Here is a 57,671-nt window from a genome sequence, read left to right as displayed (position 1 = left end):
GCAAAGCACCTGAGAAGGCATGTAATCGTGCGTTCATAAAAGGGTTTCCTCTGTCATCGGCGTATTCGCCGATGTATCATCATGGTTCGGTTTAGGTAATGTACTGGCTTTGTGATTAGCAGAAAGTAATGAAGCCAACTCCGTTTTACATGAACCACAGTTAGTTCCACATTTAAGTGCAGTACCTAACCCGCTTACACTGTTAGTGCCCTGTTCAATCGCTGTAGTAATGGTTTTTTCGCGCACGCTGAAGCAACTGCACACAATCTTACCTAGCATAAAAGCTTCGTCGGGTTGCTGATGCAATAGACTGTTTATTTGTGCCTGCGTTAGCGCATCGTCACTATTGAACATACTTTCTAGCCAATCGGTAGGTATAGACAGTGAAGATGTATTGAGCATGATACTCAACACCACTTTTCCTTTGTGTGTGGCGACTAACGAGCATTGATTTGCACATTGAAAGGTATACCACTGGGTATTGTGTGGTAACAGCGGTACAACATTATTTAACAGCTGCATCGGGGGAACTATGTCGGCGATTTGGGTGCACGATATACTGCCCGAGGTAGTATCAAGCCAGTAATAGCATGACGTTTTTATAGCATCAACCAAAGCGCTTTCGCCAAACAAAACTCCCAATGTAGCGGGATGAAAAGGGGTAGCGCTGACCGCGCCGTGTTTCAACTCAGGCTGGCCCGATAACACATCGTTTGCCCCGTTAAGAAGCGCACCCACTTTGCAATGCGATCCCCATGTAGCCGACCAATGAAAAGGGGCGAACAGCTCGCCAGTTCGCTGCCTATCGTCAAGTTTAGCAGGCAATATAACCTTGATATCGCCACTGCAAGCCGCGTGAAGTTCAACGAGCGCCCCTTCGCTAATACCTTTTCGTTTTGCGTCATCTGGATGAATACTTAGCCAGGGTCGATCGATATGCTTAAGCAAACGCGACGCGTTGCCAGTGCGTGTCATGGTATGCCACTGGTCGCGTATCCGCCCTGTATTAAGTATATAAGGGTATTGCGTGCAGGTTTGTTGTTCAGGCTTTTGGGGCGTTATTGCTATAAAACGGGCTTTACCGTCTTTGGTGTAATACTCACCATTTGAAAATAATCGTTCACGGCCTATGCGATGTGCAGATTCAAGAGGCCATTGTTGGGGCCGCAATGCGTCATACTCAGCTACCGTTAGCGTAGCTAGTGGACCTAAATCAAGCGCACGAGCGCCATTGTTATTTGCAGAGGTTAGCGTGCAGTGCTCGTTAAAAATTTGCTGTGGATGATGATAATTAAAGGCATCTTCAAACCCCATAGCGCGCGCCACCATGCTGATAATTTGCCAGTCGTGTTTTGCCTCGCCAACAGGGGCTAGCAAACCGCGCTGCCTGGAGATGCGCCGCTCAGAATTAGTTACGGTGCCGTTTTTTTCAGACCATCCCGTAGCGGGCAATACAATATCAGCAAAGCGCAGCGTATCATTTTTAGCCGCAGTCTCAGACACAATCACTAATTCGCAATTGGCCAGCGCCTTTTCAACTAAAGCTCTGTTTGGCATGCTTGCAACGGGGTTAGTTGCCATTATCCATAAGCATTTAAGCTTGCCATCGGCAGCGGCCTGAAACATATCGACGGCTTTTAAACCCGGTTTGGTAATTAAATTTGGCGCCTGCCAAAATGTACTTACTGTTTGGTGATGCTCAGGGTCTTCAATATCCATATGCGCCGCTAGCATAGTCGATAAACCACCTACTTCTCGCCCGCCCATTGCGTTGGGTTGGCCGGTGATTGAAAACGGACCACACCCCTCTCGGCCTATTTTTCCGCTGGCTAAGTGGCAGTTTATAATAGCGTTTCCTTTATCAACACCAGTGGTAGATTGATTAATACCCATCGAAAAGAAGCTGATGACGCGCGGTAGTTCAACAAACCAATTGTAGAGAGTATTTAAATACTCTTGTGGCACATCGCAAGCTTCAGATACGGCTTCCAGAGACCAAGATGACGCTGCTTTTAGTGCATCATCAAACCCATTTGTAGATGCCTCAATAAATGGGTTATCTAAGGCGTTATTGTCTGCTAAGTAATGTAGTAAACCGCAAAATAAGGCACTGTCTGAGCCTGGCCGAAGGGCTATATGTAAGTCTGCTAGCGTGTTGCTGTCGGTGCGACGAGGGTCGATAATTACTACCTTCATTGCAGGGTTTCTCAGTTTAGCGCGCTCAATACGCTGATAAAGCACGGGGTGAGTCCACGCCGCATTACTGCCTATTAAAATCAGTAAGTCAGTGTGCTCTAAATCGTCGTAGTTACAGGGCACAATATCTTCGCCAAAGGCGCGCTTATAGGCCACTACCGCCGATGACATACACAATCTCGAATTCGTATCGATATTAGCCGTGCCAATAAAGCCTTTCATCAACTTATTGGCCACGTAGTAATCTTCTGTCAGTAACTGACCCGAGCCATACAATCCAATAGCATCAGGCCCATGCTGCTCAATAATTTGTGTTAAACGCCCAGCAATCTCCTTGGTTGCCGTGTCCCAAGTCGCTACTTGACCAAAAACAAGAGGTTGAGTTAAGCGCTTATGCTTATCAAGGGTTTCTAATAAGTGGGTGCCTTTAATACACAGTCGACCGTAATTTGCAGGGTGTTCAGGACTTCCCGTAAGTTGGCTTAACTGCCCTTGCATGCCACCACGCTGAATAACATCGACGCCACAACCAACGCCACAGTACGGACACGTAGTTTGCAGCAACCTATCGTCTTGACAAGTGTGGTTGGGTGGCGTTGGTGTAGGTGTTGTAGTCATAATCAATCTGATTGGCTAATGTGCTATAACGATGCGACTAAAACACGGTTTTGATCTACCCGTATTTCATATGGTTGTATGCTGACTTCTTCCCGTTCTAGGCATCGTCCCGTGGCAAGCACGTAATGCTCTTTGTAAAGCGGTGATGCCACTACAATATTGCCTTGTAAAGTGCCCACAATACCGCGGTACAAGACATTAGCTTGCCCAACCGGATCCCAATTGCTAACACCAAAATACTGAGTATTCCCGTCTACCTGAATTTTAAAAAGAGCGATTTGCGTGCCCTCAAGCAGCACACACACCCCACTATTTGTGACAAGGTCGTCGGTATGACACACATCGTTCCACGTTGTTAACACCTCAGCCTGAGCCTGCATAAACTTCTCCTAAATGATATCTACTGGAATGGCCTGTTGACCTGCGTATTTTTCGGCGCTGGTGGCAGGACGAATTTGATCTCTTTCGGTAACAAACTGAATGTTTGAGTCGGTTTCGTCGCTGTTTACAAACTGGCGGAACCGTTTAAGCGCCTCAGGCGATTCAATGGTGGTTTTCCATTCGCACTGATAGCTGTCGGTAATATGTTGCATTTGAGCCTCAAGGTCGTCACAAATACCAAGCGAATCGTCGATAACCACCGACTTGAGGTAGTCCAACCCACCTTCAAGGTTCTCCATCCACACCGAGGTACGCTGAAGCCGATCGGCAGTTTTTGTGTAAAACATCAGCACGCGGTCGATGTATTTCACCAGTGTTGCGTCATCTAAATCGGTGGCGAATAGGTCGGCATGGCGCGGCTTCATGCCACCATTACCACAAACGTAAAGGTTCCAACCGTTTTCCGTTGCAATAATGCCAATGTCTTTCCCTTGAGCCTCAGCGCATTCCCGTGTACATCCCGATACTCCAAATTTAATTTTATGCGGTGCACGCAGCCCCTTATAGCGGTTTTCTAAATCGATAGCTTGGCCAACTGAGTCTTGCACACCAAACCTACACCACGTGCTGCCCACACAAGATTTGACTGTACGTAACGACTTCGCATAGGCATGTCCGGTCTCAAAACCACCGGCCACTAACTTTTGCCAAATTGCAGGGAGTTGCTCTACGCGTGCGCCAAATAAGTCAACGCGCTGACCGCCCGTAATTTTGGTGTAAAGGTTGTATTCTTTTGCAACTTCGCCCAATAAAATGAGCTTATCTGGGGTAATTTCACCACCCGCTACCCGCGGCACAACAGAGTAAGTGCCGTCTTTTTGCATGTTGCCCAAATACGTATCGTTAGTGTCTTGAAGCGGCTGGTGCGCCTGACGAAGAATATAATCGTTCCATACCGACGCAAATATCGATGCTGCGGCTGGTTTACAAATTTCGCAGCCCAACCCTTTACCATGCTTATCAAGCAGCTCGTCAAACGTCTCAATATTTTCTACTTGAATAAGGTGATAGAGCTCTTGGCGAGTGTGATTGAAATGTTCGCAAATGGCTTTAGATACTTCTACACCACGTTTCTCTAGTTCGGCATCGACAACGTTTTTCAGTAATGCCGAACATCCTCCACAGCCCGTACTCGCTTTTGTGCACGACTTTATATCGCCTAAAGAGCAACTGCCGCTTTCGATAGCCTCGACAATATCGCCTTTAGATACGTTGTGACATGAACAAATAGTGGCGCTATCGCCAAGGGCATCGGCCCCTAACAAGGGCTTTTCCCCTGAGGAAGGCAATATCAGTGCCTCTGGCGCGTCGGGCAGCGCAATGTTGTTTAGGGCATATTGCAACAAGGTATCGTAATCGCTGGTATCGCCGATAAGCACCGCACCTATTACGTGGGTTTTGGTTTCATCTACAATAAGCTTTTTGTACACGCCTGCAGGTTGGTCGTGGTAGGTGTATACCAACGCCCCTGTGGTTTTACCGTGAGCATCGCCAATAGACCCCACTTCAACACCCATTAGCTTGAGCTTGGTGCTCATATCCGCACCTGCAAATTCGCCCTCACTGTTGGTAAGACTTGCAGCGGCGGCGCGAGCCATGGCGTACCCTGGCGCGACTAAGCCGTAAATACGATTTTCCCACAATGCGCATTCACCAATCGCGTACACGTTAGGATCGGAGGTTATACATTGATTATCGATAACGATACCGCCGCGTTCACCTACTACTAAATCAAATTCGCGGGCTAGCTGATCACTAGGTCGTATACCGGCAGAAAATAACACCATATCGGTTTCAAGGTGTGAACCATCAGAAAATTTCATTCGGTAGCGGCACTGCTCGCCGGCCTCGATAACTTCCGTGGCTTTTTGTGTATGTACTTGTACGCCGAGCGCTTCAATTTTATCTTTAAGCAGCGCCCCTCCCATTGCATCAAGCTGCACCGCCATTAACTGTGGTGCAAATTCAACCACATGTGTTTCTAGACCTGCTGATTTAAGCGCGTTTGCTGCTTCAAGCCCAAGTAAACCACCTCCCACGACAACGCCTATTTTACTTTGTGCTGCAGAGGCACTGATAGATTCAAGATCTTCAATGGTGCGATATACCAAACAATGTTCTTGCTCGTTGCCAGGAATAGGAGGCACAAAAGGGTAAGAGCCTGTCGCCAGCACGAGTTTATCGTAGGGGTATGAAGTACCGTCTTTCGTTGTCACGACTTGATGGATACGATCAATATTAGTGACCCACGCACCGGTAACTGCGTTTACACCCCACTGCTGATACGTTTTTTCGTCGGTAAGCGCTAAATCGGCTGCGGTTTTACCCGTAAAGTACGACGATAGATAAACGCGGTCGTAAGCTAAACGGCCCTCTCCACTTAACACGGTAATATGATAGTCAGCTTTGCTGTTAATAAGTTGCTCAACAAAGTGATGGCCAACCATACCGTTGCCAATTATCACTATGCGTTGTTGTTGCTGTGAGGAAAGCGTCATCTCGTTCACCTTTATTTAAAGCAAAAAAAAGCCCGCAACCATTTCTGGCTGCGGGCTTCATTGCCTGATTAAGTACAGTATTAATTGTGTTGTTACTCGATGATACGTAGGTACCTAGTCGAGACTATGAAAATTAATAATACAAGTATAGTGCCAATGCTTTTCATCACTATATTACAAAGACTTAGCCATATAGCTTTGGCGTAGACCCAGCGATATCGCACCATTAGAAAGCAAAAAAGATAATTTATGGTGCATTAGCGTAGTACTGAATAACTCACTGCCTGTACGTAGCTGGAGCCGCTCGCTAAGTATAATGAACAACAAACATAACAATGAGCAATACCAGCAATACGCCAGACACGGTTTGCCATGCCCGCACTGGATGTTGCTCCATCAGGGGCAAGCTTTTACGGTAAGACGGATTAGGGTGATTTAAGTCGTATAGAAATTCAGACAAGCTCGGATAGCGTTTCGACGCTTTAGGATGACAAGCCCGTTTCAGCGCTTCGTCAACCCACATAGGGACAGCAACATTTCGTTGTAGCAGACTGATATAGCGCAATTTAAGTAGCCCTGAGTAGTTGCTCTTCTTGGCAACGTTACTGTTAAAGGGGTACTCACCACTTAATAAAAAATATAAGACCACTGCTAAAGAAAATTGATCAGCGCTTTCATCGGGCCACAGCCCTACAAAGTATTCCGGAGCGGTGAACAATAGATCGCCAGGAATGCCAAGCTGCACATCACTTTGCGAAACATGATAACCCGCTATGCTCGCTGCACCAAAGTCTACCAGTGTAATTTTACCGTTTTCATCAACCATGATGTTATCCGGTTTAATATCTTGATGAAGCACCTCTTGCCGATGCAGTGCCGTTAGGGCGCTAACGATTTGCGCACTCCAGTCTCGAACCTCTGAAAGAGAGACACTACCAACGTCGTCTCGATATTGGCGTAAACTTGTTCCAGGTGTGTACGCCATGGCAATATAAAAGTAATGTCGTAAAAAAGGGGACGTATAATTTTTAAGGACATTATCATGTTGGACCCGCGCACCAACCCACTCTTCTTTCACCATTTCATCTAAAAAGCTTTCGTTTTCATGCATTGACTTTGCAGGAATTTTTAACACTGCCTGATGATTGTGGAGGTTATGCTTAGCAAGAAAAACCAGACTGCGTTCACTGGTATATAACTGCCGCTGTATTGTCCAATCGTCTATGACATCGTTTGATTTGGGCGTATCTAAAAAAGGAAGGAAGCCATTTGAGGCATAATGTACTTTCTCTTCATTAGCAATGGATATTACCTCAAGCAGCACTACAGTGACGTTATCGTCACAATCTGCATTCAGTGCTGCTTGCGCTATATGCTGTGCGCTCAAGTCGATACTAGGCGTATTATGCTGATGAATTGCGTACCATGTTTTTGGCGACAAGGTATCCGCTATGCCATCTGTCATCAATACAAATATATCGCTAGGCGCAAGCGTTCGGATCGCCATATCAATGCTTAAGTTAGGCCGAATACCGAGGGCATTACTTAAATAAGTATGTTTACCCTCCCCGGCTTCTCGATGTTGACAGGTGCAAGGCGTTACTTCACCGCGGTGTACGTGATAGATGCTGCTATCACCACAATGCAGTAACACCGCAGACTGTCCTTTCAAAATGACTGCACTAAAGGTACAGACATAGCCTTTATCAAGGTTTTCAAAATAAGGGCTTTGTTGGTTTTTTATGTAAAGCTCGGTGTTTATGGTACGCAGTACGTGTTGTGCCGCCCTCGACAAAGACCACACATTGCTTGTTCGAGAGAATTCACGAACGAACGTTTCAACGGCGAAGTTGCTTGCATACTGACTAACCTGACTACTACTTATTCCATCAGACACAACAGCGATAGCATCGAAATTTGCCGATGGCGAAAAATCAGGCACCACCACACAATGGTGATCCTGATTAATCGGTTTTGTGCCCTTGTTCGAAAAGGCACCATGGCGAAGGGTGAACACGGCTTATACTTTGTCATTCACTTTTGCTGCAAGTACCGTTTTATTGCTAGCACCTGTAGCGATAACGCGTTTAGGGGCAGTGCGCACATGCGTAGAATAAATAGTCAAACCAGTAAACGCTAAGCCTCCCACTAAATTACCCAGTGCGGTAGGAATTTCATTCCAAATAAAGTAATCCATCACAGAGAACTCGCCACCCATAATTAAGCCGAACGGAAACAAAAACATGTTAACCACCGAATGCTCAAATCCCATGAAGAAGAACAGCATGATAGGCATCCACATCGCCAACACTTTACCGCTTACGTGAGTAGATATCATTGCACCAACAACACCAAGCGATACCATCCAGTTACACAACATGCCGCGAATAAAAATAGAAAACCAGCCTGCAACGCCGTGCTCTGCATACCCTAACGTTCTCGCTTCACCGATACCTGCCACCTTAGCCGCTATAGCACCACCATCAATGTTGTAGCCCATGGTAAATACAAACGACATCATAAATGCCACGCTCAGCGCACCTGCAAAATTACCTAAAAACACCAACCCCCAGTTACGTAAAATCTGCGGCCATGTCACGCCAGGTCGTTTTGCCAACCAGGCTAATGGAGTAAGCACAAAAACACCGGTAAGTAGGTCAAACCCCATGAGGTACAGCATACAAAAACCAACAGGGAAGAGTATTGCACCAATTAAAAACACCCCTGTTTGAACCGCAATGGTTATTGCAAAAACCGCGGCTAACGCCAAAATGGCCCCCGCCATAAAAGCGCGAATTAATGTGTCGCGGGTAGACATATATATTTTGGATTCGCCAGCATCAACCATCTTGGTTGCAAATTCAGAAGGAAGTAAATACGCCATGCTTGATCACCTTTTCTATTGATATTAATTCCTTAGAAACATTCTTTACCTAAATGTCAGGCACAAAAAAGCGCCCGCTCTTATTTCCTAGAAAATAAGTTGCGGACGCCTTTATCCGAATATTGTTCTTAAACAATCTGCATTGTTCATAAAAAGTAAAACAATATTGATGCCAATATTGAGGCACAAATCTTTAAATGAAATTCCTTTCTATAACAGACAATTACTCAACGGTAAGAATAAACGTCTTCGATATCCCCCTCATCGTTTGCACCTGTCTCGAGAAAGAACGCACTAATTTGGAGCATGATGTAGTGCAATCCCTTTGCTTGCTTATGTGACCAGTCCATTATTTTTGAGCAAGATAGCAAATAGTAGCGTCCAACTACTTACATTAGATTATATCGATGTGAATCCCTTGCAGTTTGATTGAAGGGAACAACATTTGCTTATCCTATGTATCTCTTTTCTGGATACTTCACGATGAGCAATCACAGCGATATCACAAAACGATTCTTTTTGCTGGCCAAGCATCAAGAAATACAGGCACTGCGACACTTATCATCAAATTGCAAAATAGTGAAAGCGGTAACGGAGATGATTCATCAACTGCAGCGCGAGCGCGGTATGAGCAATGTATTTCTATGTTCACGAGGCGAACGTTTTGCCACTCAAAGGGCACAACAAGAAACCGCAAGTGAGATGAGTGAGAAAACACTTCGCAGCTTGCTTAACGCTTTATACCTATCTAATTCTGATAATGGACTTACCATGCGATTGGTTACTACCATTACATTTGCGTTACAAGGTATTGATAACCTTAAGGATTTACGCAGCAAAGTGGCGCTGCAGCAACTCACACCAACCGAATCGACCAATGCATTTTGCCGCCTAATTGCCGCGTTGATTGATGTGATTTTTGAAGCCGCCGATGTTGCAAACGATCCTGCTATCACTCGACTTTTAGTAGCGCTATTTAATTTTATTCAAGGTAAAGAGTATGCGGGACAAGAGCGCGCTTGTGGCGCAATTGGGTTCTCTTCGAGCCACTTCCAGCAATCTTTGTGCGATCGAATTACAGCACTGACAGACTCACAAAATCACTCGTTTGAGACGTTTAGTAAATTTGCCGATGACACAGAACTTTCTATGTGGCAGCAACAACTAGAAAGTGACCATGCCCAACACCTGAGCCGACTACGTAAAATGATTTGCGAGCTTGGCGATACAGACACTTGCACCGCTGAGCTCAGCGAAATTTGGTATGACATAGCCACGTTGCGAATTGACGCGATGCAAGACATAGAGGAACACATTACCGATAGGCTGATAGAAAAAGCAACACTTAGAATTGCTCAAGCCCAGGAGGAGTTGCGTGACAACGAACTTCTGATTGCTTCTTTAAATAATAGCCCTCCAATTAGTAGCCCTCCAACTGGCGATACACCTATTTCGATGATTTACGATAAAACCGTTAAAGGACTTTCAATGGAAGGCACTCATAATGAGATGGGGATTACCTCTACATCACTTTCTGCACATAAGTCGTTTTACGACTTAATTCGTCAACAAGCGCAACATATTCAGGATATTGCTAACGAGCTAAATGGGGCCAAACAAGCCCTTAACGAGCAAAAAGCGATTGATAGAGTAAAGTTGCTATTGATGCAGCAGGGAAAACTAAGCGAGAGCCAGGCTTACAAAAAGTTGCAATCTGCGGCAATGGAGCAAAATATACGTATAGCTGAGCTAGCACAGCGCATGCTCGAAAGCCTAAGTTAATTAGCATTTGCCGCTGTTCGCTGAGACACAATAATCCTCTTTTCATACTGAGTTGACAAAAACGGATGTCACGCTCTTTTGCAGCATGAAAGTGCCTGTGATCACGAGATATATGCCGAATGCGCGTTTTAGCATATTGGGGTTGAGGTTGTGCGCAACCTTTGCACCAAACGGAGCGGTAAGCAAGGAAATAGCGCTTATAGCAACCCAACCTATGGCATTCACGTAGCCCAAGGAACCCAGCGGTAAGCCCGTTTTGCCCCAACCGATAATAATAAACCCCAGTGTGCCAGGTATCGCTATTAGCGCGCCGAAAGCAGAGGCTGTTCCTATGGCCTGATGGATAGGCCGGTTAGATAAGGTCATGGTTAACACGGTGATAGTGCCGCCACCAATGCCAAGCAGTGCTGATATACCACCTAAAAACGTGGCAAGCGTTGCTTTAGCACGCCCCTCTGGCATGGTTTTATTTAGTCGCTTGTGGGCCAGCCAATTGGGAAATAAAAAGTGTACCGATAGCAGCAATACACCTGCACCAAATACACCCACTAACAGCGACGCGTCGGCGTCTGAGGCAATCACTAAGCCCACAACTACGCCCAATATAATCCAAGGTGCCCAGCTTTTTACTACAGTAAAATCTACTGCGTTGCGCTTTGAATGAGAACGAGCGGCTCGCAGGCTGGTAGTGATAATGGTAGCTAGCGAAGTACCAATGGCTAAGTGCACGGCAACATTATCCGCCACGCCCATCTTGTTAAAAATGACAAGTAAAACAGGTACAACAACAAAGCCTCCGCCAATACCAAAAAGACCGGCAGTAAAGCCTGCACAGGCGCCAGCTGACAACATGGCGATAAGCAGCCATAGCGTTTCAGCTGACAATAGCGTCATTATTTTACGCCCTCAAAAATCAACTTTTGCACTCGGCGGCCAGTGTTAACTTCTGTGGTGTACAAGTTACCATCGCTATCGGTATCAATACTGTGAAGCCATGTGAATTGCCCTGGATAGCGACCGTTTCTACCTATTGAACCTAGAAGCGTGAGCGACTCGCGCTCATAAATCCATATGCGACCATTCATCATGTCGGCAACGTAGAGGTAAGTTTCATCAGGCGAAAATGCCACGTCGGTTGCCGAACCCACGCCGCCAGTAGGTGCAGCTACCACGAGGTTGTGTTCAAACGAAATATCACCACTTTTCTCTCGTTTAAAGATTTGAACGCGATTGTTGCGTCTGTCGCAGACATAAATTAAGCCGTCTGATGACTGGTTAACGCAGTGCACAATGTTGCCAAACAGAGGGTTTTCAACATCGACGCCCTGGGCCTGCGGCTGCGCTGCTTGAGACTGATCAAACGCGCCTTCACGGGTTGGGCCAGTTGGCTTATTGCCGTAAGCTCCCCAGATATGTGCCGCTTTTTTGTCTTTAGTATCAAAAGCCACCATGCGGGCATTAATATAGCCGTCAGAAATAACCACCTCATCGGCATTGGGGTCATAAAAAACATCAGACGGATTGCCTAGCGTTACATCATCGGCGTTACCGGCTGTCTTTCCTCGCTCACCAAGCTGCTGGATGAATTCGCCATCGAAATTGAAGTTAGCCACCACGTGATCGCCTTCACCGTTTCCGGCAATCCAGACTGAATCGTTAGGGTCGACATATAAACCATGCACATTTACCGGCCATTGATTAACGCCATCCACTGTGGGCGCATGCGACGCACCTCCCCATGCGGTGGCTACCTCACCGTGTGGCGTAAAACGAATAACGTGAGGTGCAGGCTCGCAGCACAACGCCGTTTTTGGCGTTGCAGCTAAGCCTGTATCGAATTTACCGAGGGAGTTAGGACGCTGCAAAATCCATACGTGGTCGTATTTATCAATGGATAATCCACTTACCTGCCCGAGCAACCATGTGTCTGGCAGCGAAGGCCAGTTAGCATCCACAGAAAAGCGAGGCATTGGTGTGCTTCCATTGGGATAAGTTTCAATGGGCACTATTGCTTCAAGAGGGCTTTTTTCTTTAGCAGGAGCTACTGAAGGTGAATTACCGTCTTCTTTCATTGCAGCAAATAAAGGGGTACTCAGTAAGCTGAAGACAATAAGCGTTGATAAAGTATGATGCACAACATCACCTCCATAGTGTTAAGGGCAAGGGATTTGGACAGACAATATCCTATGGCTAAACTTACCGCTTCGCACAGGATTAACGATGAATCTCATCACTTCTGCGTTATTTTAGTGAAAATGGGAATAGTTCGTTGCGGGCGCTCATTTTTCAGGGCCCATCGACTATGTAGGAATGATACGAAGACAACATGCCGATATTCCCAACAAAAGGCGGTTTTGGTGCTGATTTTGGTGTTAATAAAACGCTCACATTGGATCTAACGTGAGCAACACTCTTTTTTCACCTTTCGCAACAGGACATGAACGATGCACGGCCCCTAACGACTCATGCCAAGCTTCGCCCTTCAGCATACCAACCTCGAACGCATTCATTGTTTGAATGTCGTTGTCTTTGTAGTACATACCAAAATTCGTTTGAGAAAAGGGCTGCATACTTTCAGTAAAAGGCGTTGAGCACAGTTGTTCAAGCGGAAGCCACTGAGTTCCAGCTCCAAGGTACGTGTTTACAAGGCGTACGGGTATATTATCTTTATGAAAGCTAGGGCACATTGCTGAGGTAAGCGGTACTAACCGAAGGCCCACTTCTTTGCAATCGAACAAACATGTGAGCATGTCGGTCAGTAAATAAACATCATCGATAACGTCAGCTTTGCCATCGTGCTTAGGCAGCATATTATCTAGCAGCTGCTTAAGCGTATTAACCTCAAAAACACCTTTTATACCTAACCCTAACGATGTAAAAACCTCTTCAAAGTAGCGAACGATAGCATCATTTTTCTCTCGTTCCCAAATGGTGACGCTTTTTGTATCGCAGATAATATCGCCAAGTACGATAGGTGACTGTCCACTGCTCCAAGAGCATGTATTATTTTCTTTCAATGCAAGCATGGTAGTGCCCCCAAAATTAAATAGCCCGGTAACGCAGACCACTCATATAACGCCCGAAACAATGTTATAACATAACAAAAAATTTTAATATTGTAAATTTGATAGCTGAACGTATGTAAAAGCGTGTGTTGATTGGATAGTGATGGTATTGAGTATGGGAGGATGGCGCACCTGGCGCGATTCGAACGCGCGACCTTCGGCTTCGGAGGCCGACACTCTATCCAGCTGAGCTACAGGTGCTATAAATGAAGTTTGCAGAAATTAATGAATGTTAATAAACACATTAGCAAACGCGCCGTAATGATACTTAGGCCATAGGCAGGCATCAACTAGTTTGTTCTTTTCTTTCTATTTAATTGATGTTCGATTGTTAAAAATCCTTACTTTTTATAGGTAATTGGATTCTAATAGTTGTTCAGCCGCCATTTACCGTTATAATCTGGCCAGTTATATTTTAAACAAATTCATCATTGCCTGGAGACAGATGTGAAATTAAAGACTTGGTTAACTGTTGCTGCTACGGCGCTAACTATTTTTGCAGCGCAAGCGCAAGAAATGAGTAACGATGAAATTGCAGAGCGTATTAAGCCACTTGGCAGAGTACATGTTGCAGGCGCTGCCGCTGAAGGCAACACTGCCGCCGCGGGCGGAGCAAAATCTGGTGAAGATATTTACAACTCTGCATGCGTAGCTTGCCACAGTGCAGGTGTGCTTGGTGCTCCTAAATTTCAGGTAGCCGCTGATTGGCAACCTCGCCTAGACGACCGCGGTCTCGACGGCGTTTGGCAAAATGCTATAAACGGCATCAACGCTATGCCTCCTATGGGTACGTGTGGCAACTGTTCAGAAGACGATATTAAAGCCGCAATCGAATACATGATTGAAGGTATTTAAACTAATAGTTGATAGTTTAAGTTGTTTGAAAAATTAGCGTTTTTTCGGTGGATGAGGTAAGTTATTCCGCTACATAAAATGAAAGTTTTTTATTGGCGAGTGGAATGTCATCAAATTCGACACAATCTGAGCTGTCTGAAGAGGAGCTGCGGGAACTTATACCGCAGCTTCAACAGCTTACAGATAAGTACAAGCGTGCTGAACGTGTTCAGAAAGCGCTTTTCGATATTTCCGAGCTCGCCAGTTCAGTTAGTAATCTAAACCACCTCTACACATCTATTCATGAAATCATTGGCGATTTTATGAATGCCGACAACTTTTACGTCGCTTTTTACGACCCTGAAAGCAACATTGTCGATTTTTCCTATTTCGTTGATGAATTTGACGAGCAGACCGTACGCCAACTTCCTGCTGAATCGCTAATGGACGGCATGACCGGTTATATTCTTAAGTCGGGTAATCATCTTTTTTACAAGCGTGACGAAGAACACAAGTTTGCTGAAGAGCTTGGCTTTAAGCTTGTCGGCTCCCCCCCTTATGAGTTATGCGGCGTTCCGCTTAAGCGCGGCAGCCAGGTTATTGGGGCTATGGTTGTACAGACTTACGATGAAGGTGTGCACTACACGCAAGAAGACTTAGAAGTACTGCTATTTGTATCACAGCACATTGTTACCACTGTTGACCGTGTTAAAAATCGTGAGCTTACCGAACGCACTATTCGTGATAGAACGCGTCAGCTGAGACGAACTAACGACGATTTACAGGAAGAAATTCTTGAACGCCAAAAAGTAGAGTCGCTTCAGCAAGCACTGTTCGAAATATCCGAGCTTGCCGCTAATCTTGAAGGCGACATGAACGCGTTTTATTCAAGTTTACATGAGATTCTTGCAAGGCTGATAAGCGCTCCAAACTGCTATATTGCGATTGTGGATAAGTCTCAAAATAAGCTTGAATTCCCGTATTTTAGTGACATAGAGCAAGAAACCATTGACCCAAGACCGCTAAGTTTTGGATTAACAGAGTTTGTGCTTCGCACCGGACAGGCAGAGCTAATTAACCCACCCCGGGTGCTGCAGCTAGCTGAAAGTGGCGAGCTTGATGTGACTGTGGCACAAAAAATGTTGAAAAGTGCGAACTCGTGGTTAGGCTCTCCACTTGTTGTAGATGGCGACATAGCGGGTGTTATTGCTGTTCAAACCTATGGAAAGCACGCCAAGTACACCGCTCGTGATCAAGAGCTTTTACGCTTTGTATCCCATCATATTGCGGTGGCTATGGAGCGCAAAAGTAATACGGAAGCCATTCAGCAGTACAATATGCAACTTGAAGAACGGGTGAAGGAGCGCACCGCAGAGCTTAATCGCGCCAACTCGTTTTTACAGCAACAAATAGATGAACGTAAAGAGATTGAGTTAAAGCTCATTCACGATGCCCACCACGACTCGCTAACCGATTTGCCAAATCGAGCAATGTTTACCAGTCGTCTAGAACTTGCGGTAGCTAGCAAACAGCGTTACAGCGAAAATATGTTTGCCGTTTTGTTTATCGACCTAGACCGCTTTAAAGTGATTAACGATACCCTGGGTCACCATGCTGGCGATGAATTTTTAATTGAAGTTTCTAAGCGCATTGCACTGTGTATTCGAGGCCACGATTTACTGGCTCGATTAGGCGGCGATGAGTTTGTTGTGCTACTCGATAACTTTGATGACAACGCAGATGTTGAAGAAGTAGCCAGTCGTATTATCTCTTCAATATCAGAGCCTTTCCTACTTGATGGCCGTGAAATGTATTCCGGTGCGAGTATTGGTATTGCTCATCTTGAGCGCTATTACAATAGTGCTGATGAAGTACTGCGCGACGCCGATGCCGCTATGTACCAAGCTAAAACACTTGGCCGCGGACGCTTTGTTATGTTCGATAAGAGCATGCGTGAACGCTTAATTGAAGAGCTTGAGCTTGAAAACGAATTTAGACGCGCTCTTAGAGACGAAGAGTTTGATTTTTTCTTGCAACCCGTCATCAATCTTATCGACAACAGCATTTTGTATAAGGAAATGTACGTTCGCTGGTCGCACCCTACTTACGGTAAAATTGCGAGAGAGCAATTTAGACAAGTAGCAGATCATAGTGGATTAACTATCGATTTAGATCTCTTCCAGTTAGCTAAAGCATGTGAGCTAATAAAGCGCTTTGAAGGCACCGAGGAAGCGATTGAGCGCATTGCCGTTAATGTATCTATTAATCATTTGCTACAACCTTCAATGGTTAACCAAATGACCGAGGTTATTGCTGACTCGGGCATTAAAGCAAATCGATTAGTGTTTGAGTTCGATGAGAATGATTTGAATCGTCGCTCGCAGTTTATACTGCCGGCAATTAAAAAGTTAAAACGCGCTGGCGTAACACTAGTGCTCGATAACTTTGGTAGTGGTTTAGCCTCGCTAAGCTACCTTTTTGCCTACCCCTTCGACTTTATTAAGATTGACCATAGATTCGTGAAATCGTTACCAAGGTCTCAGCGTAACCTTAAGCTTATTCAGTCGGTTATGTTAATTTCAGAGCACTTGAAGTTTAATGTGATTGCAGAAGGCGTAGATTCGCCCGCTCAGCTTAGTGCACTAAACGATATTGAATGTGTATATGGTCAAGGTAAAACACTGCAGCGCGCCGTTGTTTTAAATATGACTAAATCAACTGAATGAGCGCCATGTAGTAAGTAAGCGCTCACATTGCACTATTTTTTGCCCAGAATATCTCTTAGATTTGCAATACCCACCTGAGCCTTTTGTTGACGCTCTTCTTTAGACGCCTTGGGTTTTTGATTTTCCCATTGAATATCGTCTGGCGGCAGTTCGAACAAGAACCGGCTGGGCTCTGGCTGAATCACCTCACCAAATTGCCTGCGCTCCTTCGCTAAACTAAATATTAACTCTCGTTGCGCCCGCGTTATGCCTACGTAAGCTAAACGTCGCTCTTCTTCTACATTGTCTTCATCTACACTGCTTTGATGGGGTAACAACCCCTCTTCCATTCCCACAAGAAACACAATAGGAAACTCTAGTCCTTTTGAGGCGTGCAGCGTCATAAGCTGTACTTGGTCGCTTTCACCATCTTCTTCGCCACGCTCCATCATATCGCGAAGTATGAGACGATTTACTACCTCGGTGAGGGTCATCGGAGCATCAAGGTCGTTACCCTCAAGCATATCGGTAACCCAGCCAAAAAGTGTACTTACATTGGCCATTGCCATTTCAGCAGCTTTAGGGCTTGCGCTTGACTCGTATAGCCACTCTTCATAACCCATTGTACGGATCATGCTTCTTACTGCATCTGCCGTATTGCCGCGCTCTGCATTATCAGATAGCTCTACGACCCATCGGGCAAAACCAGACACTGAATGAAACGCTTTATCGGGCAATACGCTGTTTAGGTTGCTGTGTGTTGCAGCCTCAAACATGGACACACCCAGGCTATTTGCAAAATTGCCCAGTTTTTCCAGTGTGGCTCGACCAATACCACGGCTCGGAGTGTTGATAATACGTAGCAGTGCATTGTCATCGTCTTGATTCACCAACAGCCTCAAGTATGCCATGATGTCTTTCACTTCGGTGCGCCCAAAGAACGACATGCCCCCGCTTATTTTGTAAGGAATGCGGTTGCTCATTAGTAGCTTTTCGAACAAACGACTTTGGTGGTTACCACGGTATAATATCGCGTAATCTTTGAACTTGGTTCGGTTCATGAATTTATGGGCTAATAGCTCTGCTATAACACGCTCAGCTTCATGTTCTTCGTTTTTGGCTTCAATAACTTTTAATGTTTCACCGTAGTGAAGTTCTGAAAACAGGGTTTTATCGAATAAATGGGGGTTGTTCTGAATTAAGATATTCGCGCAATGCAGTATACGCCCCGAAGAGCGATAGTTTTGCTGCAGCTTAATAACGTTTAAACGCGGAAAGTCTTTTTGCAATAAATTCAGGTTTTGTGGTTTGGCCCCACGCCAAGAATAGATAGACTGGTCGTCATCGCCTACCACAGTAAAACGAGAGCGTTCGCCAACAAGTAGCTTCACCAATTCGTACTGACTGGTATTGGTATCTTGATACTCATCAACCAGTAAGTAACGTATTTTGCTTTGCCACTTAGCTCGAACCTCCTCATTTGTTTTTAACAGCAGCGTAGGCAATAAAATAAGGTCGTCGAAATCTAAGGCATTATAGGCTTTTAAATTGTCTTGGTAGCGTCTATAAGCCTCTGCAAATTCTTGCTCGCCAGTGCTCTGAGCTTGCTTTAATAAGGCATCGGGCAGCACCAAATCGTTTTTCCAATTTGAAATACAGCTTTGCAGTAACTTCAACTGGTCTTTATCACCGTCTAAGGTGTCGGCGGTGAGGTCGGTTAGAAGAGACAGAGAGTCTTTGTCATCAAACAGGGAAAAGCCTGGCTTTAGCCCTAAGTCTTTCACGTGAGATTTAATAATATTTAGACCAAGGGTGTGAAACGTGGAAACCTTAAGCCCTCGCGCCTCTGGCTTGCCTAGGGTTTGCGCCACCCGCTCCTTCATCTCTCGAGCTGCTTTATTGGTAAAGGTTACCGCTGCGATATAGCGAGCAGGCATGTCACAGTTTCTAACTAAATGAGCTATCTTGTTGGTGATTACACGAGTTTTACCACTGCCTGCGCCGGCTAATACTAAGCATGGGCCCGATACGAAAGTAACGGCAGACTCTTGAGCTTCATTGAGTTTCATTTTTTTCCTAAAACAGGGTTAACAGGCAGTACATGCATAGTTCACAGTTTTGATTGCATGTCGTGTCGATACCGATAGAATAGTGACACTATTTGAGCTGCGTATTATAAGGGAAATCCATGTTGGATCCGAAAAAACTCGAAGATTTGGCTAAACAGATTGCTGATGCCGTTCCACCGGGCGTAAAAAATATGGCCGAAGGCGCAGAAACACGAGTTAAAACTGTGTTGCAGTCTCAGCTTACTAAACTCGACTTGGTAACTCGTGAAGAGTTTGATATTCAAAGCCAGGTACTGATTAGAACTCGTGAAAAACTAGAGGCGATGGAAGCTCGTATTGCCGAGCTTGAAGCCAAGCTTGCTGATAAATAGCCGAGGCGAAAAATAGCTCCACCTCAAAACTAGGCACTTTTATGTGCCTTTTTATGTCTTGTTATCGCTTACATACGCTGCTAGAAAAGCAGGTAGTTTACTGCCAACCCTAGTGTAATTGATAAGCCCACTAAATGGTTTTCTAAAAACGCGGTAAAGCAGCCTTCTCGTTGTTTTCGCTTAATAAGTTGATACTGCCTAACACACAGAAGCGCTGCAAATAACACCGCTACAAAATAAGGCCAGGCCGCCTCGATGGTTAAGCCAACACACCATAAAGTCACCAGTGTAAAAACCTGCAGCGCCATCACAATCATTACATCGTACTGACCGAACAATATGGCGGAAGACTTTACGCCAATCTTAAGGTCGTCATCTCTATCGACCATGGCGTACATAGTGTCGTAGGCCACTGTCCAGGTAAGATTTGCGATAAATAACCACCAGCCATAAGCGGGTACAGTTTCTAACACCGCCATAAACGCCATTGGAATAGCCCAGCCAAATGCAGCACCAAGTACTATCTGAGGCAAGTGCGTGTAGCGTTTCATAAAGGGATACGATGCAGCTAGCAGCAACGCCACAACCGACAGTGCGATAGTCTGCCAATTGAGAAATAACACGAGCACAAACGCAATGCCTATTAATAGCACAAACAGCTGTAATGCTTGCTTAGCAGTGACCTCACCAGTTGCAAGCGGCCTCCCTGCCGTACGTTTAACATTGCCATCTACTTTTCTATCGGCATAGTCGTTAATAACGCATCCTGCACAGCGCATCACAATCACGCCAGCGATAAAAATAACGGCAATATCAAGCGCAGGCATTCCTTGTGAGGCAATAAGCAGTGCCCATAATGTAGGCCACAGTAAAAGGTAAAACCCGATGGGTTTGTCTAAGCGCATTAGGCGGGCATAAGCGCCCAAGTAAGGCTGTGTCATACTCTCGTTTCTCTTTTTATCACTTGTTTCTGCCCTTCATTTTGCGCGTAGGCCGGAGAGCCAGGAAGGAACACTTCTGCAACAATCAAATGATGCGACTCAAAGGTAAACACAGACCGCCTACCCCATAAGTTTTGCTTTGTATCGTTCTTTAACTGCGAGTTTGATTGCACGTCTGATTGCACGTCTGATTGTTCAGCGAGATGCTGAGAAAACTGCTCATAAGGTAGCGTACACACTTGAAACTCAGAGCGTATAAACCGCTTGTCGTTGAACAATCGTTTGCCTAATGGCTCATTGCCCAAGTTAGCTAGCTCTGCTTCTATCACAGCTTGAGGAATGACTGAGCGAGCGAAGACCCAAGGCCGTTCATCACCACACAATACAATCTCTCGTACTTGATAGGTTGTGTGGCCGTTCGCTTGTAATAAGGATAACTCGGTGCTGTGTGGCTCTAACGTTTGCTGGCCTAACAGTTGGAGCGAAAATTCACCGCAAGCCGATTGCACCCTTTCGGTGAGAGAGCCAGTGTCGAGCAACCAGTCTTTTAACGTTGCTTCAGGTATGTTTGCTTCTGCTAAGGGAAGCCAATCAACGGCAAGCCCCACGGGAAAGTTGGCGGTAAGACTCACTTTAAAACACCCATTTACAAAGACTCATTTACAAGAACCACTACAAAATACACACTGCTAGTGCTATGCACACTGCGACTGAACTGGCAGCATCATAACATTTATTTTTGCGCTGTAGTCTGCAGGAAAAGCTAAACTCTATATCTCCATCACTTTGATTGTAAGCCTTTGGCAGACATTTTGTGCTTATTAACCTGAATCCTGTTTAAAGAATGGTGCAAGCATTTGTTGTATAAAATATAAATTAAAATTTCAAACTCAGTACTGCTAGAAATGCGAAGTGCAAGGCACACAAGTCACGTAATAGTTGTTCTATTGCTTACTTTTGCAACGCAGTAATTCGCGTTTCTAGTGGTGCTGAGCGCCGTTTCTTAAACAGGATTCAGGTTTATTAAGATGCGTACTACTTTTGCAGTAGTGCGTTTAACTTCAGCTTTGCTACAATAAGGCTGATTTTAATTTATCCTTTTTTCGGTTCTTACCATGCTTAAGTCTTTATTTTTACATTGTTTAGCAATAACTGCGCTTTTACTGAGCGCTTCGTTTAGCGCTCAAGCACAGGAGAAAGCCAACTTTGCCTATATTGGCTTAGAGCCAGAAATCGTCACTAACTACATTAGCGACAGTGCGCGTAAGCTTGGTTATGTTCGTGTACAGGTTGAACTCATGGTATACGACATAGAGCAGCTGGAAATTGCGGAGCATCACATGCCGCTTTTACGCTCTACAGCTATCGAAATATTTGGTCAACAGCCCGCAGAAAAAGTAAAGTCTCTTACGGGCCGTGAAGACATTCGATTAGCGCTTTTAAAAGCATTAAAAGAGCACATGAAGGAAGAGACTGGCGGCGAAGTGATCAAAAACGTGATATTTACCAAGTATCTATATCAAGGCGACTAATCTATACAAAAGCGATTGCATGCTAGCCCCATTCAATCAGGCTTTTTAGAGCCTAAGCTGAGCATCGAAGCCAATAAGCATCCGGTGATCAAGCCCGCCGTATGCGCTGCGTTTGCCATGTTTACCCCCAATACGTTAGCAAAGAATGTGTCCGCAAAGCCAAGTACTAGCCACACCAACATGAAGCCGACAATAGAATTGGGTAACGATACTCCCCAACTTGGGCGCAACCAACCTAGCCACCACACAAACCCCATAACGGCATATACAACACCAGAAAGGCCGCCAAATAGAAATAGGTTAGCCTGCACTGGCTCGCTAAATAGCGCCTGAGCCGCATTAGATACCACCGCTGACACGATAAAAACAATAATAAGCATAGTAATACCAAAAGTACGCTCTATTTTGGCGCCAAGCATACTCCACCACAATAAATTAAACACAATGTGCAACGCATTGAAATGTATGAACGCTGGCCCTAATAGCCGCCACCACTGATGATTTTCTGCCAGCAGGCCAAAAGGCTGCATCAGCAAATGTTGTGCAATAGGCGCAAATAGTCCTAGCAAAGATAAGCCGTATACCAATAAGCACAAAATAAACACCAAAGACGTAAATGGCGCTGAAATAGCATTTGCGGCGATGTGTTTAACGGAAAACCCGCTGGGCGATGCTGCTAGCTGAACATTTTGACCATTATCCCATGCCGCCTGTTGATATTTTGGGTGACCTGGGTTTGCAATAAAGTCTTTAGCTATAAGCTCTGCTTGCGCGGTGTGCTCAGCATCATCAATAAATACAATAAACTCTGACGATGCAGACTGCTGTGATGAAGCCTGTTGTTTAACAGAAGCAGTAACCCCTTGGCTATTGAGATAATTGGCGAGAAGGTGCGCAGCACTTTGCTGATTGAACGCGATTAATGGTTGGCCCATAGGCTGAGGTAGCTCCAAAACACATGACTCGAAATACCGAATCTAATAAATATGAATACAATGAACATGGGTGTAAAAAGGAGAATAACACGAAAAACCGGCCTACTGACTCGACAAGTCTATCTATTGAACAAGTGTATTGATAAAGCGTTATCAGGGAAAGGATAAAAATAAAGGTGCTCATCTCATCACACCCTAAGGCGTGTTGAAATGAGCACCTTCATTAAGCTTCTAACAAGGGCGTGTTTACTCGGTTTCTACTGGGTTAGCTAAACGCCAGGCCTCAAAGCCCCCATCCATACTGTATACCGTTTCAAAACCTTGCTGTGCGATAACTTGCGCAGCTTGCTGACTGCTTACACCGTGATAACACACCACAACAACAGGCGTGTCTTTTGGCGTTTGCTCTACAAACGTAGCGAAATTGTCATTGTTCAGCGGCGCTGCGTTAGGCATGTGTCCGTTCGCGTAAGATTGTGGATCGCGAATATCAACAATAGATACCGTACCCGAAAAATTAGCAACGTCTTGCACGCTGATATGAGAAAATGTACTCATTATTGCCAGTCCAAAATAACTTTACCTGATTGCCCTGACCCCATGGTATCAAACCCTTTCTGAAAGTCATCTACGCTATAAGTATGAGTAATGATTGGGGTAAGGTCTAAACCGCTTTGTAGCAGGCTTGCCATTTTGTACCAGGTTTCAAACATTTCGCGACCGTAAATGCCTTTTATCACGAGTCCTTTGAAGATAACCTGGTTCCAATCGATAGCCACATCACTAGGTGGAATACCTAGCATGGCAACCTTACCGCCGTGATTCATTTTATTTAGCATATCGCGAAGCGCAACGGGCACGCCCGACATTTCGAGCCCCACATCAAAGCCTTCTGTCATCCCTAAGTCGTTCATTACATCTTTCAGGTCTTCTTTAGACACATCGACAGCGCGAGTAGCGCCCATTTTTTCAGCAAGGGCTAGGCGATATGGATTGATGTCTGTAATCACAACGTGACGTGCGCCCACGTGCTTTGCAACCGCTGCTGCCATAATACCAATGGGTCCCGCGCCGGTAATCAGCACGTCTTCACCAACAAGGTCAAAACTGAGCGCGGTGTGCACGGCATTGCCGAACGGGTCGAAAATTGACGCAAGTTCATCGCTGATATTATGAGGTATCTTAAACGCGTTAAAAGCGGGAATAACGAGAAACTCAGCAAAGGCGCCAGGGCGATTAACGCCTACCCCTTCGGTGTTGCGACAAAGGTGTCTGCGCCCCGCTCTGCAGTTACGGCAATGACCACAGGTAATATGACCTTCACCAGAGACTCTGTCGCCTATTTCGAAGCCCTTAACTTCTTGACCCATTCCAACCACTTCACCCACATATTCATGACCCACAACCATAGGCACGGGGATAGTGTTTTGTGACCATTCGTCCCAGTTGTAAATATGCATATCGGTGCCGCAAATAGCGGTTTTGCGAATTTTTATTAACAGGTCGTTGTGTCCCACCTCGGGCTTTGGCGAGTCTTCTAACCAAATGCCGCGCTCGGCTTTCGCTTTTACCAATGACTTCATGAAATCACTCCCATTTCGCGGCCAATTTCAATGAACGCATCAATGGCTTTGTCTACATGCTCAATAGAGTGCCCCGCAGACATTTGGGTGCGAATTCGCGCCTGCCCCTTTGGTACCACGGGGTAAGAGAATCCAATAACGTAAATACCTTTCTCTAACAGCTTGTCTGCCATGTCACTCGCTAAACGCGCATCGCCAAGCATAACCGGGATGATAGCGTGGTCTTTACCTGATAGCGTAAAGCCAGCATCTTCCATACGACTGCGGAAATGTTCTGCGTTGCGCCATAGTTTAGCTCGCAGTTCATCGCCCTCTTTCATCATTTCAAATACTTTAAGCGACGCTGCCACAATAGGAGGCGCTACCGAGTTTGAAAACAAGTAAGGGCGTGAACGCTGACGCAACCACTCAACCACTTCTTTTTTACCCGACGTGTAACCACCTGATGCCCCACCAAGTGCTTTGCCCAGTGTACCGGTAATAATATCTACGCGGTCTAGAACGCCACAATATTCGTGACTTCCGCGACCATTTTCACCAAGAAAACCGGTAGCATGGCAATCGTCAATCATTACCATGGCATCGTATTTATCTGCGAGGTCGCAGATAGAGGCTAAATCGGCAATAACACCGTCCATAGAAAATACGCCATCGGTAGCAATAACTTTAAAGCGTGCGCCCTCTTCGTTTGCCTTAATGAGCTGCTCTTCTAATGCTGCCATATCGTTATTTGCATAGCGGTAACGTCTTGCTTTGCTCAAGCGAACGCCATCAATGATGCTCGCATGATTAAGGGCATCTGAAATAATGGCATCTTCTGGACCAAGAATGGTTTCAAACAACCCACCGTTTGCGTCAAAACAAGACGGATAAAGAATGGTATCTTCTGTGCCTAAGAATTCGCTGATAGACGTTTCAAGCTGCTTGTGAATATCCTGCGTGCCGCAAATAAACCGTACGGAAGCTACGCCGAACCCGTGAGAGTCCAGACCGTCCTTAGCGGCCTGAATCAGGCTTTCATTATTTGCTAAACCAAGATAGTTGTTGGCGCAGAAGTTGACGACATGGTCACCGTTAGCCACATCGATATCAGCTTGCTGCTGAGATGTGATTACGCGTTCTTTTTTATACAAACCATCTTGTTTGGTGGCTTCAATTTGCGATTGCAAATGGGAAATAAATGCCGCTGACATGCCGTTCTCCGAAATTCGTAAAAGGGTATTTTAGTAAAAGCCTTAGGATGAATATACAGTGATACGTTCTATTTGATAGGAAAGCCGATGAAGTGTGTAAATTATTTAGCACACCTTGCCATATACGCTAGCTGTTAGTCGTTACGCTTGAGGTGGTTTCCAATAACCATTTTCAACATTTGTGCTCAGTACGCGCCAAATATGTTGCTCTGGAATAGGTTTACTTATCATATAGCCTTGCCCATAGTCGCAGTCAAATTGGCACAGTAAATCGTATTGCGCCTGCGTCTCTATACCCTCGGCAACCACCTGCATTCCCATGTTACGCACCATAGATACTGTGGAGTTCACAATATTTCTATCATCGGCATCGTCGGTAATATTTGAAACAAAAGAGCGATCGATTTTAATAAAATCTGCTGGCAAAGATTTGAGATAACTCAGTGAAGAATAACCGGTGCCAAAGTCATCAATAGCCAACATGCACCCCATCTCATGAATAGTGTTCATAATAGCGCGGGCTCTTTTGATATCAGAGACTAACACCGTTTCTGTAAGCTCTAAACATATCTGCTCAGGCGCCAGTTCATTGCGCTGTATCTGCTGCTGTAGATAGTCGGGTAAACTTGGGTCTATAAATTGCCCTGCCGACACATTAATGGCCAGTTTCATATTGCGATAACCGCTATGACCCAGCTCTTGAGTAAGAGAGCAAGCTCTAGCAATAACCCAGTAGTCTAACTCAAGCATAAAAGAGGTATTTTCTAATAGCGGTATGAAATCGACAGGCGAAATGGCACCTTTGGTTGGATGGAACCAGCGAAGCAGCGCCTCAAAGCCAATGAGTTTCCCCGTATGCATTTCTATTTGTGGTTGCAAGGCAAGACTAAACTGATTGCCTCTCAGTGCTTCGCGGGCCTCAGATTCTAGCTCCACTTTTTGCATTACCGCTAAATTCATTTTCGCTTCATACACGCGATAGGCTGCACCTTGCTTTGACTTTGCTGCATACATTGCAATATCAGCGTGCCGCAATAGCTCAACGGGTGTGGCTTGAGCATGGCTTGTAATGGCAATACCTATGCTCACAGAGATATAGAATTTCTGACCGTTTATAACAATAGGCTCGGCAAATTCATTGAGCAATTTATTAGCAATAAGGTCGACCTGAGAGCGGTTATCAATGTCTGAAAGCAATACCACAAACTCATCACCACCAAAGCGAGAGGCAATATCAGTTTCCCGAATAGGCCGTGATATTCGCATGGCCGCAGCTCTCAATAGCGCATCACCTACGTCGTGACCGTGGCTATCGTTCACTTTTTTAAAGTCATCGAGGTCCATGAACATAAGTGCAACGAGCTTTTCATCGCGAAATGAACGGGCTAACTGCTTTTCAATTTGAAACGTCAGCATGTTTCGATTGGGCAAGCCGGTGAGCACATCGAACATCGCCATTTTTTCTAGCTTGGCGGTATTAATTGCCATTTGACCATCGAAGTCTTCAAGCTGCTTTGCCAAATTATTTGCCGCGCTTTCTACGACGTCTAATTCATCTATTAGCTTTACGCTCGACGCCTTTCGCTGCTTAGCGGCGTTTGCATGAAACTCAGTAAATTTGTGCTCTGCTAACATAGGGAGCCGCTCGCTGATAGACAACAAGCGCTGGTTGTATCCATTCAAAAATAGGTAAAGCAATATTGAAAAAATAACAAACAGAATAACGGCCGAGCCAACAACGATGGCTTGATATTGATTAGCCTGCTGAACGGCTGCAGTGACATCCTGAACAAGCAACAGGTAAGGACGATTAGTGTTTCCCTTTGAAAATGGTAGCAAACTAACAAGCAGCTGCTCTTTGTTAAGGGTTATGTTACTGCCCCTTGTGACTAAGCGATTCACCGACCAGTCAGCAGGTAGCCCAGTAAAAACCTGCTGTAGATATTCTCGATTTGCTGCAGATAACTGACTGGATAGTGTTATGGATGGCGGCCCCAAATTTTCAGTATTTTCGGTATTACTCGGCGTTAATAGCCCGGTTGGTAATGATTGCGTAATTTGCACAATCGCAACCTTGTGTACTCCCGCTGCGCGGTTAAATAGATAAAGCAACTCGCGCATTGAGGTAGACACCACGACAACAGGTACGATATCGCTGCCGCTCATAATGGGAATAGACATATAGTGAGTACAAACTTTGTCGCAAACAATCGTTGAACGGCTTTCGAAGTTGGCTCGGGTAGAGCTCACTAATTGGGTGACTGCTTCACGAGAATAGCTATTGTTGGTGCCCACTACACCAGACTCATCAAACAACAAAAGCTCTTCTACTTGAAAATTAAGGGTAAAGTATTCTGAAAGGTTTTGAAGTGTACGTTGAAGCTCATCAAGGTTTTTACTTTGTAAATCCCGCTGCTGACTTACAATATCAATAAGATTTATCATGCGGTTATGCAGCACTTCTTCGAAAAGCCGAATACGCCGCTGATGACTTATCTGGTTTTCTCTTTGCTGTAAAAGTACACTCGCTTCCGACTCTTGTATCAGCACCACCGAGATCACTATGGTGACGGTCAACACCATCGCCATTAATATAGCGATCGTTTTAGTGGTAAATGATACTTGCACCTTCATGTTGTTTTTTACCACCAGTACATTAGTTGTAGCGACCACATCTGCCAGTTTTTATCCGCTTGATCCGCCACATTTCGGTCGAGCAAACTCACTACTCGCGTCGCTCCTTCAACCCAATGGTATTCGCCTTGCAAACGCCACTTAGGCGCAATGTCCCAACGCAAGCCCAAGGTGGTAGTGTCTTGGTAACCAAAGTACGCAGGTACGGTACCGTTAGATAACTGCTCAAGACGCTTTCCGTCTCTGTCGTTAACATCATTGACGTAGGTGTCGTAACCTATTAGCCCGCTGAACTGACTATTAAACAAATACCTAAACTGAACAAAGCCACCATCACCACGACGCTTCTCGTTAAAATCTGGCGCAAACAAGCCCCTACTGTGCTGGGATTCTGAAAGCAGCTCCATAGATACTTCCCAATGCTCAGCAAAATATTGTGTTGAAAGCATAAAGCGCTCTACATTAGCCTCGCCAGCCAGACGATTATCTTGTTGTGATGGGATATAGCTAAAGTCAGAGTTGAGCCAACTAACGCCAACTTTCCAGGCCATAGAAGCTGGCTGCCAAAATACACTCGCTTGGTGAACAAAATCTTGCTTCGCCTCGCCGTTCGCCTCTTCACCCAATAAAAAATCTCGTTGTGACGAATTGATGTTCGAGCGCCCGTAACTCCAGTTCAATTCCCAAATATTGCTTTGCCCATAGTGGGTAAAACTGGTCAATACGCCGTTGCTGCCAAGCGCCACATCGCGAAAACCATCAAAATAAACAGATTGAGGCAATACTGCGGTGTAGCGCGTTTGTGGTACATCACGGGTGACAGAGTAAAGCCAATGTCTGTTTTTAAACCGCCCGGCGTGAATATGAGCTTGCCACCCATTTCCTAAATTAGGGAGTTTCCAGTCAACAAATAAGTAATCAAGGCGCGCACCTTGCTCAAACCTGTTCCCGCCATCCAGGTAATTTACTTGCCCCGCAATAGATAAATTTTCAGACAAACGATAAAGCCCGTTAATACCGATTTCGGTAAGCTCACCAGTAACAGCGTCGCCATCTGTTATAAAGCTACTGTTATTAGACTGAGTTATCCCCTGAGAGGCGTACCCATGCCATGCGAAATCCGAATCTGCTGAAAAAACAGCGAAGCTGCTCACTAACAACGAAAAATAGATTAATCCTTTCATTTTTCTTCTACCTCAATACGGCGCAGCTTAACAATATCGTCTTTATCACCATAGCCGATAGCTCCCTCTGTTGACTCTAGTGCTTCAATTAAAGCTTCGTAAGACGACACTCTTACGGGCGTAACACCTTGCCCTGAATAGGTTAGCTGATCCCATAAGCGAGATAGCTGATAAGGGAACATCTGCAATATGTCTCGACAAAACTGCTTATGTAACTCGTCGTTATCTTGTAATACAAAAACAGTAATTTTTTTGCCGTTTTGCCAGTGCTGGCGGTGACCTGTAAAAATTTGACGAAGTTCAGAGCGGTTCAATTGGGATATGGATACGCTCTCGTGCGCCATAACCTTCAAGTCACCGGCGTATGAAAAAGATGATGTCGCAACAAGAGACACAACAATAAGAAATGTACGATAAGAAATTTGAGATAAGGACTCTAAGAACCGCCTTATCGAGGGCATTTTCATTCAGTAACAGCTCCCTGTTTTTAAACAAAAGAATAATGCATTGTTTAGTTATTTAAGTACAGTGTAGATAAAAGCTGAACAATTTACCCAGTAAAAAGTACGCTATGCGATATATGGATGCACTTTTTCTTTTACTTGCTCGAAAGAAATTCTTTGCATGAGGCTATCGCCTTTCGCTCTTACACCCCAAGGCAATTCTTGCCACGCCTTGCCCTTTTGCTCTTTAATGCATTCATCGTAAACTGATGCGACATCGTTGAGATTATTATAAGGCCCAGTTCGCAATGGATTTGAATGAGCGTAGAGCCCCACAACTGGCGTATTCACAGTCGTTGCCATGTGTGCAGGCCCCGTATCGGGTGCAATAACTAATGCGGCGTGCTTAAGCAGCATAAGCAACTGATGCAGCGACGTTTTCCCAGTAAAATCTTGCAAGGGAATGCCTGCTTTTTGCTTTATTGCATTTGCAGTTTCACGGTCTAAACTTCCTGGGCCGCCGCACAGTATCACGTTCACATTATTGTTTTGAATATATTCGGCAATACGCGCGTATTGTTCTGGCGACCAATTTCGCTCAGCTTTACTTGCGGCAGGGGCAATAACAACGTACTTGCCAAGATGTTTTGCCTGATGTAGCCCCCATTCGCTATCTTCATTGGAAACGGGAATACGCCAAGCAGGATTGTCTACACTAGGAACGCCTAATGCATCTGCAAAAGCCATGAACCCATCGAGTACGTGAGCATGCTGTTTTGCCGATATGCGTTTATTCGCAAACAGCCAGTGCAGCTCTTTACTACGAGCCCAATCAAACCCTATACGCTGCTTTGCTTTTATGACGCGAGACGCTAAATTTGCTCGCAAAGCCACCTGCATCATGAGTAAGGCATCAAACACCTCGCCTTTTACCGCCTCTTCAAGGTCTTTTACTGCCGCTTTACCGCGCTTTTTATCAAAAATGATAAAGCGTATATTAGGCATTAGTTTAACGAGCTGATGCTCAACTTTTCCTATCACCCAGGTTATGTGGGCATCGGGCCACTGAGTTTGAATTCGAGTGACCATAGCAACCGCATGACACACGTCGCCGATAGCAGATAAACGCATTATACAAATCTTCTTTCCCACTTAGCGCTCTCTTTTTGCTGAAAAACTGTTGCTGAAAAACTTTAATAAACCGTTAGAATATTAAATTTACCATAAGTTGTGAGAAACATGGCGACAATACGACAAGACTTAGGTGCCGGTCACCACTTTCTATTTGATGACGCCATTATCGGTGAAGCAAGTATTGATATGTTCACCCATGAACATTGGCAATTTCAAAACAAAATTACTGGTCATGCAAAAGGAAGAGGAACAACGCTGTTTATTGAACATGAGCAGCAACGTTGGGTACTTCGACACTTCCAGCGCGGCGGTTTAGTTGGCAAGCTGTTGAGCGATCAGTACTTGTTCTTAGGAGTCGAATCGTCTCGTCCTTTTAGAGAATTTAGGCTTCTTACTGAAATGCGTAAAGAAGGGCTGAATGTCCCAGTGCCGGTTGCTGCTAGTATTCACCGCAGGGGAGTGATTTATCGCGGCGATCTCATTACACAGAAAATACCAGGTAGCCAAGACTTACACAGAGTATTATGTCATAAGCCACTTAATGAAAGTCAGTGGCACGCCGTTGGGCGCGCATTTGCGGCTATGCACAACTGTCAGGTTCATCATCACGACGCCAATATTCGCAATGTTATGATAGACGACAAGCAAGCAATTTGGCTCATTGATTTTGACCGCTGTCGCAAACGTCAAGGACACCAGTGGAAAACAGGTAATCTCGATAGGTTACTGCGCTCACTGCTAAAAGAAAAAGAAAAAAACGCCATTTTTCATTGGTCAATGGATGAATGGCAGCATTGTCTTAACGGCTATGCGTCAACAGTAAGAAAAGCATAACGACATATATGGCGGCCAATATAACGACAAGTATAAGAGCAATGGGAATAGCGCCTAACTTTGATACAACTGTGATACATTGAAACGTTAATATTACAAATAGTTACGCTACAACCTAACTCTACTCTTACTCTACAACCAAAAAGATTCGACAACATGCATACTAGAGCACTTTATCCAGGTACTTTCGATCCGATTACAAACGGACACGCAGACTTAATTGAACGAGCTTCACAATTATTTTCTCGCGTGATTGTAGCTATTGCATCAAATCCAAGTAAGAAGCCTTTGTTCACGTTAGAAGAGCGTGTGGAAATGATTAAGCAAGTTACCGCCGACCTTCCTAACGTTGAAGTGGTGGGTTTTACTGGGCTACTTGCAGATTTTGCTGATGAGCAAAATGCCACCATACTGATTCGTGGCTTGCGGGCAGTATCTGATTTTGAGTACGAATTTCAGCTGGCGAATATGAATAGACGCCTCAATCCTAAATTAGAAAGTGTCTTTCTCACCCCTGCTGAAGAAAATTCGTTTATCTCTTCTACGTTAGTAAAAGAAGTTGCCCTTCACCGCGGTGCCGTAAGCGAATTTTGTCACCCTGTTGTAGAGGCTGCCCTGCAAGAGCGATTAGGCAAGAAAAAATAATCCTACTGACGCTTGAGTCTGCTGACAACAGAGACTAGAAGTGTTTGGCGACTGACGACCTCAGAATACCGTACGAACGGTTATCGCTGGCAGTGAATACAAAAGAACGTGTTGCGCTGCCCGATGACTTTGCTTTGAATTGGGTTACTGCACACCTCACAGTCTTCGCCTTTTTTGCCGTAAACGTTAAGATGCTGCGCGAAATAGCCGGGCTTACCATCGGTTTGCGCAAAGTCTTTCAAGGTCGTTCCCCCTTGCGCGATTGCTTTCGCTAATACCTGTTTAATATTGTGGGTTAAACGCTTATAACGCTCTGCACCTATGCGACCTGCTTGCCTACGAGGGTCAATACCACTTAAAAACAACGCTTCATTTGCATAAATATTGCCTACGCCGACTACAACCGCATTATCCATAATGAAACTTTTCACAGGACTTTTTCTACCGCGGGATAATGTGTAGAGACGACTTTCATCAAAAGCCTCAGTAAGCGGCTCTGGGCCTAAATTATCTAATAGAGCGAGTCGTGTGTCAGGAGCTTGAAATAACACCGCACCAAAGCGCCTAGGGTCGTTAAGACGCAAACATTGCCCAGTGTTTAAGACAATATCTACATGGTCGTGCTTTATCAGCGGTGTTGACGCATCAATTACCCGTAGTTTGCCAGACATGCCAAGATGTAAAACCAAACTTCCCACGGCTGTTTCAATGAAAAGATATTTAGCTCTGCGCGTAACATCGTTTACCTTATGCCCTACCACCAATGAAACCTCTTCAGGTATAGGCCAGCGCATCCTTCTTTCGCGAACAATGACGTTTGCGATAGTGTTGTTGATTAAATGCGGTGATACACCTAGACGGCTCACTTCAACTTCAGGTAACTCAGGCATTGGTTATATCCATGGGAGCAATGTACTTAGGGACACATTGTCTAATGCATACCAATTATTGTCTACTTTCACTACGGTGACAGAGGACGTTGGGTAAAAGGCGTAAACCCGTCCGTTTGTTTCACCCGCGAGCCACACCACAACAACAAGAGGCTCTATGTTCGATATATCATTTTTAAGGGAAGTAAGATAACGAAGACGCGCGTCTTGCCACCCGCGTATTTGTGCATCTGGACTGATTGAAAGCTTGCCCTCAGTACTGCGTTGACGCCACTGCTGACCACTCCTAACAAGCTGGCTGTCGTCGTGCTCTATTTTTAGCACATAGGCGTTTTGCGGCAACAAGCTGCGTACTTCAGAAATATCTTTTTGAGGACGTAAGCTGTCGATGTTAAACAAAGCAATCATGATCAACATGGCAACGATGACCACATTATTCATTGCCCGCTGTGAAAGTTTTGCCATTGCCGATGCCCGTTAAAATGAAAAGGAGAAAACGAGCAGATATAGTAAAGCCTCAATTCTTAAGATACTAGGGCGTGTTGATCTTTGTTGTGGCTTGAAAGACGAGAAAGCGATCAGCACTTAGAATGTGTGACCGAATAACCGCAAAAAACCCGGCAAAGGCCGGGTTTTCGTGGAGACAAAAGCAAGTGCTCTTTCTAAAAGGGCTTTACTTGATTTTTGCCTCTTTGAACATAACGTGCTTACGCACAACAGGATCAAACTTTTTGATCTCCATTTTGCCTGGCATGTTACGTTTGTTCTTATCAGTAGTGTAGAAGAAACCTGTACCTGCTGAAGAAACTAGTTTAATTTTATCGCGCATTGTCGGCTTCCTTAGATTTTCTCACCACGGGCACGAACGTCAGCTAATACTGAGTCAATACCTTTCTTATCGATGATACGCATGCCTTTCGCAGACAAACGTAGTTTAACAAAACGGCTTTCGCTCTCAACCCAAAAACGGTGAGTTTGAAGGTTTGGCAAAAAGCGACGACGAGTCGCATTTCTTGCGTGTGAACGGTTATTACCAACCGTTGGACGCTTACCTGTTACTTGGCATACTCTTGACATTGTATTTGTCTCCAGAACAACGATAACTGTCGCGCCAGTCGTTCCCACCACTCAAATAGTCGTTGGGTCAAAAGGCGTATTACTATAAATTAGAGGGCGCATTTTATACAGCAAAGGCAGGATCATTTCAATAAAAAAGTAAAAAAAGCTCAATTTTTAACTGCTTTTTCTACGATCTCGGTATTTCTACTACTAATTACCGTACTTTAATTAATAACCGCAACCCACACCCGATTATTTTTGTGCTAATTTACATTGAGCCGTCGGCTCAACAAAAGCCACACATAAAGTGGGCGCAAACATACCACGCACACTCGGGCGCGTCACTAAAATAAAAAGCAACTATAATAAAAAGCAACTATGCAAAAATAGGAACAATCTTGCGAAGAGTAATTACATTTGGCACATTTGATGTGCTCCACGTTGGTCACGTACGTATTTTGCAGCGCGCAAAAGCCCACGGCGATCACCTTACGGTGGGTTTGTCTTCTGACGAATTGAATTTTAGTAAAAAGGGTAGAGAGCCTGTTTATCCCTATTCCAGCAGATATGAACTTCTTACCTCAATGCGCTTTGTCGACAACGTTTTCATGGAAGAGTCACTGGAGGAAAAAAGAAATTACATCATTCATCACAGAGCCGATATTTTAGTGATGGGTAATGACTGGGAAGGAAAGTTTGATGAGTTTATGGATATTTGTCAGGTCGTTTATCTTCCTCGAACTCCATCAATTTCGACTACCGAAATTATAGAAGTTATTAAAGACAGTCATTAAACAAGATTACACATGCCTATTATTTATCTTATAAACCTTGATAATTGCACTCAAAGACTTGAACAGAGTGCGTCTCGTTTAGCACAGCAGAATATCGACTTTGAACGTCTGCCTGCAACATTAGGTAGCGCGCTTTCAGATGAAGAAAAGTTTGCTCATTACAGTAAAGATGCAAATCAGAAGCAGTATTACTATGAACTTTCTGCCGCGCAAATTGGTTGCTATCTAAGTCATAGGAAAGCATGGCAACGCATAGCAACAGGAAGCGAGCCCTTTGGCATAGTACTAGAAGACGACTTTATTTTAAATCACGACTTAAACAGCGCAATTAACGCTATCGAGTCGACAACAATCCCTTGGGATATCATAAAACTGTCTGCCTACGCTAATCGCTCACGCCCTATCGCCTATTCTCACGCTCTTGATGATAAATTTGAAATTGTTATTCACAAAAAGCCAATGAGTGGCGGCGCGGCAACGGCGATTACAAAAGAAGCGGCTCAGCGAATGCTCGATACTACGCAACATTTTGGCCGTCCTTGTGATACCGACATACAATACTTTTGGGAACGTGGTGTAGAGGTTATGTCACTGATGCCTTTTCCAGTCGCACAAGATTTACGCTATGAAAGTACAATCAATAGTTCTGAGGGGAAAAAAAACCGACGCCCAATTCGCAGAGTATGGCTGCAAATAAAACAGCACATAAAAAACGTTTACTATGTGAAGCAACAAGTCGCTAAATTTAAACGCAACATCAATAAGACCTATTAAAAGTAATGATAACTCCTTAATAGGTCTTATCCATTAAATGCTACATGTTTAACCAAAGAGATGATTTTTTATCATCTACTAGTCGTAAAACGGCGCCCTTATCTCGGTCTGATTAATTAACCTTGCAGGTCGTTGTAACATTTGACCTCCATCTCGAGATATCGGTACCCAAGGGAAGAAACCACGCCCTTTTGAAGGCTGTAGCAAAAATAAGTCAGTTGGAATAGAAATGTAGAAGCCTTTCGTAAAACTCCCCTCCCCATACTCTTCTGACGATACATCCGTGAAAGCGGCAAATGCGCCCACAATAATTCCACTGTCAAAACGCTTAGCGTAATCGATATTTACGCCTTTATCTTTTGCAAGAAATTGCCCTGCACTCACGGTTATTTGGGTGTCATCTAAAAATTCGGGCTTCCAATACACACTCGCGTGTCCAGTGATAGCGTCGTAGTCTTCCAACGCCATTTGTTTTAACGGGTCGCGCTGCTTTACGTAATTAATATCTAAGCCATAGGCGATATTACTATCCACTTCGCGATACATTATTTCGCCGCCGACTCCAGCAAACATGGTTTCTAGATAACCCGCATAAGCCTGACCAAATAGGTTTTCGGATAGTCTGTCTTTGTAATGCAAAATAGCGGTATCTAACCATACGTCATTTTCAGACACATACTCCCTCACTCGCGTTCTTACTCTGGGCAAGGCAACTTCTTCATTGTCGACTAGGAAATTAAACTTATCGAAATTATCGAGCAATGTTACACGAGCGCTGCCTCGTACTGAAAACTTCTCGTCAAACGCATATCCACCGCCCAGCAAAAATCCAGTCTGGTAGAGATAGAAATCTTCTGGGTTACCGAAAGACTGAGTAAAAAAGAAATCTGCGCTATAAAATAACCCTTTGGTATTTTCAGGTTCATAAGCGTCTAATACTTCTTGAGAGGGGTCAGTTCTTATGTAGGTTTGCTTAATATCAGCATCCACAGACTCATAGCGTGCAGCCGCAATAAAGGCTTCAGCATCTACCTGAGTATCTACCATTGGCTGACCACCACGGTTATCAACAATATGATAGGTTTTTACCGTATCTGGCAACTCAGAGGCCGCTACGCGCCCAATTCGCTCTATTGCTTCGTCCTGATCGCGATAGCTCACTTGTGTGCCGTAAAACGTTGCCTCGTTCTCGTTTAATTCTGCATCAGAAAGTACGAAGCCAGCATCGCGGAACATATCGTTATACAATGCTGATTTATTAACATCTTCAATCTTTTTAGGCGGGCGCCTTGCCATAAGCGAACGCGGCTCCTTATCGAATTTCAGCTGCGAGGCTGTATTCATATTGAAACGATACGTTAAGCCAAACCCAATGGTGTTGCCACGCTGATAATTAAAAGAAAAGTCGACGTCTTTGTATCGATAAACCGCACCAATATTCCAACGAGAATCTTGCTCAAGCTCACCAGCCCGGTCTTCGGAGTAATCATTCCCTTCAAACTCTAGCTTCAGCGTGAGCGGTTCCCAAGGCGTTTGATATTCAATACCACCAAAAAATGAGGCTGTACCTTTGAAGAACTGATCGTAATCTACTTTTCCGCCTCTGCCGGAAAAGCCTCCAGGGCGTTCGCAGAAACTGTCTCTTAGCTCACAAAACGGATTGGTAATGTCATCGGCAGTACCGAGATAACCCCAACCCAACCCTAAATGAAAATCAAACGGGCCTACAGATTTACTGGCGTTGATGTATTCACTTTCAAAAAAACCGGTGCCACCAAAATCTCTAAAACCAACGCTGATGTCCGGTAAGTAATAGCTCTCTTTCCACAATCTAAACTTAACGTCTAAGCCTTTGTCTTTGAGCGTTTGATCTCCACTAAATGATTCAACTGGGCTATAGAGCTGTGTACGCACATCGGTATAACGAGCAGTCGCCTCCATCCAATCATAGAGCTGTATATTCACAGACCAAAAACGATACTCTCCATTGTCGGTGTAATTTATGGCCATTCCGCCTTGCTCGCGCATACGCGCCGTTGGCGTTTGTATAAGACCGTTACCACCTTGCACCATTTGTGAAGGCGTTACGTTTATTTGCGTGTCTGCTTGCGTTGTTGTCGATAGCACACTGCCCACAACCAGCGCCAGTGTTGTTCTTTTTGAAGGAAAATACGCACTCATTGAGGAAGAACCCTGTGTACTGCTAAAGCGGCAACCCGCAGATTAAGTTGATTTATTTTATTACTGAATAGCTCTGATGAAACAGGTACGTAAACCTGACTGCCCGGCATCAGCTGTGAAAAGTCAAGATTCCAATAGGCAACACCTTTGCGCTCAACTTCACCATTTGGGTGTATAACGTAAACAATACTCTTGTCTGCATCATCAAGTTTGGCCACTTTGTGCGACGCTGTATAAACAGACGTATCGCTTTGATGTTGGTATGCCCCGGGCTTAACAACCGCACCAGAAAAATGAAGCACATTGGGCCGACCATTCAGTCTCAACCAATACTTGCCTGGCTGAAACATAGGGTTATCTTCAAAAAATAAACGGGAGCGGTTATAGGATATAGATATATCTAGACGGGTAGACACTGTCCACTGTGCCACTTGCCCGTATAAGTTGCTCAGCGCTTTATGTGTGTTGCTAGTTTTATCAAAGTGAGTTAACAACTCCCTAATGCTAGACAACAACACTTCTTTTTCATGCTCTGCTTTAGGGTTGGTCAAATCAAATGCGGCAGCAGTCGGCCAATACCATTGCCCGTTGTCCGCAACAATGGACAATGCGCTCGATAGCCTAATGGTTCTATCAAATTGATAGGTTTGTTTGTTGATCATTATTGTAACTAGGTCGCTTTGGGCCATAGCGACCTGCGAAAAAGTCACAATTAAAAAATGCGCAATAGCGGCAAATAAAATGTAATTTAGCCCTTTCATTGTACTTCTGCTCCTGCCTTTTTCATCTGACGAACAATGCGGCTTAGGTACACCATTTCGTAAGTATCTCCAATAGGGCTAAACTTTTGTGTGGAAGCCAAAAGCTCTTTGGTAGATTTATGCAGAAAATACGTGTTTTCCCACGACAAGCCTACATCAATAAAAGGCGTATATTCAGGGAACGACACTGTCTCTACTATTTTGATAAGTGGAACTGAGTGGTCAAAGTAGGTGCGGCTTGTTTCACCTTCTATACGCCATGCTGAATTCACAGCCAGTCCAAAACCGACCTCAGACACATCGACTTTACGCTTCCAATTAAAATTAAGCGTATCGTTTCCACCTAATGGATTGTGTTGAAGATTACCCGTATAGAAGATGTCGTTATCTAACCCTTCTGTTTTAACAATAATACCGTGATGCATAGTGAAGATAACTTTATCAGCCGAAACCCACCGATAGCGATCGCCGTCTATATAGGCTAATGCTAAAGAGGCATTATCACGTTCGCCTGCTTTAATCTGCATAAGATCGGCTTTGCTATTCGCTACCTCTTCAACGGTATAAGTTACCGTTCTATCTTTTAGCGCTAATTTTAACGTGTTGTAGTAAGCAAGCGTGGTTGTTGAACAACCAGAAATAGCGAGTAATAGAAAGCCAATAGTGGCCAAGGAAAAATATGGTTTCATTTGAATGCGCCGACGAAAGGGAAATTAGGTGTATCTGTTTTAACTGTTTTTTATAACGTTTTAGCAATAAAAAAGCCGCTAATAAAAGCGGCTTTTAAAAATACGTTTTGTTTACTGTACTGTCGGAGAGTAAGTAAATGTCACTGGAACAGTGACTGTAGTTGTTGCTGTTGTTGTACCAGATGCAGTAACCGTTACCGTGTTAGTTGTACCAACACATACACCGTCTACTAGCGGATCTGTACCTTCACAAGTCGGAACCGCTGGATCTGGATCTACTACTGTAGGTGCATCAGCATTTGAATTGCCTGCAACACCAACACCGATAGCTCCAACAACTACTACCGAACCTAAGATCTGACCTGTAGTCAGACCAGCGCCAGTAGCTCCACTACCACCTTCATTGTCTTGCGCGTTAACACCAGCCACCATTGTTGCGGCTGCAAATAATGCGATAATCGACTTTTTCATAACAGTCCTTTAATAAAAATACCCACTAATATCCTATGTTAAATCATTCTGAACGCTTTGACTAGAATATAATCAAAAAAAATGACTTAAGTTGCTATGATAACAAGCCCCTTTGTGCAAAAGAAATAGTTTCTTTGTCGCCAACAACAAAATGATCTAGAACAGGCACGTCGATCATTCCCATCGCGCTTTTGATCTCGCTTGTTAACCGGATGTCTGCATGACTTGGCTCTGCTATACCAGAAGGGTGATTATGAACAAGGATCACAGCGGCAGCATTGTCCTTCATTACTTGCTTTATCAATTCTCTGGGGTAGACCGCTGCACTATTTATCGTGCCAGTAAACATCACTCTAAATGCTATGAGTTGATGCTGGCTGTTGAGCATTAAAAGCGCAAACTTTTCCTGTTCACAATCTCTTAGCTTAGCCTGTAGATATTGTTTCGTGTCATCGACGTTATGAAATGCATCTTGTCGCGTAAGCTGTATTTCTAAGTTACGACGGAAAATTTCAAACGCAGCTTGAAATTGTGCATAGCTGCAGCGCCCGATACCTTTTAACGATGTAAAGCGCTCCTCTGAAACAGTGACAACCTCTCGTAATGTACCAAGCTCGTTTAGCATGTCGTGGGCGAGCTCTACTGCTGACTTTCCTTTCACTCCTTTGCCAAATAGCACCGCAATCAACTCTGCATCACTAAGGCTCTGCGCCCCCGAAGTCAGTAATTTTTCTCTTGGTCTCTCACCAAATGGCCATGCTTTAATCGACATTTTAGTACTCTAGTTAATGTGAAAGCATGTTATATCGAAAACTTAAATCAACGGCGACTGTCTTCAAGGCGGGTTTATTGGTGAAGCCTTAACACCTACTTTTGTTTACCTATCCCAGATTTTAGCTTCATGATAGTTTAGTATGCGTATATCACTACAATTCGTTTATATCCGTATTTATATGACTATGTCTCTTGCAAATAAAAATGTACTGCTTGGCGTTACTGGCGGCATTGCAGCGTATAAAACGCCCGACCTTGTGCGTAAACTTACCGCTTTAGGCGCTAACGTACGCGTTGTACTCACCGGTTCTGCTACAGAATTTGTCAGTCCATTGTCTCTTCAAGCTGTATCTGGCAATCCTGTTCACCAGCATTTGCTAGACCCCGCAGCAGAAGCTGCAATGGGACATATTGAACTAGCGAAATGGGCAGACATATTACTTATCGCCCCGGCCACAGCGAACGTATTGGCCAAATTAGCCATTGGTATGGCGGATGACTTATTAACCACGCTGTATCTTGCCACCACAGCCAGCGTATTTATTGCACCCGCAATGAACCAACAAATGTGGAAAGCGCCGGCGACACTGGATAATGTAGAGCGATTAGCTCGTTACGGAGTTAATTTTATTGGTCCAGCAAGTGGCGAGCAGGCTTGTGGCGATTTGGGCGCAGGAAGAATGATGGAGCCCATAGAGATTGCCTCTATCGTAAGTCAAACAGTTAACCGACGTGCAGTTGCTGAGCTTCGAGGCAAACACGTTTTAATTACAGCCGGGCCAACAAGAGAGCCTTTAGACCCCGTGCGATATATATCCAACCATAGCTCTGGGAAAATGGGCTTCGCTATTGCCGAAGCTGCCGTGAACGCGGGGGCTAAAGTCACCTTGGTGGCAGGCCCAGTTTCGCTTCAAACACCGCGAGGATGTGAACGAATAGACGTTACTACGGCAGATGATATGCTAGATGCTTGTGAACAATTCGCGCACAAAGCGGATATTTTCATCAGTACAGCTGCGGTAGCCGATTATAAAGCGGTATGTGTGGCTGAAAATAAAATCAAAAAATCAGATCATGAGTTAACACTTACTTTTACAAAAAACCCTGATATTCTAGCTACAATTTCATGTAAAGATAACAGGCCGTTTTGCGTAGGCTTTGCGGCTGAAAGCCAAGATGTTGAGCAGTATGCCCGCCAGAAGCTAGCTAATAAAAAGCTTGATATGATAGCGGCCAACGACATCACAGCAGACGGCTTAGGTTTTAATAGCGACAACAACGCACTTCATGTTTTGTGGAACGGAGGCGATAAAAAGTTACCCGCCACCAGCAAAAGTGAATTAGCACACCAGTTAATATCGCTGATAACAACACGGCTTAGTGAAATTGAAAAAAATTAAACGACACCTTTGATGTGTTGATAACAGCAACTCAACATGTTGATTGATAGAAATACGCTTTAAGATGCTGCTACGAAAAAAGTGGCAAGCTTGATAAATAATAACAATAAAACGATAACGTTTTGGCATTAGCCAACTTAACAAGGAACCCGGGTAGAACTTACTCGGTTGCGGAGGAAGTCATTTCGTCATGCCTGCAGTCAAAAAAACAAATCGCAGAGCGCAAATTCTGCAAGCTCTTGCTGGAATGCTAGAAACCAACCCAGGCCAGCGTATAACTACAGCGAAATTAGCGGAAAAAGTGGGGGTTTCTGAAGCCGCCCTTTACCGTCACTTTCCAAGTAAGGCTCGAATGTTCGAGGGTCTTATAGAGTTTATAGAAGAAACCTTGTTTACTCGCATAAACAAGATTGTAAACGAAGAAAAAGACTCGTTAACTCGCTGCCAAATGATTTTGCATCTTATCCTTGGTTTTGCAGAAAAAAACCCGGGTATTACCCGTATTCTTAATGGCGATGCGTTAATGGGCGAACAAGATAGGTTACGCGCCCGTATCGCAAAGCTTTTTGAGCGCCTAGAAACCCAGTTAAAGCAAGTACTTAGAGAGCGTAAACTCAGAGAAGGTAAAACCCTTTCTGCCGATGAAGCCATTATTGCAAACATGCTAATTTGTTACACTGATGGGCGCATAAACTTATTTATTAGAAGCGGATTCACACGCAAACCTACCGAGCAGTTCAACGAGCAGTGGGCAGCCTTCAAACAAATGTTTGTATGAAGAGTTAGAATAATTCGAGACACCTGAGGATAGGTGCCTCGAATTAAAGTAGGAAATGTTTTAGCTAGCCTCTTCCACCATTTTTGAAAAAGTATCTTCCTTGAGCAAGCGTTTTGTCAGCGCCTCTACATGTTTATCGTCGACGCTTCCCCAAGCGGTGGGAATAACGTAATGCTCATACAAACAATTGAGGAAACCATTTTTAACTTCGCTGTTCGCTTCATACAAGTTTAAGTTATTAAGCATATGGATAAGCTGTTCTTCTGAAGTCGCTCGCCCGCACACTTCATCAATTCCATAGCATGCATTTCCAAGAGCGATTACTCGCTTACCTAATAATAGCGACTCAATACCTACTGTAGAATTTACTGTTACTATTATTTCAGCCCCTTCAATAAGTAACTGTGTATTGCACTCATTCGCGAACAATATACGTTTGTGCTGATGATGCAGTGAGTCATGACGCACAGACTCAGACGGATGCTCTTTTATAACGATGTGGATATTTTTATCGTTTAGTTTGTCGATAACATTCGCAAGGTGATGATAAAACTGACCCATACTCCTTATCCAAGGTGAATTACTTATTATTTGACTGTCTGTCTCAACTTGAAATGGGACGAATATATACTGCTTAGGTAGTGCTTCTGAATCTACCCCCTTCGCTTTAGTAGCAATTGGCGACCTAGGTACTAACTCGTTAGGTAAAGATTTCTCACTGTTAAATTGTCGATAAAATTCACTATTGCGAGGGAGGGAATTTTCAAAATTCACACCTTGCCAGTCGCATGTCGTTGAGTTAGGCAATAAACCATTTTCAAAATACACCACCTCTTTCCCCAATGCTTTTGCTGCTTCAGCTATCGACGAACTAGGCTGCTTTTGACCATTCCACACCCCTACAACATCGGCATTTCTCTTATCAATTAGTGCAGCACATTTAGCAATGTCACATTTGATAAAAAATCGACTGAGTTTTTTATAAGTATTCCATAAAAATGATTTTGCTAGTTTAGGGTGTTTACATTCTTTTTTCGCCAAATGAGGAATAAGCAAACGCTCGACATTTACATTATTAGCTAACTTTAAAGAAGGTATATGGCTTGGCAAGAAAGGAATTGCGTTTACTTTAATGACGTGAACATCAAGCTGAGAGGCATCGGCAAAATGCTTAAAGTAACGAATATGTGAACTGCCTCGCGCCATAAGTAAGTACTTTTTTTGTTGTGCCACTAAAACCATCCCTAATGATTAATATTTTTCTTTCAATTACTTGCACAGGACTTCCTCGTTATTATAAACAACAGTAAGCGTTATAACTATACCGACTCCAGTAAAGAATAAAGAAATCATCTCCCCATGGTGAGAGCCGTCACTTTCACGAAAATTAAGCCATAAAAAAGCAGCAATTATATGCTGCTTTTTAAAGCTCTAATTAACCATATTTACTAGCATGGTTACTTACCAAACGTATCTCCAAAAAAGTCACCTTCATTCCACTGAGGCTTATCTTCTTGATTGGCTAACGTCCAACCTATTTGAGCATTCACCTTGGTAAAGGTTTCGGCTGCTTTCCAATTAAATGGCTGGTTAACATCATCGCTAGGCTTGTGATAGTGCGTCGACAAAAACTGCCCAAACACTTTGCTGCCATCTACACTTGGATCTTTTGATTTAAGACCTGGCACCATAAACACCGAAGGAACACCTTGTTTAACAAACGCGTAGTGATCTGAGCGTGTAAATAGGGCTTGTTCAGGCCATGGATCTGGGCTTAGTTCAATATCAGCATTTGCAGCCGCTTTTTCCACCGATTGCTGTAAATCGCTGTGGTTTGCACCAAATGCAATAACATCTGCAAACTCATAGGTAAGAATTGGCATATCTAGGTTTACATTAGCCACCATAGACGTTACTGGTACCGTAGGGTTACGTGCAAAATAGTCAGCACCTAGCAGTCCTTTTTCCTCACCCGTTACGGAAACAAACAAGATAGAACGCTTAGGCTTTTGTTTCATTTCACTGAAAAGTCGAGCCGTTTCTAGCATTACAGAGGTGCCAGAGGCATTATCCATTGCGCCGTTATTAATGTTGTCTTTTTTAACGGTTTTCGCAAAGCCTATGTGGTCAGAGTGAGCTGAAAATACAACGTACTCATCTTTTAATGTAGGATCTGAGCCTTCCAACATGCCCACTACGTTTGGACTTGTGATAGTATCATGCACACTCTTTTTACTGATATCCACTGTGCCTTGTAACGCAAAACCTTTTGGTACTTTGTCAGCCTCAAGGTCAGCATACACGTCGTCTAAACTGCGCTCAGCGCCTTCAAATAACGTGCGAGCAGCCCCTTCACTCATGTAAGCACCGCCTTTAAGCTGAGGAAAACTGTTTGCAGGCTCATTGTCATCGTTTAGCCATGCCATGCGTGGTGTATGGATATAGCTTAAACGGCTTTGATAAGGACGCACTTTTTCATTTTTCGGAGTAGTAATAGTAATAATGCCAATGGCACCATTGTCTACGGCATACTTTTGCTTTTGATAGCCCGATGCAAAATGCGCTCCTTCTTCTGAAGGAAAATCACTCGGCTTACCCGCTAGCGCAACGACAATTTTTCCGTCTACATCTACGCCTTCATAATCGTTGTGCGACAGTTCGTCAGCAACAATACCGTAGCCCACAAAGACCATTTCACCACTTACCTTCGCATCTACGTTCAATAAGCTAGGACCCGCAAGGTAGTGTTTTGGATAGGCGAAATCTACGGTATTGCCGTTTTTCGTCAACGTAAACTGAGGAGATTCTTGAACTGAGTTTGCCTTGCGAAATGATACATCTTGAATAAACCCGTCAGTGCCTGCCGGCGTTAAACCATACTTTGCAAACTCTGTTGCAATATAAAGCGCAGCAATATCGTGCCCACGAGAGCCGGTATCACGTCCCTCTAGTAAATCGTCAGCTAAAAAGAAAAGGTGAGATTTAATTCGCTGAGTATCTGGGCTAAATGCCCCCTCAGTTGATGCATGGGCTTTTGAGGAATGTTCTGTCGTTGAATGATTGTGTGCACTCGCGGCAAAAGTCATTGCCGTTATTGCACTACCTAGTAGTAGTTTTTTTATCATTTTAGTTCACCAAGTTTTTGTTACGCAAAAATGTTTATTACATGCTTGTCGCTGTAAGTAACATGTTAACTCAGTTCATAGGGGCATTGCTATGCAACCCATTTTGTTTAACACGGGTTTTCTGCCATTGCTCGTATGATAGGGTCGTTATAAAATTCACTCGTAATTTTTTAAATGATAAGAGCGGAACATGTCTAACGAAGCGTTGTTATATCGTATTCAATTCATTAGCAATGGTGAACGATACGAGCTATATGTAAAAACTCTCATGCAAGGAAGCCTATTTGGCTTTGTTGAAATTGGGGATTTTGTCTGGGATACGCATACCAGCGTTGTACTCGACCCTAGCCATGAAAAGTTAAAATCTGAATTTGCAGAAGTCACAAAAACCTATATTCCTATGCACAATATCTTGCGCATTGACGCTGTAAATAAAAAAGGTTCTGCCAAAATTACTCAATTAGAAAACAAATCTGATAAAGTAACTCAATTTCCTAGTCCAATTTATACACCAACTAAAGAGTAACGCGCCGGGGTTTTCCGGTTAAGGTTACCGGAGGCCCTTATGTATCGCTTGCTTCTCGCTGCTACACTTTTACTTTGCAGCCTAGGCTTATCAGCCAAAAGCTATGATGATAAAAGTCTGTATACACTGCTTGATAACATTTGGCAGTATGAAATGTCTGTATCTCCACTGCTTGCCTCTCGCCAAGGTAATACAGACCTTGCGCATGCACTGCCTGATATATCTCCTGAAGGGCTGAGTGGTCAGCATAAAAATTGGCTTAAGTTCCAAAACGAACTGGCTCATTATGATAGAAGCAATTTATCGCAAGATGCGTTTATTGCCTTATTGATGCAGCGGTACAGATTGGCAAACTATATAGACCAGTACACGTATCGCTCTTATCTTGTTCCCATCAATTCAGAATACGGTTTTCACAGCGCCATGGCGTCTTTGCACAACCTGTCTACGTTTAAGCGCGTAGCAGATTACGAGGCGTATATCAGTCGTTTACAGGCGCTAAAACCCTATTTCGAGCAGCAAATTGACTATATGAAACAGGCATTAGCAGAGGGGTATACCCAACCTAGCGCCGTACTGAACGGTTTCGAAGATTCTATTTCAACGTATTTAGTCAGTGATGTGACAAACAGCAGCTTCTATGGGCCCTTTACTCGTTTTCCAGACTATTTTAGCGACACAGAAAAAGCAGCATTGAAAAAACAAGGCCAGCAAGCGGTACGCAACTTTGTACTACCGGCTTACCAAGCGTTTTATGACTTTATGGTGAATGACTATATTCCTGGTGCGCGGGATGAGATAGCCGCAGAGAAATGGCCTGATGGGGTTAACTATTACGCGAACAGAGCTAAACACTACACAACCACAGATATGAGCCCAAAAGAGATCCATGAACTGGGCTTATCTGAAGTAGCGAGAATTCGCGCGCAAATGCAGCAGATTGTTGATGACTTAGCGTTTGATGGCTCAATAAATGAGTTCATTACATTTTTACGGGAAGACCCTCAGTTTTATGCCACCAGCGCGGAAGAGCTGCTGAAAGAGGCGTCTTTTATCGCTAAAAAAATGGATGCCAAACTGCCGGAATTGTTTGAATACCTGCCCAGAACCCCCTACGGTGTTGCTCCAGTGCCAGATGCCATTGCGCCTAAGTACACCACCGGCCGCTATATTCATCCAAGTAGAGACGATCAGCCTGGTTACTACTGGGTAAATACCTATGCTCTTGATAAGCGCCCCTTGTATGCACTACCTGCATTAACCCTTCATGAAGCTGTGCCGGGGCATCATTTACAAATATCATTAGCAGCAGAGCTTGAGGATCTACCCATGGTTCGCCGCAATACCTATATTTCGGCATTTGGCGAGGGCTGGGGATTATATTCAGAGTTTCTTGGTATTGAAGCAGGCATTTATGAAGACCCTTACGATAACTTTGGCCGTTTAAGTTATGAAATGTGGCGTGCATGCCGCTTAGTCGTGGATACAGGTATGCATACTATGGGCTGGAGTCGCCAAAAAGCGGTAGATTACATGATGGAAAATACCGCACTATCTGAGCACAACGTTAACACTGAGATTGACCGTTATATATCGTGGCCTGCCCAGGCGCTGTCGTACAAAATAGGCGAAATAAAAATAAAAGCGCTACGTGAAAAAGCAGAAACTGTATTAGGCGAACACTTTGACGTTCGAAAGTTCCACCGAGCTGTATTAGAGAATGGTTCCATTCCACTTTTCATCTTAGAACAGCGTATTAATACGTTTATAGAGGAACAAAAGGCTAAAGAGCTATGATTGTTGCATTTGGTGTTATTGGGGTACTCATTCTGCTTTTGATTTACTTCGTGCTACGCGCGCAAAACTTGCAAAAAGAATTAATACTTTCCCGCTCTTCCAATAAGCAGAGCAACAGCAAAGTCAATTACGCTCAGCGCAACTTGGTATTAGTGACTGATGCCTTAGAAAAAAACCTGACGCAGCGTTTGCAGAGCTTGTATAAAAGTCGGCTTATTAATCAAGACCAACATGATGCATTACTACCTTTGATGACGTACTTTTCAACCATTGTGATGAACTGCTGTGAAAAAGGTGACTCGCTGGAAGAGTCACTCAAAAAAGCGTTAAGTAATGAAGAGATTTCTTTAGAAGGAATACAGCTAGTTGTAAAAGACTTACCCAGTAACCTTAGAATGTTGTGGTCTAAGAACACAGCCGATGGATTTATCGCATTTTGCCAGGCAGTCACGACGGTAAAGAGCAGCAGCGACCCTCAAGACGCAGGACAAGCTAAAAAAGTATCTTAACGGCCCAGGTTCGGCATCACCTACTCTCGGCATAACTTGGTCTCGCGATCACTTAGCCTAGAGATAATTTAACGAGTACGGATTAATTGAAAGCTGCTGTTACAGGCAGCTTTTTTGTTATTAAAGCTTTTAAAGCCCACCATTATTGTTTTTCTTTATTACTTTTTTATTGCCACATTCACCGAGCAATTTTTATATCTATCTTTATTATCCGCTTCTCGCTCATAAGATGTGTGAAGTGAAATTTAATGTTTTCCCTTTTTAAAATAATCAGTACGTTAGCAAACTACGAAGTAGAAAAGCGCCGGTTTATCTTGAAAAGGCTTCACCTCCCACTATAATACTGTACATATATACAGTATTTGTTGGTGTTATGAATAAGTCACTATCTACGTTAGAGAATCATCCACATATTTGGCGGGCTAGAGAGCAGAGTCAGCAAGAAGAGCGATTTTCGCTGGGTTTTGATCAGCTAGATGAAGCGCTAAACGGCGGCATTTCAACCTCTGGCGTGGTTCGTATTCGCACACTAACTGGCATTGGCGAGCTCTCTCTATTTAAACACGTCATCAGCAATCAGCGCTCGCACAAGATGATTGTGTTTGTAAACCCGCCAGGAGATATTCAAGCACCTTGGTTAGCAACATTTGGAATTAACGTTAAACAGGTTTTAATTGTAAAGCCAGGTACAGAAAAGGAGTCACTGTGGGCAACTGAACAGTGCTTGAAGAGTACGGCTTGCCATTGCGTTATTTTGTGGAGTAATGGGGTGAATACAAAGGAAGCCAGACGTCTACAAGTCGCAGCAACACATAACGATACACTTTGCTTTCTTTTCACCCGCCCTAACAGAAACAGTATGCACAACAACGTAGCACTGCAGACATTACCTATCTCCCTAGATTTATGCCTTAGTTATCGACATCATGCGTTGGAAGTTAGCGTGCTAAAGCAGCGCCACGGCTGGCCGAAAGATAATATTGCCATACATAACGACTGGACTCCTAGCAACCGTGCAATCAAGTGGGCAGTTGAACAAAACAAAGTAAAACGTCATGTACTTCATTCAGTGAGCTAATGATGTTGTGGGCATACCTGTACTTCCATCAAATCACCTTAGATACGCATGAAAAAACGAGTTTGAGTGTGGACAATAGCTCACACTACGACACGAAAAACGAAGTACAACATAAAAGAACAGGTGAATCGGCGAATGGGCAAGACCAACCGTGCAAAACACAAGCACCGGCTGTCATTGTTTATTGCGAAAAAACAAACAACATAGTTCAACGAAATAACGCGGCACTTCAGCAAGGTATAGAGATAGGCCATGGGCTTGCTCAGGCTGGTGCATTGTGTCCTCAAGTATGTATTATTCCTTTTAGTGAAGAAGACGAACGCCTCACTCTCGTACAATTAGCGCACCGCCTCTATCCTTTTGTTTCCGATATTGTCATAGACACACATAACGCACTGGCTATACGACTTGATAATTTAGTGCATTACTATGGCGGTCACAAAGAGCTGTGGAGCACTATCACCCATGAACTTAATTTATCAAAAATGAGCTACCACTTCGCTACAGCTTGGTCTATTGAAGCCGCACGAATACTGGCTTTAAATGGCGTTGATAACTATGAGTGCGATCGTGACAATATCAAACATAGGTTATCGCAATGCTCGCTGTCTTTAACTGCGTTGGATAAAAAAACAAAAGCAGCGCTGACTCGTGTGGGCATACGTCATGTTCATCAACTACTTGCCATGCCTGTACATGAACTTGGCAGACGATTTGATAACAACACCATTTCATACCTCACTGCCCTGCGGGGAGAAACCTTTCCTCATGTCACCCTTTTTCGGCCTGCAGAGCACTTTGAGCACTTTACGCTTCTCCCTTTTGATGTTGAAAACACGCAACACCTCACTCCTTTCATGGAAAAGCTGCTGGGCTACCTTGCCCACTATTTACGTGCCAGAAATTTACAAACGTCCACACTCTGCTTTCAAATTGATTTTCGAGAGCATCCATCAACGCTGTTAGAAATAAAGTCAGCGTTACCACAAAGCACCGCCGACAGCTGGCTGTCGTTACTCACACTGCGTATTGAAAACGAGGTTTTACCTGAGCCAGCTGTTTCGATAACCCTGCGCTGCGACAACTTCGAAACGATTGAAGGCAGTAATGGTGACTTCTTCAGCAATCGCTTTAACGAGGTAGCTCAGAAACAATTAATTGGACGTTTGAACGCAAAATTAGGAGAAGAGTGTACTTTTCAGCCAAAAGTGTCAGATACACATCAATTTGAGACTATGTCGAATGCTGAAATGTCATCTAGTACATCTGCATCAACATTTACTTCAGACATTGTTCCCACTTTTCTGTTCGACACCCCCAAACCACTGACTCAATCAACGAAAGTCTGTTTCGGCCCGGTTAGACTGCACAGTGAGTGGTGGCATAAAACACCGCGAAAACGTGACTACTTTATTGCCCAAACCTTATATGGAGTGCGCATGCTGATATTTAAAGACGAAGACAATCAGTGGTGGGCACAGGGTCTTTTCAGTTAGGATTGTTATGAATTACAGCGAGCTTTTCTGTCAAAGTCATTATAGCTTTCTAACGGGTGCCTCTTCTCCTGCCGAGTTAGTGACTACTGCTTCGTTTTTAGGTTACCAATCTATAGCTATAACCGATGAGTGCTCGGTGGCGGGGGTAGTACGCGCATTTGATGAGATAACCCATCAACGTTTACCGATAAAACTTATTATTGGTAGCTATTTTGTATTTGATGAGTCTCTTTCTTTTGTATTGCTATGCCCAAGTAAAGACGCATACAGCGAGTTATGCCGAATTATTACTAATGCCCGTGGGCGCTCTGAAAAAGGGGAATACAAACTGGCAGAGTGGGATTTACGCACCATTAAGCATTGTCAGTTCATATGGCTGCCATCCGGTAAAAAGGAGTACGACGACCACTGGGCAAGCTGGCTAGCAAAGCAGTCGGCCATTCAGGTTCATATTGGTGCGCAGCGACTACTCGATGGATTAGATCACCATAGGTTTGAAAACTATAACTATCTTCACGCAACCTATGGCTATCCAGTCATAGCCTGTACCGGCGTACTTATGCACCATAGTGACTGCTTACCACTACAGCATGTGTTGCACGCCACACGAACACATAAGCCGGTAGATGAAATAGGGCGCGCCGCGCTAAGTAACGCAGAAAGATGCTTGCGAACCACGCAGAAAATAAAAAAATTGTACCCTGAAAAGTGGCTCCATAATGCCAGTACCCTAGCCTCACAATGTCATTTTTCACTGAGCGAATTATGCTACCAATATCCAGCAGAATTGGTGCCTTCGGGCTACACACCAACCTCATATTTACGGGCGTGTGTTGAACGTGGAATCAAACTGCGCTTTCCTGAAGGCTTACAGCCCGAGATAAGGCAAATTATAGAAAAAGAGCTAGTACTCATTAAAGAGCAAGAGTACGAATACTTCTTTCTCACTATTTACGATATTGTGCAGTTTGCTAAACAGCAGGGTATTTTATATCAAGGCCGAGGCTCAGCTGCTAATTCTGTTGTGTGTTACTGCCTTGAAATAACTGCTGTAGATCCTCGCCAAATTAATGTTCTTTTTGAACGGTTTATATCAAAAGAGCGCAATGAGCCTCCCGATATCGATGTAGATTTTGAACATCAACGGCGCGAAGAAATCATTCAGTACATTTTCAAAAAGTACGGCAGAGAGCGTACTGCTATTGCGGCTACTGTTATTTGCTACCGTTTTAAGTCGGCCTTCAAGGACGTGGGTAAAGCACTAGGATTCAGCGAATCTCAACTCGACTTCGTCATAAAACAAATTAATCGACGGGACAAGGTAATTCCTTGGAAGTCTCAGTTAGCCGACCTTGGTTTAGACCCTAGTAATAAAAGGGTGAGTCTTCTTATTGATTTAACAGAACAGTTGTTAGGCACACCGCGGCACCTTTCACAACACGTGGGAGGTTTTGTAATAAGCGCAGGGCCACTTTACGAGCTGGTGCCTGTTGAGAATGCAGCAATGCCAGAACGTACTATTATTCAGTGGGATAAAGACGATATAGAAACCCTTGGTTTACTTAAAGTGGATGTACTAGCCCTTGGCATGCTAAGCGCAATACGCCGAACATTTGAACTCATCAATAAGCAATTTCCAGTAGACGTAAGCATTCCCTTTATTACTAAGCTAGGCGATGACAAACAAGTCTTTGATATGATTTGCCAAGCCGATACCGTAGGCGTTTTTCAAATAGAGTCACGGGCTCAAATGACGATGTTACCGCGCCTTAAGCCCCGAAAATATTACGACCTTGTTGTGCAAATCGCCATTGTAAGGCCCGGTCCAATTCAAGGCGATATGGTGCATCCCTACCTTATTCGACGTCATGGTAACGAAACAGTGACCTACCCCTCCAAGGAAGTTGAAAACGTATTATCTCGCACAATGGGTGTTCCCATTTTTCAAGAACAAGTCATCCAGCTTGCCATGGTGGCAGCAGGGTTTAGTGGCGGTGAAGCTGATCAGCTTCGAAGAGCAATGGCCAGTTGGAAAAAAGACGGTCGCATATTTGAATTCAGAGATAAATTAATTAAGGGAATGACAGATAAAGGCTATGACAGTACTTTTGCGCACAACCTATTTGAGCAGATTAAAGGCTTTGCGGGTTATGGATTTCCTGAGTCTCACTCTGCATCATTTGCAGTATTAGCCTATGTGTCTTGCTGGCTTAAATTTTATTTCCCCGTGGAGTTTTATGTGGCGTTACTGAACAGTTGGCCTATGGGTTTTTATACGCCATCGCAATTGGTTCAAGATGCTAAGCGACACAATATTAAAGTATTACCGCCTTGCATTAATAACTCCAATGTAGAACATATAATGGTAATAGATGGCGAACAAAAGCTGCTGCGTCTAGGATTAACACTTATTAAAGGGCTTAGTAAAGAAGGCGCTGATGCCGTCGTTAGTCAGCGTCCTAAAAATGGCTTTAGCAGTGTAAATCAGGTTAGGCAAATAAAGTTACGTAGTAACGAATTAGAAGCGCTCGCAAGTGCCGATGCTTTTAAACTCATTTCTGGCAATCGGTATGAAACTCGGTGGCAGATGATGGATAGCCAAGCCAGTCTTCCTCTCTTTGAAGAGGTAACATCAAACCATAATGCTGACAATATAAGCGTAAAAGACGGTGAGCCGCTGCACTCTCTACCTTCCCAACCTTCTCAACCTTCTCAACCTTTGTGTAATGCTCCCTCAGCAGCTCAAAACTTACTTGAAGATTATGCAGCCACTGGGCTATCTGTTGATAATCACCCTATCTCATTGCTCAAACAACATAAAAATCTCAAAAAGATTAGCTGGGCACACACCCTTTGTCATAAACCAAACCGGTCAGTGGTAAGCATACTTGGTGCTGTAACTGGTAGACAGGCACCTGGTACAGCATCTGGCGTTACTTTCCTCACCTTGGAAGATGATACGGGTAATGTGAATGTTGTTGTGTGGCAAGCCACTGCTAGAGCTCAGCAGAAAGTATTTTTGAAAGCCAAACTGCTACAAGTTAACGGTATTGTTGAACATTCTAAAGAAGGAGTTGTACACGTTATTGCAGGCAAACTGATTGATAGAACACCCTGGCTAGAATCGATTATTATTCCATCTCGCGATTTTCATTAAGATGGCTTATATTATACTTTCAATGGCTAGCCCACTATTAGTGTATCCTCATTTATGGAGTATCAAATGAAGTTATGGGTAGTAGCGTGCACTTGCGTAATGTTTGGTATTTTGGGTAACTCTAAATCCCTCGCAGAACGTTATATCGTGGGCGCTCAAAACTTATCTTATTTCCCACACCACGACTTTACCTCAGATGTTGACAAGGGCTTAGGCTGGGCAATACTTGAAGCGTTTTCCGATGCTTCAGGTCACGAATTCGTTTACGTTGCTTTACCTGTTAAACGGCTGCAAATGGAATTATCAAAAGGTAGTATCGACTTCGTCTACCCTGATAGCAGTATATGGTATAACAGCATAACGAACACTAACGATAAGAGCTTTTCACTGCCTCTGACTTTCGCAATAACAGGTACTATTGTTAAAAAGAAAAAAGCAGGTAATGGTGTAAACGCTATAAAGCACTTGGCCATGCCACTTGGTTTCACCCCTGTAAATTGGCAGGACAGAATAAATAATGGCGATACTTTGGTTACCGCAGTACAAAATGTGCATCAGGGCTTAGCTTTACTTCAGCAAGAAAGAGTAGATGCCTTAGATTTAGAGTACAACGTAGCTCAATACTCGACTGCAGCGTTATCCCGATATGATGACGTTACTTTAGATCTTACCTTACCTCATAAAGAAATTGCCTTCTCAATTTCTACCTTAGAGTATCGGGGCGTCATTGATGAACTAAATCATTTCATTACGTCAAACCCTCAACTAATAAAAGAAATTAGGGCTAGATATGCAATAACGTCCCTTTCTGAACTTTTTGATACTCTGGTTAGTGAACAGCAGTTAGCACCGAATGAAGTATGGGCAAAAACCGAGCCCCCCGCAGAATAAAGTTATAAATCACTTACACTCTTCTGTTTTGTAAAAACTTCTCATTGTTGAGTAAATCTCTCTGCTGCAGCCATAAATTTTTGTTCTAATAACCTTTAAGCTATTGTTTTTGATAATTTATATTACTTGGTTACGTTTTTGCTAAGACTCCTTATCATTAAGGAGTACACATGAACCGTTTTACACTTTTATTCTGCATTTTGATTTTCCCTTCATTACTATTTACCACCAACTCAGTTTCGGCCAAACAAACTGTAAGTGCTGATTACATGCATGGGTTTGATGATATTGATGGGTTGAGGTTTGCTTATCGTCCATTTACACAAGATATTACTACCCAGTGGTTTGGCGATATAAAGCTCTATTGGGAAGCTAGCGTTGTTGTGTGGGAATACGGTGAAAGTAACACCAGAAGCACAAGCTATGCGGTTTCTTTAACCCCTGTTTTTATGAAGCAGATTACGACCATTGCCAACCAGTACCCTCTGTACATTGAAGCCGGTATTGGTGCTAGTTATATCGGCGATCAAGAAGTAGCGGGTAAAGACATTGGCTCTAACTATCAGTTTGAAGACCGACTCGGTGTATTCGTTGAGTTAGATGAAAGCCAACACGTGGCCGTAAGATACATGCACTTTTCAAATGGTGGATTTAACAGCGACAACCCAGGACTAGACTTTCTCAACCTATCCTACGCTTATCATTTTTAAATCAAAATAACGTGTGCTTAGCCCTATAGTTATGAACTCTACGCTAAGCACATTCCATCACTTAGTATATTAAGCTCTCCTGCCAATCAATTTACCTTAGCTACTATGCCCGCTATGCCCGCTATGCCCGCTATGCCCGCTATGCCCGCTATGCCCGCTATGCAGCATTTTCAAAAACTGTTTCTTTTTTTACAATCTTTAACGAAAAAAATAATGATGATTTCACTCAATTAACAATAAAAACAGCAGGTTAGGTTTTTGGCATAAGTCGTGAATAATCTAATGTGAACAATTAGAAAGTTAAAAGTTAATACTTTAAACGCAAATATGATTTATAGAGATACTGGTATTTCGTATCTCATAGTTTAGCTCATCAATGAGCAACTCTGTAAATCAAGGCACTATAGACATAGAAGGATTTATATTATGAAAATTGCCACGCTTACCGTAGTAATAGGAACTGTACTTTCAACATCAGCTTTGGCAGGCCATCACGAAACTAAAATTGAGAAAAGCTTTAGCGCACTCGATATGGATGGCAACGGATTTGTTACTAAAGCAGAAGCCAAAGGTACAGTAAAACCCAAACTACTTGCGAAGATGGACACTGATGGCGATGACAAAATAAGTCGTACAGAGTTTAATAACTTTGTAGAAGAAAAACCGAGCATGTTTAGCGACGATATTATTACATCAGCAAATACGCAAACTGTTACACAACCTTTAATGTCCAAACAAAGAAAGATGTCAGCATTAGATGATGGTGAAATGATTTCTGAGAAGAACAAAGAGCTTCGTACAGAAATGTCAGCTACAGCAGACAGCAGATTCACAGATCTCGATATGGACAGTAACGGCTCGCTTTCTATGAAGGAACTAGAAGCCAGTAAAGTTGAAGGCAATATTTCAGATATGGATACCGATGGCGATGAAGAGATTACCAGAATGGAATATCGTGCATACTTCGAGAAAATAGAAACTGAATAAGCAATAAAAAAGCCCCTGTCATTAGACAGGGGCTTTCTTGGAATGGGACCTGGCAGTGTCCTACTCTCACATGGGGAAACCCCACACTATCCCTGCGCCGGTCACCGGTCGGCGCTAATACGTTTCTTACTTTCTTGGAGATAATAAAAAAGCCCCTGTCATTAGACAGGGGCTTTCTTGGAATGGGACCTGGCAGTGTCCTACTCTCACATGGGGAAACCCCACACTATTCCTGCGCCGGTCACCGGTCGGCGCTAATACGTTTCTTACTTTCTTGGAGATAATAAGAAAGCCCCTGTCATT

At 44.0% G+C, this 57,671-nt stretch carries 51 protein-coding genes, 1 tRNA gene and 2 pseudogenes (1 of these 54 running past the window's edge); 20 read left to right on the top strand and 34 right to left on the bottom strand.

Annotated elements, in window-relative coordinates; translation table 11 throughout:
• The 8 genes and pseudogenes from cobA to V7R39_RS09450 all read right to left on the bottom strand — a co-directional run.
• Positions 1-37: the beginning of a uroporphyrinogen-III C-methyltransferase gene (cobA, locus tag V7R39_RS09475; RefSeq protein ID WP_334030297.1), read on the bottom strand. The gene continues 860 nt to the left of window position 1, outside the view; only the first 37 of its 897 coding nucleotides appear in the window; its start codon is at positions 35-37; the stop codon falls past the left edge of the window.
• Complete coding sequence (locus tag V7R39_RS17845; protein ID WP_438823535.1) at positions 34-279, bottom strand: (2Fe-2S)-binding protein; 246 nt, start codon at positions 277-279, stop codon at positions 34-36. The genes cobA and V7R39_RS17845 overlap by 4 nt, the downstream gene beginning before the upstream one ends.
• A gap of 411 nt (positions 280-690) precedes the next feature.
• A pseudogene (locus tag V7R39_RS17840) lies at positions 691-1,005 on the bottom strand (molybdopterin dinucleotide binding domain-containing protein); the annotation flags it as partial.
• 327 nt (positions 1,006-1,332) lie between these two features.
• Positions 1,333-2,814, bottom strand: a pseudogene (locus tag V7R39_RS17835) (molybdopterin-dependent oxidoreductase); the annotation flags it as partial.
• Between the two features lie 23 nt (positions 2,815-2,837).
• On the bottom strand, positions 2,838-3,194 hold the full coding sequence (nirD, locus tag V7R39_RS09465) for a nitrite reductase small subunit NirD (protein ID WP_334030293.1): 357 nt from the start codon (positions 3,192-3,194) through the stop codon (positions 2,838-2,840).
• 9 nt (positions 3,195-3,203) lie between these two features.
• Positions 3,204-5,753 carry a nitrite reductase large subunit NirB gene (gene nirB / locus V7R39_RS09460; protein WP_334030292.1) on the bottom strand — a complete coding sequence of 850 codons (2,550 nt, stop codon included), beginning with the start codon at positions 5,751-5,753 and terminating at the stop codon, positions 3,204-3,206.
• Between the two features lie 307 nt (positions 5,754-6,060).
• Positions 6,061-7,770 (bottom strand): bifunctional protein-serine/threonine kinase/phosphatase, encoded by a 1,710-nt coding sequence (locus V7R39_RS09455; RefSeq protein ID WP_334030290.1) that lies wholly within the window; start codon positions 7,768-7,770, stop codon positions 6,061-6,063.
• 3 nt (positions 7,771-7,773) lie between these two features.
• Entirely contained in the window at positions 7,774-8,637 is an 864-nt protein-coding gene (locus V7R39_RS09450; RefSeq protein WP_100970827.1) for a formate/nitrite transporter family protein, read from the bottom strand.
• A gap of 483 nt (positions 8,638-9,120) precedes the next feature.
• Here V7R39_RS09450 and V7R39_RS09445 point away from each other — a divergent pair, with 483 nt between their 5' ends.
• Positions 9,121-10,419: a nitrate- and nitrite sensing domain-containing protein gene (locus tag V7R39_RS09445; RefSeq protein ID WP_334030288.1), complete on the top strand. Its 1,299-nt coding sequence runs from the start codon at positions 9,121-9,123 to the stop codon at positions 10,417-10,419.
• Positions 10,420-10,461: 42 nt separating this feature from the next.
• Here the strand turns inward: V7R39_RS09445 and V7R39_RS09440 are convergent, their stop codons facing one another.
• From V7R39_RS09440 to V7R39_RS09425, 4 genes are all read right to left on the bottom strand, one after another.
• Entirely contained in the window at positions 10,462-11,313 is an 852-nt protein-coding gene (locus V7R39_RS09440; RefSeq protein ID WP_334030286.1) for a sulfite exporter TauE/SafE family protein, read from the bottom strand.
• Positions 11,313-12,554, bottom strand: coding sequence for a hypothetical protein (locus V7R39_RS09435; RefSeq protein ID WP_334030285.1), 1,242 nt, complete (start codon positions 12,552-12,554; stop codon positions 11,313-11,315). The genes V7R39_RS09440 and V7R39_RS09435 overlap by 1 nt, the downstream gene beginning before the upstream one ends.
• A gap of 249 nt (positions 12,555-12,803) precedes the next feature.
• The gene (locus V7R39_RS09430; protein WP_334030284.1) at positions 12,804-13,445 is read right to left on the bottom strand and encodes a DUF1826 domain-containing protein; all 642 of its coding nucleotides are present in this window, start codon (positions 13,443-13,445) and stop codon (positions 12,804-12,806) included.
• Between the two features lie 163 nt (positions 13,446-13,608).
• Positions 13,609-13,685: transfer RNA gene (locus tag V7R39_RS09425), tRNA-Arg, on the bottom strand.
• A gap of 246 nt (positions 13,686-13,931) precedes the next feature.
• Between V7R39_RS09425 and V7R39_RS09420 the strand changes: the two genes are divergently transcribed.
• Positions 13,932-14,339: a c-type cytochrome gene (locus tag V7R39_RS09420; RefSeq protein WP_334030283.1), complete on the top strand. Its 408-nt coding sequence runs from the start codon at positions 13,932-13,934 to the stop codon at positions 14,337-14,339.
• Between the two features lie 104 nt (positions 14,340-14,443).
• Positions 14,444-17,044, top strand: coding sequence for a sensor domain-containing phosphodiesterase (locus tag V7R39_RS09415; protein ID WP_334030281.1), 2,601 nt, complete (start codon positions 14,444-14,446; stop codon positions 17,042-17,044).
• Between the two features lie 32 nt (positions 17,045-17,076).
• On the opposite strand, the gene rep is transcribed toward V7R39_RS09415, so the two are convergent.
• Complete coding sequence (gene rep, locus V7R39_RS09410; protein WP_334030279.1) at positions 17,077-19,092, bottom strand: DNA helicase Rep; 2,016 nt, start codon at positions 19,090-19,092, stop codon at positions 17,077-17,079.
• Between the two features lie 119 nt (positions 19,093-19,211).
• Between rep and ubiK the strand changes: the two genes are divergently transcribed.
• On the top strand, positions 19,212-19,463 hold the full coding sequence (gene ubiK, locus V7R39_RS09405; protein ID WP_334030277.1) for a ubiquinone biosynthesis accessory factor UbiK: 252 nt from the start codon (positions 19,212-19,214) through the stop codon (positions 19,461-19,463).
• A gap of 80 nt (positions 19,464-19,543) precedes the next feature.
• Here the strand turns inward: ubiK and ubiA are convergent, their stop codons facing one another.
• Together ubiA and V7R39_RS09395 are read right to left on the bottom strand one after the other, a co-directional pair.
• Positions 19,544-20,404: a 4-hydroxybenzoate octaprenyltransferase gene (ubiA, locus tag V7R39_RS09400; protein ID WP_334030276.1), complete on the bottom strand. Its 861-nt coding sequence runs from the start codon at positions 20,402-20,404 to the stop codon at positions 19,544-19,546.
• Positions 20,401-21,036, bottom strand: coding sequence for a chorismate--pyruvate lyase family protein (locus V7R39_RS09395; protein WP_334030274.1), 636 nt, complete (start codon positions 21,034-21,036; stop codon positions 20,401-20,403). The genes ubiA and V7R39_RS09395 overlap by 4 nt, the downstream gene beginning before the upstream one ends.
• 483 nt (positions 21,037-21,519) lie before the next feature.
• On the opposite strand from V7R39_RS09395, the gene V7R39_RS09390 reads away from it, so the two are divergent.
• Entirely contained in the window at positions 21,520-21,936 is a 417-nt protein-coding gene (locus tag V7R39_RS09390) for a flagellar basal body-associated protein FliL (RefSeq protein WP_334030271.1), read from the top strand.
• A gap of 32 nt (positions 21,937-21,968) precedes the next feature.
• Here the strand turns inward: V7R39_RS09390 and glpG are convergent, their stop codons facing one another.
• The 8 genes from glpG to V7R39_RS09350 all read right to left on the bottom strand — a co-directional run bounded on the left by glpG (position 21,969) and on the right by V7R39_RS09350 (position 31,039).
• Positions 21,969-22,871 (bottom strand): rhomboid family intramembrane serine protease GlpG, encoded by a 903-nt coding sequence (gene glpG / locus V7R39_RS09385; protein ID WP_334030269.1) that lies wholly within the window; start codon positions 22,869-22,871, stop codon positions 21,969-21,971.
• Positions 22,872-23,117: 246 nt separating this feature from the next.
• Positions 23,118-23,429, bottom strand: coding sequence for a thiosulfate sulfurtransferase GlpE (gene glpE / locus V7R39_RS09380; RefSeq protein WP_334030267.1), 312 nt, complete (start codon positions 23,427-23,429; stop codon positions 23,118-23,120).
• Complete coding sequence (gene tdh / locus V7R39_RS09375) at positions 23,429-24,454, bottom strand: L-threonine 3-dehydrogenase (protein WP_032094743.1); 1,026 nt, start codon at positions 24,452-24,454, stop codon at positions 23,429-23,431. The genes glpE and tdh overlap by 1 nt, the downstream gene beginning before the upstream one ends.
• Positions 24,451-25,647: a glycine C-acetyltransferase gene (locus V7R39_RS09370; RefSeq protein WP_334030265.1), complete on the bottom strand. Its 1,197-nt coding sequence runs from the start codon at positions 25,645-25,647 to the stop codon at positions 24,451-24,453. Before V7R39_RS09370 ends, tdh begins: the two co-directional genes overlap by 4 nt.
• A gap of 141 nt (positions 25,648-25,788) precedes the next feature.
• Positions 25,789-28,281, bottom strand: coding sequence for a putative bifunctional diguanylate cyclase/phosphodiesterase (locus V7R39_RS09365; protein ID WP_334030263.1), 2,493 nt, complete (start codon positions 28,279-28,281; stop codon positions 25,789-25,791).
• Between the two features lie 8 nt (positions 28,282-28,289).
• Complete coding sequence (locus V7R39_RS09360; RefSeq protein ID WP_334030262.1) at positions 28,290-29,465, bottom strand: hypothetical protein; 1,176 nt, start codon at positions 29,463-29,465, stop codon at positions 28,290-28,292.
• A complete protein-coding gene (locus V7R39_RS09355) occupies positions 29,462-29,932 on the bottom strand; it encodes a hypothetical protein (protein ID WP_334030260.1) in 471 nt (156 codons plus the stop codon). Before V7R39_RS09355 ends, V7R39_RS09360 begins: the two co-directional genes overlap by 4 nt.
• Before the next feature lie 102 nt (positions 29,933-30,034).
• Positions 30,035-31,039, bottom strand: coding sequence for a glycosyltransferase family 9 protein (locus tag V7R39_RS09350; RefSeq protein ID WP_334030259.1), 1,005 nt, complete (start codon positions 31,037-31,039; stop codon positions 30,035-30,037).
• 108 nt (positions 31,040-31,147) lie between these two features.
• On the opposite strand from V7R39_RS09350, the gene V7R39_RS09345 reads away from it, so the two are divergent.
• Positions 31,148-31,876, top strand: a complete 729-nt coding sequence (locus tag V7R39_RS09345) for a 3-deoxy-D-manno-octulosonic acid kinase (RefSeq protein ID WP_334030258.1) — start codon at positions 31,148-31,150, stop codon at positions 31,874-31,876.
• A gap of 156 nt (positions 31,877-32,032) precedes the next feature.
• Complete coding sequence (gene coaD, locus V7R39_RS09340; RefSeq protein ID WP_334030256.1) at positions 32,033-32,521, top strand: pantetheine-phosphate adenylyltransferase; 489 nt, start codon at positions 32,033-32,035, stop codon at positions 32,519-32,521.
• Between the two features lie 80 nt (positions 32,522-32,601).
• On the opposite strand, the gene mutM is transcribed toward coaD, so the two are convergent.
• From mutM to rpmB, 4 genes are all read right to left on the bottom strand, one after another.
• Positions 32,602-33,411: a bifunctional DNA-formamidopyrimidine glycosylase/DNA-(apurinic or apyrimidinic site) lyase gene (mutM, locus tag V7R39_RS09335; RefSeq protein ID WP_334030254.1), complete on the bottom strand. Its 810-nt coding sequence runs from the start codon at positions 33,409-33,411 to the stop codon at positions 32,602-32,604.
• A 3-nt stretch (positions 33,412-33,414) separates the two neighbouring features.
• Positions 33,415-33,876 (bottom strand): hypothetical protein, encoded by a 462-nt coding sequence (locus V7R39_RS09330; RefSeq protein WP_334030252.1) that lies wholly within the window; start codon positions 33,874-33,876, stop codon positions 33,415-33,417.
• A 208-nt stretch (positions 33,877-34,084) separates the two neighbouring features.
• A complete protein-coding gene (gene rpmG, locus V7R39_RS09325; RefSeq protein ID WP_013786148.1) occupies positions 34,085-34,240 on the bottom strand; it encodes a 50S ribosomal protein L33 in 156 nt (51 codons plus the stop codon).
• 11 nt (positions 34,241-34,251) lie between these two features.
• A complete protein-coding gene (gene rpmB / locus V7R39_RS09320; protein ID WP_032094753.1) occupies positions 34,252-34,488 on the bottom strand; it encodes a 50S ribosomal protein L28 in 237 nt (78 codons plus the stop codon).
• A 380-nt stretch (positions 34,489-34,868) separates the two neighbouring features.
• Between rpmB and V7R39_RS09315 the strand changes: the two genes are divergently transcribed.
• Both V7R39_RS09315 and V7R39_RS09310 read left to right on the top strand, forming a co-directional pair.
• Entirely contained in the window at positions 34,869-35,264 is a 396-nt protein-coding gene (locus tag V7R39_RS09315) for an adenylyltransferase/cytidyltransferase family protein (protein WP_287008937.1), read from the top strand.
• Positions 35,265-35,276: 12 nt separating this feature from the next.
• Positions 35,277-36,038, top strand: coding sequence for a glycosyltransferase family 25 protein (locus V7R39_RS09310; protein WP_334030249.1), 762 nt, complete (start codon positions 35,277-35,279; stop codon positions 36,036-36,038).
• A gap of 78 nt (positions 36,039-36,116) precedes the next feature.
• Here the strand turns inward: V7R39_RS09310 and V7R39_RS09305 are convergent, their stop codons facing one another.
• The 5 genes from V7R39_RS09305 to radC all read right to left on the bottom strand — a co-directional run bounded on the left by V7R39_RS09305 (position 36,117) and on the right by radC (position 40,912).
• Positions 36,117-38,219: a YjbH domain-containing protein gene (locus V7R39_RS09305; RefSeq protein WP_334030248.1), complete on the bottom strand. Its 2,103-nt coding sequence runs from the start codon at positions 38,217-38,219 to the stop codon at positions 36,117-36,119.
• Positions 38,216-38,980, bottom strand: coding sequence for a capsule biosynthesis GfcC family protein (locus V7R39_RS09300; protein ID WP_334030247.1), 765 nt, complete (start codon positions 38,978-38,980; stop codon positions 38,216-38,218). Before V7R39_RS09300 ends, V7R39_RS09305 begins: the two co-directional genes overlap by 4 nt.
• On the bottom strand, positions 38,977-39,669 hold the full coding sequence (locus V7R39_RS09295) for a YjbF family lipoprotein (RefSeq protein ID WP_334030246.1): 693 nt from the start codon (positions 39,667-39,669) through the stop codon (positions 38,977-38,979). The genes V7R39_RS09300 and V7R39_RS09295 overlap by 4 nt, the downstream gene beginning before the upstream one ends.
• 111 nt (positions 39,670-39,780) lie before the next feature.
• On the bottom strand, positions 39,781-40,140 hold the full coding sequence (locus V7R39_RS09290; protein WP_334030244.1) for a hypothetical protein: 360 nt from the start codon (positions 40,138-40,140) through the stop codon (positions 39,781-39,783).
• A 94-nt stretch (positions 40,141-40,234) separates the two neighbouring features.
• Positions 40,235-40,912: a RadC family protein gene (radC, locus tag V7R39_RS09285; RefSeq protein WP_163107743.1), complete on the bottom strand. Its 678-nt coding sequence runs from the start codon at positions 40,910-40,912 to the stop codon at positions 40,235-40,237.
• Between the two features lie 187 nt (positions 40,913-41,099).
• Between radC and coaBC the strand changes: the two genes are divergently transcribed.
• Together coaBC and slmA are read left to right on the top strand one after the other, a co-directional pair.
• A complete protein-coding gene (gene coaBC / locus V7R39_RS09280; protein WP_334030601.1) occupies positions 41,100-42,314 on the top strand; it encodes a bifunctional phosphopantothenoylcysteine decarboxylase/phosphopantothenate--cysteine ligase CoaBC in 1,215 nt (404 codons plus the stop codon).
• 190 nt (positions 42,315-42,504) lie between these two features.
• Entirely contained in the window at positions 42,505-43,092 is a 588-nt protein-coding gene (gene slmA, locus V7R39_RS09275) for a nucleoid occlusion factor SlmA (RefSeq protein ID WP_269518735.1), read from the top strand.
• 60 nt (positions 43,093-43,152) lie between these two features.
• On the opposite strand, the gene V7R39_RS09270 is transcribed toward slmA, so the two are convergent.
• Both V7R39_RS09270 and V7R39_RS09265 read right to left on the bottom strand, forming a co-directional pair.
• Positions 43,153-44,325, bottom strand: a complete 1,173-nt coding sequence (locus V7R39_RS09270; protein ID WP_334030240.1) for a capsular polysaccharide export protein, LipB/KpsS family — start codon at positions 44,323-44,325, stop codon at positions 43,153-43,155.
• Between the two features lie 224 nt (positions 44,326-44,549).
• Entirely contained in the window at positions 44,550-46,217 is a 1,668-nt protein-coding gene (locus V7R39_RS09265; RefSeq protein ID WP_334030239.1) for a M28 family metallopeptidase, read from the bottom strand.
• Positions 46,218-46,407: 190 nt separating this feature from the next.
• Here V7R39_RS09265 and V7R39_RS09260 point away from each other — a divergent pair, with 190 nt between their 5' ends.
• The 9 genes from V7R39_RS09260 to V7R39_RS09220 all read left to right on the top strand — a co-directional run bounded on the left by V7R39_RS09260 (position 46,408) and on the right by V7R39_RS09220 (position 57,368).
• On the top strand, positions 46,408-46,743 hold the full coding sequence (locus V7R39_RS09260; protein ID WP_334030238.1) for a DUF1820 family protein: 336 nt from the start codon (positions 46,408-46,410) through the stop codon (positions 46,741-46,743).
• A gap of 39 nt (positions 46,744-46,782) precedes the next feature.
• A complete protein-coding gene (locus V7R39_RS09255) occupies positions 46,783-48,540 on the top strand; it encodes a DUF885 domain-containing protein (protein WP_334030237.1) in 1,758 nt (585 codons plus the stop codon).
• Complete coding sequence (locus V7R39_RS09250; RefSeq protein WP_334030235.1) at positions 48,537-49,049, top strand: hypothetical protein; 513 nt, start codon at positions 48,537-48,539, stop codon at positions 49,047-49,049. Before V7R39_RS09255 ends, V7R39_RS09250 begins: the two co-directional genes overlap by 4 nt.
• A gap of 373 nt (positions 49,050-49,422) precedes the next feature.
• Positions 49,423-50,127: a translesion DNA synthesis-associated protein ImuA gene (gene imuA, locus V7R39_RS09245; RefSeq protein WP_334030233.1), complete on the top strand. Its 705-nt coding sequence runs from the start codon at positions 49,423-49,425 to the stop codon at positions 50,125-50,127.
• Complete coding sequence (locus tag V7R39_RS09240) at positions 50,127-51,623, top strand: Y-family DNA polymerase (protein WP_334030232.1); 1,497 nt, start codon at positions 50,127-50,129, stop codon at positions 51,621-51,623. The genes imuA and V7R39_RS09240 overlap by 1 nt, the downstream gene beginning before the upstream one ends.
• A gap of 7 nt (positions 51,624-51,630) precedes the next feature.
• A complete protein-coding gene (locus V7R39_RS09235; RefSeq protein WP_334030231.1) occupies positions 51,631-54,780 on the top strand; it encodes an error-prone DNA polymerase in 3,150 nt (1,049 codons plus the stop codon).
• Between the two features lie 66 nt (positions 54,781-54,846).
• Positions 54,847-55,671 carry a hypothetical protein gene (locus tag V7R39_RS09230; protein ID WP_334030230.1) on the top strand — a complete coding sequence of 275 codons (825 nt, stop codon included), beginning with the start codon at positions 54,847-54,849 and terminating at the stop codon, positions 55,669-55,671.
• A 170-nt stretch (positions 55,672-55,841) separates the two neighbouring features.
• On the top strand, positions 55,842-56,381 hold the full coding sequence (locus tag V7R39_RS09225; protein ID WP_334030228.1) for an acyloxyacyl hydrolase: 540 nt from the start codon (positions 55,842-55,844) through the stop codon (positions 56,379-56,381).
• 426 nt (positions 56,382-56,807) lie between these two features.
• Complete coding sequence (locus V7R39_RS09220) at positions 56,808-57,368, top strand: EF-hand domain-containing protein (protein ID WP_334030227.1); 561 nt, start codon at positions 56,808-56,810, stop codon at positions 57,366-57,368.
• Positions 57,369-57,671: the final 303 nt, after the last annotated feature.

This window comes from Alteromonas sp. P256 (assembly GCF_036864455.1).
Lineage (GTDB): Bacteria > Pseudomonadota > Gammaproteobacteria > Enterobacterales > Alteromonadaceae > Alteromonas.
Note: the sequence above shows the minus strand (reverse complement) of the source record. Positions and strands in the feature narration are given on the sequence as shown.

Coding starts and splice junctions, on each gene's coding strand:
- V7R39_RS17845 (WP_438823535.1), bottom strand. CDS start 279: ATGCTAGGTAAGATTGTGTGCAGTTGCTTCAGCGTGCGCGAAAAAACC.
- nirD (WP_334030293.1), bottom strand. CDS start 3,194: ATGCAGGCTCAGGCTGAGGTGTTAACAACGTGGAACGATGTGTGTCAT.
- nirB (WP_334030292.1), bottom strand. CDS start 5,753: ATGACGCTTTCCTCACAGCAACAACAACGCATAGTGATAATTGGCAAC.
- V7R39_RS09450 (WP_100970827.1), bottom strand. CDS start 8,637: ATGGCGTATTTACTTCCTTCTGAATTTGCAACCAAGATGGTTGATGCT.
- V7R39_RS09445 (WP_334030288.1), top strand. CDS start 9,121: ATGAGCAATCACAGCGATATCACAAAACGATTCTTTTTGCTGGCCAAG.
- V7R39_RS09440 (WP_334030286.1), bottom strand. CDS start 11,313: ATGACGCTATTGTCAGCTGAAACGCTATGGCTGCTTATCGCCATGTTG.
- V7R39_RS09430 (WP_334030284.1), bottom strand. CDS start 13,445: ATGCTTGCATTGAAAGAAAATAATACATGCTCTTGGAGCAGTGGACAG.
- V7R39_RS09415 (WP_334030281.1), top strand. CDS start 14,444: ATGTCATCAAATTCGACACAATCTGAGCTGTCTGAAGAGGAGCTGCGG.
- rep (WP_334030279.1), bottom strand. CDS start 19,092: ATGAAACTCAATGAAGCTCAAGAGTCTGCCGTTACTTTCGTATCGGGC.
- ubiK (WP_334030277.1), top strand. CDS start 19,212: ATGTTGGATCCGAAAAAACTCGAAGATTTGGCTAAACAGATTGCTGAT.
- ubiA (WP_334030276.1), bottom strand. CDS start 20,404: ATGACACAGCCTTACTTGGGCGCTTATGCCCGCCTAATGCGCTTAGAC.
- V7R39_RS09390 (WP_334030271.1), top strand. CDS start 21,520: ATGCTTAAGTCTTTATTTTTACATTGTTTAGCAATAACTGCGCTTTTA.
- glpG (WP_334030269.1), bottom strand. CDS start 22,871: ATGGGCCAACCATTAATCGCGTTCAATCAGCAAAGTGCTGCGCACCTT.
- glpE (WP_334030267.1), bottom strand. CDS start 23,429: ATGAGTACATTTTCTCATATCAGCGTGCAAGACGTTGCTAATTTTTCG.
- tdh (WP_032094743.1), bottom strand. CDS start 24,454: ATGAAGTCATTGGTAAAAGCGAAAGCCGAGCGCGGCATTTGGTTAGAA.
- V7R39_RS09370 (WP_334030265.1), bottom strand. CDS start 25,647: ATGTCAGCGGCATTTATTTCCCATTTGCAATCGCAAATTGAAGCCACC.
- V7R39_RS09365 (WP_334030263.1), bottom strand. CDS start 28,281: ATGAAGGTGCAAGTATCATTTACCACTAAAACGATCGCTATATTAATG.
- V7R39_RS09360 (WP_334030262.1), bottom strand. CDS start 29,465: ATGAAAGGATTAATCTATTTTTCGTTGTTAGTGAGCAGCTTCGCTGTT.
- V7R39_RS09355 (WP_334030260.1), bottom strand. CDS start 29,932: ATGAAAATGCCCTCGATAAGGCGGTTCTTAGAGTCCTTATCTCAAATT.
- V7R39_RS09350 (WP_334030259.1), bottom strand. CDS start 31,039: ATGCGTTTATCTGCTATCGGCGACGTGTGTCATGCGGTTGCTATGGTC.
- V7R39_RS09345 (WP_334030258.1), top strand. CDS start 31,148: ATGGCGACAATACGACAAGACTTAGGTGCCGGTCACCACTTTCTATTT.
- coaD (WP_334030256.1), top strand. CDS start 32,033: ATGCATACTAGAGCACTTTATCCAGGTACTTTCGATCCGATTACAAAC.
- mutM (WP_334030254.1), bottom strand. CDS start 33,411: ATGCCTGAGTTACCTGAAGTTGAAGTGAGCCGTCTAGGTGTATCACCG.
- V7R39_RS09330 (WP_334030252.1), bottom strand. CDS start 33,876: ATGGCAAAACTTTCACAGCGGGCAATGAATAATGTGGTCATCGTTGCC.
- rpmG (WP_013786148.1), bottom strand. CDS start 34,240: ATGCGCGATAAAATTAAACTAGTTTCTTCAGCAGGTACAGGTTTCTTC.
- rpmB (WP_032094753.1), bottom strand. CDS start 34,488: ATGTCAAGAGTATGCCAAGTAACAGGTAAGCGTCCAACGGTTGGTAAT.
- V7R39_RS09310 (WP_334030249.1), top strand. CDS start 35,277: ATGCCTATTATTTATCTTATAAACCTTGATAATTGCACTCAAAGACTT.
- V7R39_RS09305 (WP_334030248.1), bottom strand. CDS start 38,219: ATGAGTGCGTATTTTCCTTCAAAAAGAACAACACTGGCGCTGGTTGTG.
- V7R39_RS09300 (WP_334030247.1), bottom strand. CDS start 38,980: ATGAAAGGGCTAAATTACATTTTATTTGCCGCTATTGCGCATTTTTTA.
- V7R39_RS09295 (WP_334030246.1), bottom strand. CDS start 39,669: ATGAAACCATATTTTTCCTTGGCCACTATTGGCTTTCTATTACTCGCT.
- V7R39_RS09290 (WP_334030244.1), bottom strand. CDS start 40,140: ATGAAAAAGTCGATTATCGCATTATTTGCAGCCGCAACAATGGTGGCT.
- radC (WP_163107743.1), bottom strand. CDS start 40,912: ATGTCGATTAAAGCATGGCCATTTGGTGAGAGACCAAGAGAAAAATTA.
- coaBC (WP_334030601.1), top strand. CDS start 41,100: ATGTCTCTTGCAAATAAAAATGTACTGCTTGGCGTTACTGGCGGCATT.
- slmA (WP_269518735.1), top strand. CDS start 42,505: ATGCCTGCAGTCAAAAAAACAAATCGCAGAGCGCAAATTCTGCAAGCT.
- V7R39_RS09265 (WP_334030239.1), bottom strand. CDS start 46,217: ATGATAAAAAAACTACTACTAGGTAGTGCAATAACGGCAATGACTTTT.
- V7R39_RS09260 (WP_334030238.1), top strand. CDS start 46,408: ATGTCTAACGAAGCGTTGTTATATCGTATTCAATTCATTAGCAATGGT.
- V7R39_RS09255 (WP_334030237.1), top strand. CDS start 46,783: ATGTATCGCTTGCTTCTCGCTGCTACACTTTTACTTTGCAGCCTAGGC.
- V7R39_RS09250 (WP_334030235.1), top strand. CDS start 48,537: ATGATTGTTGCATTTGGTGTTATTGGGGTACTCATTCTGCTTTTGATT.
- imuA (WP_334030233.1), top strand. CDS start 49,423: ATGAATAAGTCACTATCTACGTTAGAGAATCATCCACATATTTGGCGG.
- V7R39_RS09240 (WP_334030232.1), top strand. CDS start 50,127: ATGATGTTGTGGGCATACCTGTACTTCCATCAAATCACCTTAGATACG.
- V7R39_RS09235 (WP_334030231.1), top strand. CDS start 51,631: ATGAATTACAGCGAGCTTTTCTGTCAAAGTCATTATAGCTTTCTAACG.
- V7R39_RS09230 (WP_334030230.1), top strand. CDS start 54,847: ATGAAGTTATGGGTAGTAGCGTGCACTTGCGTAATGTTTGGTATTTTG.
- V7R39_RS09225 (WP_334030228.1), top strand. CDS start 55,842: ATGAACCGTTTTACACTTTTATTCTGCATTTTGATTTTCCCTTCATTA.
- V7R39_RS09220 (WP_334030227.1), top strand. CDS start 56,808: ATGAAAATTGCCACGCTTACCGTAGTAATAGGAACTGTACTTTCAACA.